The organism is Brucella pseudogrignonensis (genome assembly GCF_002252525.1).
Lineage (GTDB): Bacteria > Pseudomonadota > Alphaproteobacteria > Rhizobiales > Rhizobiaceae > Brucella > Brucella pseudogrignonensis.
Map to the genome: position 1 here is coordinate 1 of NZ_NNRM01000001.1, position 57671 is coordinate 57671.

Sequence of the window (57671 nt, forward strand, 5' to 3'; positions counted from 1 at the left end):
CCCCTGGCCTTTCCGGCCAGAGAAACTTAACGTGACAACACCCACGGTAGATGGGCTGATAGTGGAAACGGCACGCATTTACCTTGAGCAGATTGAGACATTTTCGACGCGGATTCTATCTCTCGAAGCTGTCCTAAAGAAAGAAGCCGCACGGTCTGACGCTTCATCGCGTATGATGACCATGCCCGGTCTAGGGCCTATCACGGCTATGGCCATTGAAGCATTCGCCCCCACGCTGAGTGTCTTCAAGCGCAGTGGGGATTTTGCTGCATGGTTGGGTCTTGTGCCGCGCCAACATTCGAGTGGCGGAAAGCAGATTTTGGGACGTACATCGAAAATGGGGCAGCGCGATATTCGGCGTTTGCTCATAATCGGTGCCATGTCGATAATACGCTGGGCAAGTAAAAAGGCGCCAATACATGGAACGTGGCTTCATGCGATGCTTTTACGTAAACCTAGAATGGTCGTTGCCATAGCTTTGGCAAACAAGATGGCCCGCAGCCTTTGGGCAATGCAGACAAAGAGGGAAGATTATAGAGATCCGCTACTGACTGTCGCGTAAGTTAAATCGGCAAGTTAGAGCGGAACGACGGCGTGTGAGGAGGTCAACGGATAGTAAGGACAATGATCGGCAAACGGTTCTGGAAACGCATCCGGGTCAATGGGCTTAGAGCCCGTAGAAGTGATTTTGCACCAGAACCGCTAAGCTCCATACCGGCCAGCGGCTATGTGAATGCCGCAAAACAGGCCTGATACATGACCGCACCCGATCGCACGTCTAAATTATCCAAATTCCAACTTGCACAAATGGGGGTATCCATACATGACCCGGTGGGGGTGCGGACGAAAACTTGGACTATCAGGGAGGTAGTTCATGTATTCCTACGAAGACCGGATACGAGCAGTTGCGCTTTACATCGAGCTTGGCAAGCGCCCGAAAGCGACTATTCGCCAGTTGGGCTATCCAAGCAAGAACGCTTTGAAGGCCTGGTACCTGGAATATGAGCACCATCTCGATCTGCGTTTAGGATTTGCGCCCCGAGCGCCTAAGTTCACACAGGCGCAGAAGGAAGTGGCTGTTGAACACTACCGCACGCATGGTCGTTGTGTTTCTGCAACGATGCGCGCCTTGGGCTATCCCGGTCGTGCAACGTTGACAGCATGGGTTCGTGAGGTGTTTCCCGAAACTAGCAAAGCTGTCACTGGAAGAACTGGACGTCCACGATACCCTGATGCGCTGAAGAAGGCTGGCGTCGTCGGACTTTATAATCGGCAAGAAAGTGCACAGGCTTTGGCCGAAAAGCTCGGCGTATGCAGACCGACACTGTATAACTGGAAAAACCAGTTACTTGGTCCGGAGGCTCCCGCAATCATGAAACGCAAGAACAACTCACCGCCAGTGCCAGAGAGAGAAGAATTAGAGCGCCAGCTCGAAACACTGCAGCACAATATTCAGAAACTGCAGCTTGAGCACGACCTTTTGAAGAAAGCGACCGAACTCATAAAAAAAGACCTGGGCGTCGATCTGCAACTTCTGAGTAATCGGGAGAAAACGCTGTTGGTTGACGCCCTCAAATACCTTTATCAACTCCCTGATCTGCTTACTCAGTTGGGATTGGCGCGCAGCTCATATTTTTACCATCGAACTCGCATGAGGATTACCGACAAGTACCTCACTATTCGTCAAAACATCACCGAAATTTTCGAAGCCAACCGTCGATGCTATGGCTACCCCAGGCTACAGGCGTCATTAGCCAAACAATCCGTTACAATCTCAGAGAAGGTTGTGCAGCGCTTGATGAAACAGGAGAACCTGATCGTTGCCACGCCAAAGCGGCGGCGATATCGCTCTTATCTCGGAGAAATTAGTCCGGCGCCTGAGAACCTTATTAATCGCGACTTCCAGGCCGCAGGCCCAAACGAGAAATGGCTGACCGATATCACTGAATTCCATATCCCGGCTGGCAAGGTATATCTCTCGCCCATCATCGACTGTTTCGATGGGTTGGTTATAAGCTGGTCTATCGGAACGAGACCAGATGCGGAATTGGTCAACACGATGCTCGATACCGCAATAGAAACTCTCACAGGTACAGATGAGCGGCCAATAGTGCATTCTGATCGGGGTGCACACTATCGCTGGCCGGGTTGGCTATCGAGGATCAGTGATGCGAAGCTGGTGCGCTCAATGTCCCGCAAGGCGTGTTCTCCAGATAACGCTGCATGCGAAGGCTTCTTCGGAAGGCTAAAAACAGAGTTCTTTTATCCCAGCGATTGGAAGAACACCACACTCGAGCAGTTTATCAATGAAGTTGATGGCTACATTCGGTGGTACAACGAGAAGCGGATTAAGATATCACTTGGCGCACGCAGCCCAATCGAATATCGAAACTGTCTTGGCATTGTGACGTAAAACCAGTCCAAGTTTTTATCCGCACCCCCAAAGTTTGCCGCCGCCGTATCGTTGGACGGACTATAAAGCACAGACACCCCTTCATTGGGACATAGAGGCCACCCAGAGAGTGATTATCGTTTGCATACCACTAATTCTTATTCACACTTCAATCTCGCGCCAGCGGGCAAAATAGATGAAATCGATCAGAATGCAGATACGATCACGGCTCAAAGAAGAGGCTGTCGAAAATGAGCAGTTGATATCCTGAATACTTCGTTCGTTGCCTTATTGGATAACGTTTCTATTCTATTGAATACTGTAAACACAGGTTAATAATGAAACCGCAACTGCGCAATTTCCAAACTCTGAGAATTGCCCGTTCCACTGACACGATAAACCATGCGATCTTCCTGAGAGATGCGGCGCGACCACCAACCAGTCAAGTCGCCCTTTAATGGTTCAGGTTTACCAGTTCCCTGAAAAGGCGTTCTCTGACACTGTTTAATCAGTTCATTGATGCGGTCGCGCGTCTTATTATTGGTATTCACCCAATACAAATAATCTTCCCAAGCTTGTTCCGAAAAAACAAGCTTCACTTGATCAACTCACGTTCTTCGCCGTTGCCAGCTTCGAGCTGGGCGATTGAAGTACGCAAACGCGCAGCGTTGTGCGGCGTTGACAAGAGGTGAAGCGTTTCATTTACCGCGTTCCATGTTTCTAAGGAAACAACAACGACGGACTCACCATTTTTACGCGTCACGACGACTTCCTGTTTGTCGTTGATTGCGCGGTCCATCACATTTTTCAGTTGCGCGCGCGCGTCCGAGTAAGTCATTACATCCATGAGAGCAATCCTTTCGTATCGCACTATATATGTACAATATCTGGTACAATTAAGGCGAAACTTCAAGCGCGTCAAGAGTTGCCTGGTTCGTCAATGTCAGAAGAGGATTTTTGCTCTGTCCTCACACCTCTGAATGAACACCTGAATTTGGTAACAATTTTTTTGAAAGAACGGAGGGAATAATAGCAAGTTTCCAAGCGGCCAACGTAGACCTAACAGACTTTTTGGTGAGCTTTTGATTTGAACTTCGAGTTAAGAACAGCGCCTCCTTTTCTCATGAGAGGCAAGCGCCCGCTGTTTCAGAGCGCCAGTCAAGAATCCTGGCTCCAATTCAAAGCCGTCGGATCACGTTCCCATACGCGTTGAAAACAAATGAACTGCAAAGCGGTCACTCGGCATCAACACACCAAAGACTTGATGGACTTGGGATGGCTTTTCCACACTCACCTTTTGGTTTTCAGTAAGGGCAATGGGCCATTAGATTGTGCCCGTTTGTAAAATGAATGGGTTGCATCTAGCCTTGCAACTCCCCATTTTTTGGTCATGATAAAGAACACAACCTTTCGGCACCCTGTCATTATCTCTCCAGGCGATATTGATGATATGGGACACGTCAACAACGCGGTATATCTGCGCTGGGTACAAGAGGCTGTTATCAGCTATTGGCAGGCTAAATCCTCAATCGAAAACCAAGCTCAACTCCTTTGGGTGGCCCTAAAACACGAGATTAGCTATCATGCGCCGCTGTTTTTAAACGACAGTGTAGAAGCTCTGGTAACCGCCACAGGCATGAAGGGATCACGCGCCTTTTTCACGACCACTATTAAGCGCAGTGATGATGTGGCAACGGAAGTAAACAGCTCCTGGTGCTGCGTTGATGCAGAAACCCGTCGCCCGCGCCGGATAGACGAAAACATCGCCCGAATATTTCTACCGGGATAGACCGCGCAATTAGCTCGATAGGGTGTGATCTGTTGAATTCACGCTGAATTTGACCTAGTTTTGTTTTTGATGTTGATCAGATAAAGTGGCACTGTTACTTTAACGAGATTGCGGACGTGGCTCATTCTTTGTGGCATCTGTCATGCAGATTTCAGGCACGCTATTTCACGCCACATGTCAGTGGCGGCTTGTCGTAACTCACGATGATCAGCGGCATCGAATTGGTTGCAGGGGAAATAATATATGTTGTAAATCGGATCATGTATCGACGTGAAGTTTAGCACATGTCGCGCCGATTTAAAGCGCTTCATAACATGCTCCCGTCGTCGGATCGGCTGATGCGAATTCTCTGCCCGATTGTTCAAACCCTTATGCTGGCGATGATCGCAACCGCTAAGGCCTATAGCTCGTTTGGCAGCGCCATAAGATCGTAATTTATCGGTGACCATAACCCGCGGTGCACAGCCCTGAGCAGAGAGAAGCTTGCACATGAAACGCTTGGCAGCCGTGGTATTGCGGCGTTTCTGGACCAGAACATCTATCACGAAACCATCCTGATCAACCGCTCTCCAAAGAATGTGATGCTCACCTTTGATCGTAATGACAACCTCATCCAGATGCCATTTTTCACCAAGGCGTGGTGTGCGGCGACGGATATTACTGGCATAGGTCCGTCCGAAATTCTCAGCCCATTCGTACACAGTCTTATGTGTGACGAAGATCCCACGATAAGCCAGCATATCTTCGACCATACGAAAGCTCAGTGGAAAGCGGAAATACAACCAGACAGCTTCCGCGATAATCTCAGCTGGATAACGATGGCGACGATAAAGCGAGGCACGAGGTTCTGTCATACCCTATTATCGTTGCTGACGTTTACACTTTGATTAAGGTAACGGTGCCCTGCCGGGTGGTCAGCCGGAGTTCGGCCGCTGCCCGCGCGATGACAGTCTCTTTTGGGCCGCTGCTATCAAGAACCTTGTCCAGTTCGCGCGCAATGCGGCGTGCCGTCGACCATTGCTCGTTCGAGATATTGCGAGCTATCGGTAAAATTCGATCGTTCCAGGGCATGGCAAGGTGCCGAATTGAAATCGTTAGCGATAAGTCGCCCTACTTTTATCGCGTAAGTGCAAAGGATAAATGACGTTTCTACGTTTGAAATTGGGAAGTAAAAGCCACACCAGTGAAGCTTTAGCGCGGCTCGACGAGCGGCTTGCTCCTTCGCCGGTCGGCACGGGACTGATCGAACGGTTCCATTTTGCCGACGCCTGCGCCTCGCTGTGGCTTGATGACGAGCTGGTCGAAATGGAGGATCTGATCCTGCATGATGCGGCGCGCGATATCCGTTCTCCCCAGACATGCTCTGACCATTGCCCGCGACGTGTTGCAGATGCGAGGGCGCATCGCCACGCATGCGCCGGACGGGCGCTGAGCCCAAGCGGTTTGCGCAGTCTGCGGCAGGGGTGGCTGGTAGCAAAGCCTGGGTGTGACGGCATCGGCGCGGACAACGAAATTGCCGCCGTGCAAAAGGCGACAGTTGATTCCCAGGGGAGACACGACCGTTTGGATGAGGGGGTCGCGCTGCTCGGCATCGATCTCATTGCCATTGACGCGGTGCTGGCGCGGTCCGAAGACGTGCTGGCAAGGGTGAAACAGCCACAACGGCTGGCGAAGCCGGAGACAGACCCGCTGAGCCGCGATCCCGAGTGGGATGAGGAGCGCCCAAGCCATGGGTCAAATGGCTTTGTGGGCCTGTAAACATTAATTGTACCGCAATTTTCGGGAAAGGGCAGGCGCTGGGCGAAGCTTCGACCGTAGATCGCACCATTCAGAAAATACTGCACAGCAATGACATGTCCACCATAGACGTTGATCAGCGGGCAGGGCTTTTGGCATTTCAACAGACCGAGGGTTTGATGAATCTCATGTCGCAGATGATTTGGACCCTTGAAATCAGTGAGAACCAGCAGCTGGTCACAAAGACAACCCCGTCTTCTAAGTCAAGGGCGGCGGCCCACCAGACCTACCGGGGTACGGTTTTGGGTTGGGCAATCCGTATGCAGCTATTCCATTTCCCTTGAGCCTAGAGTTAATACTTCGAATCGACTGGCGTCGAGACGGATCGTGAAAGAAGTTCGGCCTAGAACGCAGACGCGCTAAACTAACAAACCAATACTAGGCAAAACACAAGGAACGGCTGCTGTCTTCTAAGCCAGGACGAAGGACTTTGCGTACTTGGGATGAAGTACAAAGCTCCGGTGAACCACATTAAATTACGCGTACCATCTCCGAATATAGATGTCGTGCACAAACTGTAGGCATCTAGGCCAGATCTGATGGCAGCTCTGATCAAAGTAGCTAGGGTAGTGGAGAGAGATGGGCCATGCGAATTGCCGTTCTTGGTTGGGGAGCGCTAATTTTGAACCCTCAAAAACTAGAGGTCAAAGGGGAGTTTAAGATTGGCGGACCGCCGCTCCCAATGGAATTCACTAGAGAGGCCGCTAGGGAGCGGGTCTCGCGGGCATCAGGGCCAGCGGCCATATTGTGTCGCATAAACAGGCGCGAGACATGACAGCACCCAGCTCGCAAGACTGTAACATCACCAAAATCAAAGTGCCAAACGGGCGTCATCTAGACATGACAACACCATCCTTTGGCCTTGGTAAGGCAAACACAACCACCGATTGACATGAGAAAATTTGCATGATAGCGATTTTAGAAAATGAATTGCACTAAACTTAACTACAGAGGCATCAATAAATTATCGCAAGTTAAATGGTGAATTCCGGGGGGATTTTTTGCGAACGAATGAGTCTTTATACAGGAGCTGGAAAGGGTTTTCTCTTTCTCTCCATGATCTTCCACTGTTTCTCATTTAGAGGGGATTGTTGGATGGATCCTCTCGACATAGCCGATTCAGCGTGGGTATCGACAATAATTGATGCGATTCGAGAGGGCCGCATTTTTCTTGCGGTTCAAGGAGTACACTCGGTAACAGATGTTGACCGGTTGCTATACGGCGAGTGCCTTGCACGACTTCTGAATCGCGATGGTACAGTCACAAGCGCTCGCGAATTCATTCCCATCCTCGATATATGGGGTAAAACCCCGCTTCTCGATCAACACATGATCAAGCTCGTACTTGACGAATTGGACGCTGATCCACGTGCCGTTTTGGGCTGCAACATCTCTACAGACGGCCTCACTGACGCCGAATGGTCATTGATTTATCGTCAGTTGGTCGAACGTGCTCATTTGGCTCACCGTCTGGTCCTTGAAATCACCGAAACGCGACCGCTCGGCGACATTGTGACCACCAACAGATGTCTGGCGGCTGCGCGTAAGCTCGGTTGTCTCGTTGCTGTCGACGACTTCGGAAGCGGTCAAGTCACACCCTGGCAGCTGCTACGGCTGGAGGTCGATATCGTCAAGATCGACGCCGCATTCGTGCGAGACATCAAGGAATCCCATCCTCGGGGCAACAGCCTTCAATTCATGATCGGACTGGCAAAATGCGCAGCTCCGACCGTCATCGTTGAGGGCGTCGAAACCAATACTCACTTGATCGATGCAGTGATGGCCGGGGCTACCCATGCCCAAGGATACCATCTGTCTCGACCAGTATTTCTGCATTCAAACGAGCCTGTGTTCCAGGCTAATTCTGAGGGTAAGACATGTCATTAATTTCCAGAGATCTGGCGCGTGTACTGGGGTCAACCGCCATTGCACTGGTTCTAACAGGCGCAGTTGCGAAAGCTGAGCCCGCAGTTACAACGGATGGAGCCGCATATCGGTATTCTGCGGGCGGCACGGATACGACGAGTGGTAACACTTTTGAAGCTGCCACGAGCGGGCCGACAAAGCGGGCATGGGGCATGCTCGTATACAATGGCTCGATTGCGAATGTCTCCGATACAGCTGTCATCACGTCTGGAGCCAAGGCTCACGGAATTCAGGTCGGTGCCAAAGGTGGCAACGCAGACGGTGCAGATCATTCAGCAATCAATCTCGGCAACGGCGTGAATGTTACGACGAGCGGAAATGATTCTTATGGTCTTCATGCTATTGATGGCGGCACAATCTCTGGCACAGCGACTGTCGGTACAACGGGTGCCAGAGCTTACGGCGCGTTTGCAGAATCTTTCTCGACAATCGATCTGACTGGCGGCTCTATCACCACGAGTGGCAGCCTTGCATATGGCCTGCTCGCGAACAACGATATGAATACTGTCGGCGGTAAAATCATCGCGACGGATGTTGATATAGATACCGCTTCCAGCTGGACATTCGGTGCTTATGCCAAGAACGGCGGCGAAGTTACGTTAAACGGTGGCTCGATCACGACAACAGGTGAACGCGCTTATGGCATTCTCGCCAGCAACGGAGGCATCGTCAATTCAAGCGCCGACGTCACAACCTCATTCGATAAGACCCATGGCGTTCAGGCTGGCGAAGACGCCAATAATCCGGGTGGTAAGGTCAATCTTTCAGGGGGGAGCGTCACCACTGGAGGAATCTTCTCTGTAGGTCTGCATGCCGTTCAAGGTGGAACGATCCAGGGCAACACATCAGTTACGACAACCGGTGTGAACGGACACGGCGCATTTGCCGAGAGCGATTCCGTTATTTCCCTCAACAACTCTACAATTATAACCAACGCAGATGCAGCCTACGGTTTGCTCGCCAACAACGATAAAAACACCGTTGGCGGCACGATCACGGTCGTAGACACCGTCATCACGACGAATGGTGTTCATTCTTATGGTGCGATTGCTGATAACGGTGGCCAAATAAGCCTGACAGGCGGTTCAATCACTACTGCGAATGACAAAGGCAAAGGAACGCAAGATGGCGATGGGTCGCGCGGCTACGCTCTCTTCTCGCAAGGCGACGGTTCTTTTGTCAGTGCAGACGGTACGACAATCCACACAGTTGGCCAACGTGCCTACGGCGCATATGCGTACAATGGCGGCGATGTTGACCTGAAAAACTTGTCGATCACGACCGAAGGTTTCATGGCCTACGGTGTGTATGCATCTGGTACAGGATCTGTGCTCAATGCCGAGAACGTCAACATCACCACTTCTGGCGACGTTGGCGACGCTGCATGGGCCTATGCGGGTGGCGTTCTTAATCTGAACGGCGGTACGTATAACATTCTCGGCGAGCAGAATTCCAATTCCCCACATGAAAATGCCAACGGTCTTATTGCTGTTGGTGGTACGGCAACAACTGATGGCGGCGTGATTAACGCTGAGAACCTTGTGATTAATACCACGGGCGCTGACAGCTATGGTTTCCGTGCTGGCGCAGTAGTTGGCAACGAGCAAACGTTCGGTACGATAGATCTGAAAAACACCACTATTACTGCATCTGGTGAGAACGCCTATATCGGCCAGGTTCAGTATGGCAGCACACTCACGGTCTCGAATTCCACACTGAATTCCGAACGTGGGATCGGCATTGGACTGACTGACAGCGCCAATGTGACGCTCAACAATACCTCGATTATCTCCGGTAAGGAAACGTTCGAGTCCACATTCACGAAATCTGGTCAGACCCAGAACCTGAGCTTGGGCGACGGCACGACCGCAACGCAGAATAACGGAACCCTGCTCAAGGTAAATCGTGAAGCAGCTGGCGGCGACGGTATCGTCAATCTGAACCTGCAAGCTGGATCTTCATCGAGCGGCGATATCGTTGATACTGACGCTACGAAGACGACCGGTCTCACCAATGTCAAGGTTGAGCAAGGTGCGACCTATAATGGCAAGATCGAAGGCATCACTGATCTGGACGCCGAATCCGGCACAGAACTGACTTTCGAAGCTGGTACCGAGATCGCGGGCAACCTGACTGGTACGAACAGCACCTTCAATTTCGATCCTTCAGGTGCGAATATCGGCGGCGATGTCGAGTTGAATAACGCTTCCTCCACCCACGGCGGAAGCATCGGCACCCCAATTACCGTTGGCGGCAGTGTCCTCGTTGATCCGACCTCCATTATGGGCGGCAATTGGGATATTGCTGGTGATCTTTCCGCGAATGGAACGATCACACCCGGCAACTCGATTGGCGTGATAACGGTTGGGGGCGACGCCACATTCGGTGCAAACTCTGTTTATGCGGTCGAAATCGCAGGCGACGGAACGAGCGACCGTATCGATGTGACCGGAAAGGCAACTCTGCAAGGTGGTACTGTCGAGGTTACTGCACTTGACGATAAGGTGAGCTACCAAGACGGTCAGACCTATACGATCTTGACTGCAGGCGGCGGCGTTGACGGCCAGTTCTCTGAAGCCGTATCGAAGTCGATTTTCCTGACAGCTGAATTGCAGCATCTGGCAAACGCGGTCGATCTGACCGTGGGCCTAGTTTCTGATCCTATCGATCCAGAGAACCCGCCAGTCGTATTCGAAAAGGTGGCACAGACGAACAATCAGTTAGCTACCGCTCGTGCGCTGGATAGCCTGGAACAAAGTGGTTCGTCGCTTGAACTATACAACTCGGTTCTGTTCCTGACGAGCGAAGACGAAGCCCGTGATGCCTTCAATCAGCTGTCGGGCGATACGCATGCTTCGGTTAAGACGGGTCTGATCGACACCGCAAACTTGACTGCTGATGCAATCAATAATCGCCTTCGTTCAGCTTTCGCAGGTGTGGCTGCCAAGGACGCACCTGTCTTGTCGTTCGCTCAGTCGCCGAAAGGCAGTGCACCGCAGCCGTTCGAAGCCGTTGCGCCTGCTTCATATGATTACGGCGTATGGGCTTCGGGTTTCGGTTCGTGGGTTGATCACGACGGAAACTCAAATGCAGGCGGCCTGAAAACTACAACGGGCGGTTTCTTGTCCGGCGTAGATGTAGGATTTGCTTCAGGATGGCGTCTCGGCGTTGTCGGTGGTTACAGCCAGACCGATCTCGATGCCAAGGGACGTTATGCTTCGGCGACGAGCGACAATTGGCACCTGGGTATCTATGGTGGCAACCAGTGGGGTCCGATTGGCTTGCGTGCTGGTCTCGTGCAAACTTGGCACAGCATCGACTCTTCACGCTCGGTTTCCTATACTGGTTTCAGCGACAGCCTCGATGCTGATTATGATGCCCGTACGTTCCAGGCATTCGGTGAACTTGGTTATCGCATCGATACGGCAGCGGCATCCTTTGAACCGTTTGCCAACCTGTCGCATGTTCGTTTGCATACCGATGGTTTTACTGAAAAGGGCGGTGCGGCAGCTTTGTCAGTTAACAGCGAAACGACCAACACCACCTTCACAACCCTTGGTCTGAGGGCATCGGCTCTAGTCCAGCTTGGTGCCACCACCGCCAATCTGAAGGGAACTCTCGGTTGGCGTCACGCTTATGGTGACATCACGCCGGAATCCACACAGTACTTCGCAGGAAGCAATGCCTTTACCGTCGAAGGTGTCGCAATTGCCAAGGACGCGGCGCTGGTCGAAGCAGGCTTTGATGTCGCGATCACAGAAGCATCGACACTAGGTCTGAGCTATGTCGGCCAGTTTGGTAACGACACCACCCAGAATGGCTTCAACGCCGCTTTGAATGTGAAGTTCTAAAACAAGTTTGGAAATCGCGACGCCCCCTCAAACAGAACAAGCATAGCGATTTCCATAGATAGGACTTTGGGTTGACCCTGGGTTCTTAACTTGCCGCCCAGCCAATATGGTTGGGCGGCTTTTTGTGTAAGCTTCGCAAGTATAGTCAGGTAAAGTCTATCCCAATTTATGGGGATTTTTGCTCACAATCCGCTGGTTTTTCGTAGATTTCTTCTTAAAAATACTTCATAAATTTGAGAATATAAAAATGGGCAATATCTTCGCATCGTCCATTCGAATGCGAAGATCAAACTTGGGGCACACAGACGCTGCGGTCGTAAAGCGTCTTGGGGTAGGAAACATGTCAGTATCGCGAAATACTTCGCGCCGCGTTATCGCGGCGTCCATACTCGTGTTGTCTTCGACAACACTCATTTCATCAGCGCTAGCTCAGAGTGTATTTTCAGGCGGTACGCTCATTATCTCCGGTGAACAAACCGTCGCGGATGACTTTGATTTGTTAACATCGGGGACGGTTCAAATAACCAGCGGCGGCAATGCAACACTAACTGGGAATATCGTCACAAATAGTAATATGTTGACGTTCTCTACGTTAGGCACGGGGCTGGTTACCGGAAATATTGATGGCGGATCCAGCCTCATCGATAAAACTGGCACTGGAACACTTGTAATTGACGGTCAGATCAGCGGCGGTGGCACGGGTATCTCAGTACGAGGGACGCTCGTCCTTAACAATGCTAACACATTTGGCGGCGGCTCAGGGTCCATCCTTCTTAGCAACGGCACTATCATAGCGGGCGATAATAATGCCCTTTCAACAGCGCGAATTACGACAACTTTTGCTACAGGCACTCTCTCTGCCAACAAAGACGTAACATTAGCCAACAATTTCAGTCTGAACACCGATACCGATCTCGCGGTAGACACGGCCGGACATCAGATATCTTTGACGGGCAGAATTCAGGCGAATTCAGGCGGTGGTTCGGCGGCGCGGCTTATTAAGAACGGTGTGGGTACGCTTACGCTTTCAGGAAACAACACTTATGCAGGCGGCACGGTTCTCAACCAGGGTACGCTTTCTGTTTCCTCTGATAGCAATCTCGGTGACGTCAATGGAGGACTAACCTTCGATGGCGGCGAACTCAAATTTGGCTCGGCCTTTGATTTGTCGACGTCGCGCACAATCAATCTGTCGGCAGGTGGTGGTACCATCGACATGGCAGGGATCGAGAGCACGATCAGAAGGGCAATATCAGGAAGCGGTGGCCTGACAGTCAAGGATAGTAGCAATTCCGCAAATGGTACGCTGACCTTGGAAGGCATGAATGATTATACTGGAGCAACCACGATTGCCGACGGCGCGACATTAGCTTTATCTGGTCAAGGGCGCGTGAACCAATCAAGCGGCGTTCATGTTGATGGAACGTTCGACGTTTCCAATGCCAGTTCCGCACAGATTAACAACCTTTCAGGCCATGGAAATGTCGCGCTTGGCAGCAATTACCTGCAAATCAATAACGCCGCTGGAACGTTTAGCGGTGTGATCTCCGGCGTTGGCGGCGTAAATATCGGTAGTGGACAACAAGTTTTCACTGGTACCAATAGCTATACAGGCGGGACAGGCATCATGGCTGGTGCTGTCCTGGAGTTAGGAAATGGCGGTACTGAAGGATCAGTCGCTGGCAGCATAACCAATTATGGCGCGGTTGTTTTCAATCGCTCAGATGACGTCCTCTACAACGGAGAAATTACTGGCAATGGTCTTTTCGCCCACGTCGGCAGCGGAAAGCTCACTCTTACCACCACCAGTAGTTCAAGAGGCGACGTCCTTATTGGGCCTGACAGCACACTTCAGCTGGGCAACGGTGGCACGACAGGGCACATAGGCGGCACCAACTTCACTGGCACAATTACCAACCTTGGCACCTTAATCTATGATCGCTCGAATGCAGTTTCCTGGAAAGGCGTTTATGCTGGTGACGGCGAAATCATCAAGAAAGGAGCCAATACGCTCACTCTGACTGGAGACAGTTCCGGGTATGCAGGTTCTACCACGGTCAAAAGCGGTAAACTGATTGTTGGAGACGCACTCGGAAACGGTAAACTCGGCGGCAACGTGACGGTGTTCGACGGCGCAAGTCTCGGCGGTTATGGCACGCTCGGTTCTGGCGCAGGTTCTCTCGTAAGCATCCAATCCGGTGGCATTCTCTCACCTGGCAACTCGATTGGAACGTTGACGATCAATGGTGACCTGACACTTCAGCCTGGCTCCTTTCTTATGACTGAGCTGTCAGGTAACGGCACTGCCGATCTCGTCAATGTCACAGGTCGTGCAAACATTGGCGGTTCGCATCTCGTCATAACGGCACTCGATCCAGAGATCAGCTACAAGGCAGGCCAGAATTACGACATTCTGACAGCAGGCAATTTAGTCAGTGGTCAATTTGCTGATGTGACTTCGAACTCAGCGTTTCTGACCTTCACACTCGATCCAGAACAGAGTTCGAACGCCTTTAACGTTGAGCTGAAGCCTATTGCAACCGAACCGGAACCGAGCAATCCAAATCCTGGTGGCAATCCGGGAGAAGGCGAAAACCCGAAGCCAACCCCTCTGTTTACAACAGTGGCAAACACGCAAAACGAGTTTACAACCGCTCAGGCACTGGATTCCCTCGCCCAGACCGGAAGTTCTCTGGCCCTTTACAACAAGCTCTTGATGCTCTCCGCTCACGAAGCCCGAGCTGCTTATGACAATCTGTCTGGTGAGGCATATGCGTCTGCAAAAGGTGCGCTTGTCAATCAGTCGCATTTCATCAACAGCGCAATTACCAGTCGTCTTCAACAGGCTAGCGGCATGACGCCGACGGCACCTGTGGCAACCATGAACTATGTGTCAGCACCCAAGGAGCCTGAAGCCTTCGAGGAAATGACACCCGAGCTGGACTCTAAAAATCTCTATACGGGATGGGGATACGTTTACGGCGCTTGGAGTGAACAGGATTCGACCAGCAACACTAGCCGCATGAAATCGTCAGTTGGCGGCTTTGTAACAGGTATCGACAGGCTTGTTTATGAAAACTGGCGTCTGGGACTCCTGGCTGGCTATAGTCATACCTCCTTCGATGTCGATAGCAGAGCATCAGCCGGCAGCAGCGATAACTACACCATTGGTGCTTACACGGGCACCGAATGGCAGATGTCTGACGGCAACGCATTGGCTTTCAGCTCCGGCCTTGCTTACACTTGGCATCAGTTGGATATGAACCGATCTGTCGCTTTCCGCGCTTTCAATGATAGCTTGAGCGCTGAATACGATGCGGGAACCTTCCAGATATTCGGTGAGCTCGGATACAAAATCCGACTCCCGAAGGCTGTGCTCGAACCGTACGCCAATTTGTCCTATGTGCGATTGAAAACTGATGCTTTCAACGAGGACGGCCAGACGGCAGCAGCGCTATCCATGGAATCCGACACGACGGACACCACGTTCAGCACCCTCGGATTCCGAGCTTCGACTACGTTTGATCTGGGATCGATCCCCACTACCGCACGCGCTGATCTTGGCTGGAGACACGCCGCAGCAGGAGACGTGAACCCTGTTTCGACCGCGAGCTTCTTGGGCTCGAACACTTTCACCGTGACTGGTGCGCCGATAGCCAAGGACACCGCCATTATCGAAGCCGGGTTGGATTTTGTGCTGTCGAAGGACGCCACACTTGGTCTGTCCTATAGCGGTCAGTTCGGCTCTGGAGCACAACGAAATGGCGTCAACGCGTCATTGAAGGTTAGCTTCTGATCTTTTCTACCGACACTGACCGAAAGAGGGCTACGGCCCTCTTTTTGCGTTCGTAGCAAAAAGGAAATGCCTGAAGCTATGAATTACTGGTGGTAAGCATACGTCGTCGGAGTCGAAGTTTATGCTTACACAGATAATGTCCAACGAGGGCTTGGAGCTGGAATCATGAAATTTGTTACCGCAATCGGAATTGCGTTACTCGCAACTACTGCGACATCTGCGAACGCGCAATCTTTACCGCGTTATGACCCGGCAACTTATTGCAAAGGGGTCTCGGACTTCAGTGGAGGCTCGTCAGTTGTTTACAAAGGATGCATTGAGATGGAGCAGAGCTCTTACAATGAGCTGAAGTCCAATTGGTCTGGGCTTACTTCGTCTATACGCAATCATTGTGATGAGGTTGCTAGATTTAGTGATGGCTCATACGTCATCTTGAAAGGCTGTGTTGACATAGAAGCCGATGCGGCAGCGTCGACACCAGATTTAAAGTTTTAAGAGATCAGCGATATGAAAACACTTAACCTTGTGATCGCGCTGGCGGCTGCCACCTTCATTTCCTTTACAGCGGGAGCAGCAGACCAGCTTTGGGTCAAGATCGGCGCCATCGAACGCAAGACGTGCCCAAGCGACAAGTGTGGAACAGTTGGAAAGCTTTTCTTCCGTGAGTCTGCGAGAATTCTGGAGACGCAGAACGGCTGGGGCCGTGTAACGCGGGTTTATGATGCCTCGTGTTCAGGAGGCAAATCCCAATATGTGGATTCAGGGAGAGCAGTCTGTGACAAAGCGAATGGTATCGTTGATGGCAAATTCGCCGAATGGATTAAACTCGATGGTCTGTCTAAGGAAAGGCCTGCGCCTGCTAAAGCAGGAAATTCCGCAATCGAGCAGGCTTTAAAAGATTCCGACCGATACGAGGACCATAAAGATCGCTTCATTGCCGCCGCCGATGCGCTAATGACCTCAGGTCAATGCACGCTGCAAGATTTTATTGATGAGGGGGGCTGGATGCGCTCGACACAAAAAAGCAGAGGTGTCGGCATCTACTTCACCTATTGTGACGGAGGTTCGAAGCGCGTTTATCTCGACGTGAACACGGGCAAGGTTTCCACAAATTAGAAGATAAAGGTCTGTTTGTTTCTCTGATGTAAACAACGTTAAACGCTACTGGGTGTCTGCAAAGGCTCGATATACTGAACAACAAACTTACCGAGTTCCGAAGGGACATATTCAGCTATCTTCCCCGTTGGCCTCTGTTTCTCACGGTAATTCTCAACATAAATTTCCTGCTCAGGTACGGCAGTGAGGAGGCCCATTGCGGCAAGATCTGCATATGCTAAACGGAAGTTCAGGACACTCTGTTTTTCAACATACCGTACAGTTCCCTCATAATTAAACACCTCAGACGGGTACTTTAGAGCGGATGGATCAGAGAATGTAGGCTGACCAAAATGCAGACCTTCAAAGTTGCCAGCCTTGACCTCTCCGTAGGTGTAAGATCTGCGTGGCTTCACTTCCCATTGTAGCCGAATGATATGATACTCTGTTAGCCGATCTATTATACCCAAAGCAACATATGCAGGAGCTCGTTCTTCCTCATCGCTGGCTATCGTACCTCGAGCCGCGACTTCTTTGAGCGCTTCTAGCTTTTCAGCGCCGCGCGAGCGAATAGCAATCTGTACGGAGTGACGCAGGAATGCACTAATATCATCGTTCTGTATCAACGATGCAGGGTCAAACACTGCATTTTCGGCAAGTTCTTCTAGCCTATTGGCAAGATCCATCATGAAGCGGTCTCGCCTTTTGACGGCGGGATCCGATACCAAAAGGTCGAACAACTCTGAGGCTGTCCCTGACGCTCCTGGCGGCAGAAACTGGATAATGGACTTAGTTAAAAACTTCAATACCTTGTAGGTGTGTTCGCCGTTTGTTGGTTGTGTTAGATCTTCCATGTCAACCACCAATGTCTAAATGAATACAAGTCTCACCAAATACTGGTCAAATCACCTTTTCGATGAACTATTGAATGCGATTTGCAGCCTTTGCGATTGAAAAAGACCGCTCTATCGTCTTTTCCCGAGTAAACAATGACGTGATCCGCCTTTAAGACGGCGTCAGTGTCCGCTTTGCAAGACTTGCCGCCGCACCACATCCGCGAGTACGCTTGAACGAAGTCTAGAACATCGCGATTGTTATCGCCCTCCCATTCTTCCGTGTATCCCAATTGCATCATGTTGTCCGAAACTTGGCTCATAGTTCTACAAGCCGCATTCGCATAGCTTGAGAAGGCCGTCATTGTAATGGCCATCGATATCAATAGTTTCTTCATGTTGCCCCCTTGTTAGTTCATTTCCACTTGCTAGACCAGGTGCGCAAACAGCTTTAGCGGCGCTGTACTGAATGGAAAAGCTGGGGAACAGCGTTATCCGGGTAGTTTTAAGCAATGAATGGTTACGGCACGCCTAGGCACTCGAAATGCCCCAACCCGATGTAACCAGCGGAAGGCGGTGGCCGACAGTTTTCCATTACCTGAGACTACGGTTAATGGCCCTTTTGCGACGTAGAATTGTACAGCCGATGAACCTCTGACCAAAGTTGGCGCAGTGTAAATCGACCGCACATGTCGTACGCCCTCTATATTAAACCGTTTCACTCGAACTATTAACTATTGCGCGAACGGCACGGGCTGAAATCTTATATTTCTTAGCAATTTCTGATATGGAAGTCTTTCTCATAAACACGCTTTTTATTTCCTTTCGCTCGTTGCTTTTCACTTTTCGCGGCCGTCCTAAATGCTTTCCTTTCAATCGTGCTGCTTCCATCCCAGCCCTGGTTCGTTCGCTAATAAGAGAACGTTCAAATTCAGCTAACGCGGCCATAATATGAAATATTAGCCGTCCACCAGAAGATGTCGTATCGATACTCTCCGTCAACGACTGAAATTCGACACCTTGCATTCCAAGATTATTCACAAGTTCAACGAGATTAACGAGAGACCTACCGAGTCGGTCAAGTCGCCAAACCACCAACGTATCTCCATCGGAAAGGTGATCCAGTGCTCCCTGAAGCCCCGGTCGATTAGATACTTTCCCGGAAACGCCTTGATCTGTGTATATTTTGCTACATCCTGCTAAACGAAGGGCATTTAGCTGCAAATCAAGGTTTTGATCGTCTGTAGAAACCCTCGCATAACCAATCCGAGCTGCTTCTTTTTTTGCTTTTACTAGATCTACGTTCTTCTTTTCTGTCCGTGGGCGCATAGTAAATATTCTGAGCTTCGCCATTTATCTTAACGCCATTCTTGTTCTCGCGAACCCCCCTTGGCGTTGACATAAAGGGAACCCTTTTGGCATGACGTTAACAGTGAGGAGGGGTCATGATTCAGGTAATTTTCTATTTGTTGCTTCTGCCAATATTGTGCATGTCTGGAGGGAGCCAATCTATTGCGGCTGAAATTACCGTTGATGAGTGCGTGGGTGATTGCCCTGTCTATTCCGGGTTCGTAGTGATAAAGGGTGATATTGTTCAAGGAGATCTTGCCCTCATCAAGGCATTATACGCGACAAAGCCGAAATCAATTCGCGGAAGATATGCGACTTTGCTGGATTCCAGCGGCGGCAACCTGTATGAATCCATCAAGATTGCAAAATGGGCACGCCAGCACGCTCCGTATGTGGCGGTTGGGAAAGAGCAAGTTTGCATGAGTTCATGCGTCCTGATTTTGGCTGCGGGTCGATACAAATATCCTGACGGTAAGATTGGAATTCATCGTCCTTACCTCACCGAGCAAACTACGCTTCCGCTCCAGCAGATCATGGATACCGTATTGAATGCGACCCGGGAATTTCTCGCTTCGACTAACATCCCGCAGGCCTTGGCAGATGATATGTTCACTATACCTCCTGAGGATATACAAATCCTCAGCAAAGCCGATCTGAGCAAGTATCGTCTCGACCAGACAGATATGGTCGCCAACGAAGAGGATAGTTTGAGGGACGCTGAGAGACTGGGGATATCTCGCTCCGAGTATATCAGGCGTACAAACAAGCTTAAGAAATCGGGAGCTATTCAAGCCTGTCAGGGCATCAAGGATCACTTGGAGCAACATGACTGCTCACTTCGCGCGCTTTTTGATTTCGGCCTTCTCATTTCGTTCGACAAACCATCCGTTCCAAAATCTCAAGACTTTTCTAATAGTCAATATGAGGATCACTGCACCGGGAAGCTATATGGAATTGATCAAGACCCACCTCCGTGCTCGAAGGAAGATATATGGGCGATGACTGTGAACGACTTCTTCGCGGATCACCCGGAAATCGAGCGATCAAGCGAATTCTTCAATAGTTTGAATGCAGAGATAAAAAGACTGCAATCGTTAGAAGAAGACAACACTAATCCTCGAATTCTTTATATGGCTTATCAGAATGTGACCCGAAAGCATTGAGCTGGGTACGGTTTGAACATTGGGGGGAGAAAGAAGCAATAATATTGCTAGTGTGACGATTATCGTGAGGGCCATGGCCAGCTTCGGTTCGGGCATGGTCTGCAAAAACGCGCGACGGGAATATTATGTCCTCTACTAACAGGGAGGTAAGGCAGTTGCCATCAACCCAGATCGCGATAGTAGCAAGTGGAAGGTGCTCTCAAAGTTTTTGATCACAACCAGCTTATTATCGTTGTTTATGTCGGCCAACCTAGGATGGCGGGAGCCGTTCACCTCCGCCCGTATCGAAAAGTCGAAACCTTTAGCAACTGAGAGCCGATACAAACGGATAGTTGCCAATCCTGAACCGCGAAGAAACGCGTGCTAGATCATTCAAGCCCAGCTCTTTTCAGCCAACGTCCGTGCCCATTTCAAGCCAGCAATTGGAACGAAATTTTACTCACAATCCAACATTAGTCTTTTTCCTGGGTTGAAGTCTGGACTGTATGGAGGAAGGTAAAGCAACCGGCATCCGGCGTCTTCGATTGCGTGACGCACTCCTTCCGCTTTGTGTGCAGGCAGATTATCCATGATGACGATGTCGCCCGGCACCAAGGTTGGAATGAGAACCTGCTGGACATAGGCCTAGAATGCTACCCCGTTCATCGCGCCGTCCAAAACCATGGGTGCGGTCATTCCAGATAGCCTGAGGGCTCCGGTAAACGTCGTCGTCTTCCAATGGCCGTGCGGGACCGGTGAGCGGCATCTATCTCCGCAAGGGGCCCGTCCACGAAGCCGAGACATCTTCGTGTTCAGGCCGGTTTCATCGATGAAGACGAGCCGCGCCGGATCGAGATCGAGTTGGTCGTCGAACCAATCCTGACGACGTTTCAGCAGGTCAGGACGCTCCTGCTCCAGTGCATGCGCGGTCTTTTTTTGAAAGTCCAGCCGCGCTTTCGCAGCCAGACGTCAAGCGCGCTGCGGCCGATCGATACGGCTCTGTCCTCGCGCAATCGCAGAACCATCTCGTTGAGCGTTATATCCTTTTTCTCTTCGATTATGCGGATGATGAAGTCCTCGTGAGCGTCGAGGCGTGAACCACCGCGTCGGCCCTGCTTGGCAGGCGTCAACTGGCCGGCCCGTGCGCTGGCAATCCAGGCGATGGCCGTTGAAATGCCAATTCCAAATCTGGCTGCCGCCGATCTCGCCGACATGCCATCGCGTGACGCAGCCAGAACGCGGCTACGCAAATCATCACTGAAAGCTCGGGTCATATTGCCTCCGACCAAATCACCAGTCGAAGCGATAGAATCAGAATTCGGCAGCCAGGGGAATCCTCAAACGCGATTCCGCGTTCAATGGACGTGCTCTAGATACGTCGTTCACAGAATAACCATTGTGAATGCTTCGACGGGAATTCGATCCCGCCGAGAATTTCATTATTTTGACAATGGATTAGGTATAAAATCGCACCATCGACTCCCGTGGCAGCACCTTGATTTTCGACCCATTTCCTGCGGCTCCAAATCGTTCGAACCGCTCCACGCAGACAGCTTCCATACGGCTGATACCGGGCTTGAACATACTGCGAATATCAAAAGAGCTCGGATTGGTCTTCAAATATTCTCGAGCCGATCCCGTCAGAGCCATTCGCAGATCGGTATCAATATTGATCTTGCGAACCCCCATTCGAATGGCACTCTCGACTTCCTCGAGCGGCACTCCAAAAGTTTTCGGCATGTGCCCGCCGCTACCGTTAATAAGATCCTGTAGATCTTCGGGTACAGTTGAGGCGCCATGCATTACGAGGTGAGTATAAGGGAGGAGCTGGTAGATAGCAGAGATGACATTCATAGCGAGAATATCACCCGTCGGTTTGCGGGAAAACTTGTAGGCTCCGTGTGACGTGCCGATTGCCACCGCTAGTGCATCAACACCGGTTGCTGCAACAAAATCCGCGGCCTGTTGTGGATTGGTGAGTAATGCCTCGCGGTTGAGAGTCCCGACGAGGCCGTGACCGTCTTCTTGCTCGCCGCCGCCGGTTTCGAGTGAGCCGAGAACTCCAATTTCGCCCTCGACGGACACACCGCGGGCGTGCGCGTATGCTACCGTCCTGGCGGTGACGTCGACGTTGTAGCTGTAGCTTGCCGGTGTCTTGCCATCGCCCTCCAACGATCCATCCATCATCACGCTGGTAAAACCTAGCGCGATAGCGCTTTCGCAGACTTCCGGTGTTGAGCCGTGATCCTGATGAAAGCAGACCGGTATGTTGGGAAAGCGTTGCGCCGCAGCTTTGACAAGGCCGCTCAACAGGATGTCATCAGCATATTTCCGCGCGCTCTGGCTCGCTTGGACGATGACCGGGCTGTCCGTGCGTTCCGCAGCATTGAGCACCGCAAGAAGCGTTTCCAGATTGGTAATATTGAAGGCGGGTACGCCATAGCCGCGTTCGGCAGCGTGGTCAAGAATTTGACGCATGGTTGCGAGTGTCATGAATATCCTCCCATAATAGTAATAATAAGACCGTAGACCCAAATGCGACCCTGTTCTTGGGCAACTTCAGTTGGGAAAGGACCTGTTGATCTCGGCAATTTCCTCGGCGCGCAGCGGCGAGGTCTTTCTGTCTCCAAGGATGAAGAAGAGCTTTGCGGTCTCCTCAAGTTCCTCGTAGGCGTAAACTGCTTCTTCCAGACTTGACCCGGAGACGATCGGCCCGTGATTGGCAAGCAGCATCGACCGGTGATCTCGCGATACTTTCTTCACTTCGTTTGCCAAGGCTCGGTCGCCCGGCCGGAAATAGCGTACAAGTGGCAGACGTCCGACGCGCATCACATGATAAGCGGTGAGTGGCGGCAAGACATTGTCCGTCTGTTCATGGCAAAGGCAGGAAACAGCAACAGAATAGGTCGAATGCAGATGTACTACTGCCCGCGCAGCTAGCCGTTCTTCATAGACGGCCAGGTGGAAGAAATATTCCTTCGACGGTTGGTCGCCGCTGATCAGTTTTCCGTCGGGCGTGAGTTTGGAGATGCGATCCTCTTCCAGGAAGCCGAGACTTGAATTTGTTGGCGTGACGAGGACGCAGCCATCGTCGAGTTTGACCGAAAGATTTCCCGCGCTGCCGTGGGCAAGTTGGCGTGTATAGAGAAGCCCGCCCATGCGAACGAGCTTTCTGCGCAGTTCCGATTCGTCGCTCATGGCCGAGCCCCCCCGGAAAGAGCTGAGAGTGCTTCCTCGAAGAAGTTCGGCCCGCCAAAATTGCCAGATTTTAGTGCCAACGCCAGATTCTTGCGGCGGCTGACAAGCACCGGGACACCGGGGCTGACCTCCGGCCCGATCGCCAGATCGCCGAGATCAAGGGCCTGTGCGACTGCGCCGGAGGTCTCCCCACCGGCTACGATAAGGCGAGTGACGCCGCTTTCCACCAACTGACGCGCGACGGACGCGAAGAGACCTTCGAGCTGTTCGGAGACTTGATCCCGGCCATAACGAGCCTGCGCGGCGGCTACATCCTCGGGTCGGCTCGACGAATAAACCAGTGGCGCCTTGCCATGATTGGCTTGGATAAAGTCGACGAGGTCGCACGGCTTCGTCCGCCCTTTCATTACGTCGTCGACCGAGACGGTCATGGCTGGATGATTACGGGTGTGAACGGCGACCTGGCCGCGGGTGGCCCCTGAGCAGCTCCCTGCAAGGATTGCCTCTGGACCGCTGACCCCTTTAAAGTTGCCGCGTCTGCCGACTGCGTGGCCCGTTGCGATAAAATTTGCGGCGAGCCCGAGCGCGATCCCTGAGCCGCCCGTCAGAAGAGGGGCGTCCGCACAGGCGCGGCCAATGATCACCAGATCCTCATCGTCGACGGCATCCACAATCACGAGCTTTTCACCGCCATCGGCGGCCGTCCGAAGAGCGTAGCATACAGCCTCGGCGCCCTGACGAAGAATAGCGGTCGGGACAAGTCCCACCTCGGACCGCGTCTGCTGCCGCAGCCATCGGCGGATATTCGCATCCGTCATGGGCGTCAGCGGATGGTTCTGCATCCCAGATTCGCTCAGGAGCTTGTTATTAACAAAAAGATGCCCCTGATAAACTGTGCGGCCCATGGCTGGAAACGCAGGGCAGGCGACGACACCTTTCACACCAAGTGCGTCGGCAAGTGCTTCGGCAACGGGGCCGATATTGCCTTCCGGAGTGGAGTCGAAGGTCGAACAATACTTGAAGACGAACTGGCGGCAGCCCTGTGCCTTGAGCCAGTGAAACGCTTCAAGAGACCGTTCGACAGCTTCCGTAACGAGAACTGAGCGCGTCTTCAGCGAAACCACGCCGGCCTCGATATCCGGCGACGCATCGCTGGCCGGCACCTCCATGAACTGTGACGTAGCAAGACCACCCTGTCCGGGAAGGCCCTTGGCGAGCGTGTTAGCAATGTCGCTCGCTCCGGTGAAATCGTCTGCAATAACGCCGAGCAGCATCGTTTACTCCGTGACTAGTGTTTTCATGCGCATGACCGCAGCGTCGGGTGCGGTAAGGATGGGCTTGTTCACCTTACGTCGCACCTCTTCTGCCGCCCGAGAGGTAGAGAAATGAGCCAGCATGATCGCGTCCCGATCGGCAAAGCGCGGTGCCATGTCCGCGACGAGGCGATTGTGCGCTGTCGCATCGCCGCGTCGCAGAAGATCGATTGCATCAGGAACGACAATGGTGTCCAGAGCGCTCGCCGCGCCAGTCTCTGCAACAAATTGCTTAAACTCTTCTTCCATGCTCGACACAGCCGGCGCGAAGGTTGCCAGCATGCCGATGCGGCTGCCGGATGCGATAGCCTCACGGAACATGGCCTCGTTGGGCCGTAGGATTGGTAGGGGTAGTTCCTCGACCATGCGGTCGATCGCGGGCCCGAAAGCGGAGCATGTGATCAGAATGCCATTGGCCCCGATCCTTTGCGCGTAGCGGCCAAAGTCAACAAAGCGGTCGATCAGCTCTTCAGAGATCTCCGCTCCTTCTTTTGCGCGATCGGTCGTCAAGCCGTCGTCAAGTAAGTTGACGGCCTCTGCTTCCGGCCAATGCCTTGCCATGGCAGTTGCAATCGGCTCCATAGCGACCGGTGTTGCATGGAAAAGAACGATGCGTGGTGGAACTCTCGTCATGTTACACTCCAATCCTACGCCGCTACCTGATGCCGCGGCAGAAGGCCCGTCCGGGAGTAGATCGCGGCGGCCTTGCCATTGCTCAGATGATCCAAGAAGTCTTCAGCCGCTTCGGGACTGCAGGCTTCAGCGAAGATTGCGGCCGAGAAATCGGTATGCTTCTGATAGGGGTCTGGAAACGGCCCAACCACGTCAATACCGTCTATCGACATCAACTCACTGATCTGCTGCACGGCCAGGTCCGCCTCGCCAGCAATAACCTGGTCGGCGGTGAAGCCGGCATGGATGATGGTGGCTTTCGCATTGACGGCTTCCGCAATACCGAGACGTTCCAGGACGTGTCTGAAATGGATGCCGCTGGCGCCCGTTTGCGAGTATGCAATGGATCGTGCTGATAGCAGCGCCTGTTTGAATCGCTCTGGTGTCGATATGTCGGGCATGGCCATACCACTCCGGGTACCGAGACCAAAACTTGCCCGAGCAATCGGCCGAACTGATCCGGCACGCAATATGCCGGCCTCGACGAGGTTCTCGATCGGTTCATCGATCGCGATCAGGACATCTCCTCGTTCTCCGTTGCGGACCCGATCGATCAGCACGCCAGTTGGATTCCAGTCAACCGCAACTTGTCTACTTTCGGTTTGCCATGCGGGCAGGAGCACTGTTTTCAGCGCCAACTCGACGGCGAGCGTACTCATGACCTTCAACTGATCCCTCATGTACTAACTCCTCCTGCTCGGAAGGCCGGGTGGTAGTTCTCTTCCCGGCATCATCCAGATCATTCCTTCTTCCTGAATTACAGATGTTGGCCATGACTGGGTCAATTCTGAAAAATCTGATTTCATCAGGTGAAAATGCGGTAGGATAAGTTGTTCAGTTTTCTCATCGATCAGGCGAAGAAGCGGGGCGTCTGGCTCCCGTATGCGAGAGTGCGCTCGAATTTGACATTATGAAATTAGCCTCTCCGCCATGTTGACGCTGGGCCACGAAACTACATACTCTCTGGCATGGAACTTATGCTGGAGGAGCATAATGGGAGCCGTTAGTCACAAGGCATGGCGAGAGGCGCAGACTCGTCAGGGTCAATATCAGATAGCGACAGCAGATTCAGGCAAGAGCGACGCAAAAAGCATACAATCGGTTGATCGAGCCCTTTCCATTCTCGAAGCATTGTCGTTGCGTGACGCCCCGTTAATGCTCAACGAGATTGCCAAGGTTGCGGAAATAAACCTTTCGACATGCCATCATCTGGTGAAAACGTTGGTCAAGCGGGGATATGTCGTCTATGGCGGAAGGAGTGGCGGATATTCCCTGAGTTCGCGGCTAGAGACGATCTCACGGCAATCGTCGCGGGACTACAATCTGGCCGAATTTGTACGGGCTAACCTTCAGGAACTGAACCTCAATCTTCGCGAGGCCGTCCAGATGGCGGTGCTACGGGGGGCCGCGCTTGTCACGCACATACAGCTGCCTTCGCATATCCCGCCTCAGCTGGATCTAAGGGAGTACACCAAACTTCATACGGTCCACGCGTCGGCTCCCGGAAAGGCTATCCTCGCCTGGCTCCCTGAGGCGGAACTCGCTCGAGTTGTCGCTGACAATGGATTGACGGCGTTTACCGACAAGACGATCACGTCATTGGGAAACCTGATAGAAGAGCTGCGACTTGTTCGCCGGTCCGGTTTCGCAATGGACGACGGCGAGTTTCGCACAGATCTTGTCGGCTATGGGGCCGTCGTTCGCGACAAGTCCGGCGCAGTTGTATGTTCGATTGGTGCTACAATACCGCGAAAACGTGCGAGCGACGAATATCGAAAGCATATCGCTCGCACGGTCGTCGAATGTGCTCGAGACTTGTCGGGGCGGATGCCGGCTGGCTGTTTCGTGTAGGGTCGCCAAGACGTTTCTAATGTGCCTGGGCGGCGCAAACCGGCGTGCGCGCGGCTATGATTTCAACATTTCAACTTAGCTCAGGCGGACGAGGTCACAGTCGATCCGCACTTGAAAGGGTATCGCCATGAAATCCAAACTTGATCAGCTCCGCGACATCACCACGGTGGTTGCCGACACCGGCGATATCGAAGCGGTTGCACGGCTGAAGCCGGTCGATTGCACCACGAACCCGAGCATTGTCCTGAAGGCTCTCGGCACGCCGATGTTTGCAGAGGCCGTCAAGGAAGGCGTTGCCTGGGGAAGGAAACAAGGCGGCAGCCCCGAAGCCGTTTCGGCTGCCGTTGCCGACCGTCTGGCCATTTCTGTCGGCGCTGCGCTCGTGGAGCTCGTGCCAGGCCGAGTGTCGACGGAAGTCGACGCCGACCTGTCCTTCGATACCGAAGCATCGCTTGCCAAGGCACGGTTGATCATCGCCGCATACAAGGAGCGCGGTATCGACAAGGATCGGATCCTTATCAAGCTTGCCTCGACGTGGGAGGGCATACGCGCCGCCGAAGTGCTGCAAAAGGAAGGCATTGACTGCAACCTGACCCTTCTCTTCTCGAAGGTTCAGGCCGTTGCTTGTGCCGATGCAAAGGTCTTTCTGATTTCGCCTTTCGTGGGCCGCATTCTCGACTGGTACAAGAAATCGACCGGCAAGGAATACACTCCTAATGAGGATCCAGGTGTGCAGTCCGTCCGCGACATCTACACCTACTACAAAGCCAACGATATCAAGACGATCGTCATGGGGGCCTCCTTCCGCAGCGCCGGCGAAATCGAGGCGCTGGCCGGTTGCGATCGCCTGACGATCGCTCCTAACCTGCTCGACGAACTGTCAAACGATCAGGGCAAGCTGGAGCGCAAGCTCTTGCCGGAGACAGTCGAGCCGGCGGTGAGGATCTCTGTCGACGAGAAGACATTCCGCTGGATGATGAACGAAGATGCGATGGCGACGGAAAAGCTCGCCGAAGGCATCCGTGCTTTCGCCAAGGATCTTGGCACGTTGCGCCACATGATCCAGAAGGAGCTGCAGCTCGCAGCTGCATGACCTTGGTTAGTAGTGACTGATTTGCGGTCGATCCACCCTGGTCGAGGTTGGCCTCTAGTGGATGGGGGTGGATTGAGAATGTTCAACCGTCCCCCTGAGTATATTAATGTAAAAATAACAAAAAATGGCGTATCGATCAGTTTATTAATATATCAATTTTCACAATGTTAAATAAAAAAACAAGAAAGAGACGTGAAAAAACTTCCAATGTATTGATGGTGGAACGCAATCTATCAATAAAGAGGAAGTTATGACAAAAAAAATAGCAGACTTGGGTGTTATTGGTCTCGGAACGATGGGTGCCATGCTCGCGCTCAATTTTGCCGAAAAAGGTTCTGAGGTAGCGCTCTTCAATCGAACAGCTAGTAAGGCTGAAAAACTGCGCGCGGATAATCCGAAGTTTGCCGATCGCCTCTATCCTCAAAGCTCTCTGGAAGCCTTCGTTGCCTCTCTGCGTTCTCCGCGCGTGATCGTGCTGATGGTCAACGCAGGCGTTGCAGTGGATGATCAAATTGAGATGCTTGCGCCGTTGCTGGATGAAGGTGACATAGTCATCGACGCTGGCAATACCGACTTCAATGATACCGTCTCCCGCAATCGCAAATGGGATGATCGTGGTTTCCATTTTGTGGGGATGGGTGTGTCCGGCGGCGAGCTTGGTGCCCGCCATGGCCCGTCGATCATGGTTGGTGGTGATCAGCGTGTCTGGGCCAGACTTAAACCTCTGCTGGAGCCGATTTCTGCGAAGTATGATGGCAGCCCCTGCGTTGCCTGGCTGGGTCCCGATGGCGCCGGACATTTCGTCAAGACGATCCATAACGGCATCGAATATGCCGACATGCAGATGATTGCCGAGATCTACAGTATCATGCGTGATGGCATGAACCTTTCCGCCTCGCAAATGTCGACCGTCTTTCGAGATTGGAACAAACGGGGTTTGTCGTCCTACCTGATCGAGATCAGCGCAACGGTTCTCGCTGAGCCGGATACTCAGACCGGCAAGCCGTTGGTCGATGTCATAGTTGATGAAGCAGGCCAGAAGGGAACCGGCCGTTGGTCGGTTATCGAGGCGCAGAAACTGGGCATTGGCGCTACGACGCTTGAAGCCGCGGTTTCGGCACGAAGCCTGTCATCCCTGCGCTCGGAGAGGCTCGCGACCAGCAGATTCTATTCGAACATGGCCCTTGCTACTGATGCCTTCGTTGTTGATGAAACGAGCCTTGATGAGCTTGAGGCGGCACTGGAAACGGCAAAGATCATCGCCTACGCTCAGGGTTATGCGATCATGTCGGCCGCATCGCGTGAGTATTCATGGAATCTGCCGCTGGGCGAGATCGCCCGGATCTGGCGCGCTGGCTGCATCATTCGGTCGGTCTTCCTCAAGGATATCACCGAGGCCTATGAGACGAGCAATGAAGTCGTCAACCTCCTCCAGCAGCCGTCCTTTATTAAGCGTGTGAGCGAAGGCCAGCAAGCACTTCGTAGTGTAGTTGCAAAGGCCGTGAAGGCGGGCATCCCTGTCCCGGCGCTTTCGGCATCGCTCGCCTATTTCGATGATTATCGTCGGGCACGGGGATCGGCAAATCTCATCCAGGGGCAACGTGATCTTTTCGGCGCCCATACGTTCCGACGCCTCGATGCCGAAGGTGTTTTCCATCATCAATGGCCGGCAGTCTGAGAGAGCGGAAGAATGAGCAGTCTCAACACTACAGTCGACCTTTTCGACTATGTCATATTCGGAGGGGGCGGAGATCTTGCCGAACGCAAGCTTCTGCCGGCACTTTTTCATCGTGATCGCGACAACAACCTGCCAGACGGCGCGCGAATCGTCGGTGTCTCCCGTACTGCGCGCACGGATGATGACTACCGCGAATTCGCGCGCAAAGCCTTGCAGGCGCATGTGGCGCCCGCAGACCTCAGCGGCAATGTGCTCGAACGCTTTCTTTCACGACTGTCCTACATCAGCGTCGATGCGACCGGCGCGAATGGCTGGAAGGAACTGAAAGCATTTCTCGAGAAAGGGGGCTCTGATCGGATCCGCGCCTTCTATCTCGCGGTCGCTCCGTCTATTTTCGGGGCCATTGCCGCCAAGCTCAAGTCTTTAGGCCTCATCAACACCAGAACACGGTTGGTGATCGAGAAGCCGATAGGTCGCGACCTCACATCGGCGCGGGACCTGAATGCGGAGATCGCACGCCACTTCAACGAAGATCAGGTTTTCCGGATCGATCACTATCTCGGTAAGGAAACAGTGCAAAATCTGATGGCGCTACGCTTTGCCAACACGCTTTACGATCCGGTATGGAACTCGTCCTTTATTGACCATGTCCAGATCACTGTTGCTGAAAGCGTCGGTCTCGGCAGTCGGGCCGGATACTATGACACGGCGGGCGCACTGCGCGACATGGTACAGAACCATCTCCTGCAGCTTCTTGCGCTCGTGGCGCTCGAACCGCCGTCGACATTCAAGGCTGACGCCATCCGTGACGAGAAGCTGAAGGTGCTGCGAGCGCTTAAGCCTATAACTGCTGTGAATGTCGGACACATGACGGTTCGCGGTCAGTACCGGGCAGGTGCAGGCGACGGTGGCGCGGTTCAAGCTTATCTCGATGACCTCGGCGGGCCTGGGAGCGATACGGAAACCTTCGTCGCGCTGAAGGCCGAGGTTAACAACTGGCGATGGGCGGGCGTGCCCTTCTATCTTCGCACCGGAAAGCGCATGCCGACCCGCGCTTCCGAAATAGTCGTCACCTTCAAACCCATTCCGCTATCGATTTTCGATGCGTCGAGTGGCCATATCTCGCAAAACCGTCTGGTCTTGCGCCTGCAACCCGGCGAGGGCGTCAAGCAATGGCTTATGATCAAGGACCCGGGTCCGGGCGGCATGAGGCTAAGGCAAGTGTCGCTCGACATGAGCTTCGCCGAACAGTTCAACGTCCGACACCCGGACGCTTACGAACGCCTGTTGATGGACGTGATCCGTCGCGACCAGTCCCTATTCATGCGTCGCGATGAAGTGGAAGCAGCCTGGGAATGGATCGATCCGATCCTCGCCGCCTGGCAGGAAACCGAACAGAAGGTCCAGGGCTATACTTCCGGCACCTGGGGGCCGTCCAGCGCCATTGCGCTGATCGAGCGTGATGGTCGCACCTGGCACGAGCCTGAGTGAGCCCTCTTCGTAACTTCAACGCAAGGGATTTTCGTATGACCTATTCTCTCGCAGACTACCTCGACAAGTGCGCTTCTTCGGCACTACTACGTGAAGTCGGGCAAACCGTGCTGCGCCTATCGACTGCTGCAGTGGCGGTCCATCGAGCAATCGCTACATGCCGGGTTCCGGAATTGCGCCCTGTAAATGATCAAGCATCCAATCCTAGCGGCGAGGTGCAAAAGCCTCTTGATGTCTTCGCCGACGACGCGTTCCGCGCTGCGGCAATTCAATCGCCAGTGCGGGTCTACGGAACCGAAGAGCGGGCGGAGCCAATCGACCTTGGTGGTCTTGGAAAGCTGGCACTGGCTATTGATCCGCTGGATGGCTCATCCAACATCGAAACGAACATCTCCGTCGGCACAATCTTCTCGTTACTGCCTTTGAAAGCAGGCGACAGTACAGACCCCTGCTCGGCATTCGAGCAGCCGGGCGTTAATCAACTCGCCGCGGGTTTCTTCATCTATGGTGCGCAATTGCTTCTCGTGCTCACCATCGGGTTCGGTACCCAAACCTTTATCCACCAAGGGGAAGAAAGGGGGTTTTCCTTGATGGGGGATAGACATCAGATTCCGGTGGAGACATCGGAGTACTCAATCAACGCGTCGAATCGTCGTCATTGGGCTGAGGGAATCCGGCATTACATCGAGGACACTGAGGCCGGTATGGATGGGCCACGCGGAAGGGATTTCGGCATGCGTTATGCAGGATCGCTCGTTGCCGATACCTACCGGATCCTACGGCGCGGTGGAGTGTTTCTCTATCCCGGTGATAGGCGCGAAGGCTACAGGGGTGGCCGTCTTCGACAGGTTTATGAGACGAATCCGATTGCGTTCTGCATCGAACAGGCAGGTGGGGCGGCTACCGATGGCCGTCGGCGAATGCTCGAAATCGATCCTCCGAGCCTACATGTGCGGGCCCCCTTTGTTTTTGGTTCCCGCGATGAGGTGGACGCTGTCTTGGCTTATGCTAGCGCTGGACAAGCCGACGTTTCCGCGGCGTGATTTTCACATAGGGAAAGAGTGGTCTGTTTGATTGACGATTACAGGCCGTAGGAGGATTGTTCTAGATACAAACCGGGTGCTTAAGAAAACAACGTCTCCGATATAGAGCATACAGCGGTTTTCCGAAGGTACATCGAAGTTTATTCGTCTGGATGCCCAGTATCATATTGGTCAACTCAGCAATATTTCCCAAAGGAGGAGAAGTATGTCGCAAGCAGAAAACGTCAAAACGCACCCCGACTTTCCGGTTCCCGAAAAGATGAATGCATGGGTGCTGGGCGATCCCGGCCAGTTGACTCTCGTCGAAAAGACGGTTCCCACGCCGAAGAAGGCCGAGGTCCTGGTGCGGATTGACGCGGTTGCCATCTGCGCGACCGATCTTGAAATCATCGCTCACGGCCCGCCGGCTCAGATCCAGGGCGGGCTACCGTTCAACAAGAACTTCACACCGGGCCACGAATACATGGGAACGGTCGTGGCGCTTGGGCCCGGTGTCGACGAATTTCGCATCGGCGACCGTGTCACGGTGGAGATTCATGCCGGCTGCGGACAGTGCAAGCGTTGCCGTCAGGGTATGTACACCTCGTGCCACAACTACGGCAAGAACTATGGCGACGTGGACAAGGGCCACCGTGCCAACGGCTTCACCACGGACGGCGGGTTTTGCGAATACCAGGTCAACAGCGTCAACACGCTGATTCACGTCGATGATTCCATGAGCGATGAGGAAGCGACGTTGGTCGTCACCGCTGGCACCTCGATGTATGGCCTGACCGAACTTGGCGGCCTCGTTGCAGGTGAATCAGTTGTCGTCAGTGGCCCGGGCCCGATCGGACTTCTCGGCGCGGCGGTGGCCAAGGCGCTCGGTGCGCAGCCGGTGATCCTGACCGGTACCCGCGACAACCGGCTAGAGATCGGCAAGCAGCTCGGAGCAGATCACGTCATCAACGTTCGCAAGGAAGATGCCGTCGAAGCGGTTCGCCGTCTTACCGACGGTAAGGGCGTCGATTATGTTGTCGAATGTTCCGGGGCGCCGAACGCCGTTAATGAGGCAGCACGCATGCTGAACCGCGGCGGCAAGATCTGCCTTGCCGCCTTCCCCAGCGAAGAGGTCCCGATCGACGTCGCTTACCTGGTTCGCAACAACATTTACCTCTACGGCATTCGTGGAGAAGGCAAGTCAGCGACCCACCGAGCCGAGGCTTTCATGCGGCAGAAGCGTTTCGATGCACGGATCATCCACACGCACACCTTCGACATGGAGAATCTTCCCGAGGCGCTTCGCTACGCCAAGGATCGTGTCGAGGACGCGATCAAGGTGGTGGTGAAAAACAAGCGATCGGAGGCCGTCGCACAGGCCGCCGAATAATCGGACCAGAAGGAAAGTACGGGGCCGGTTGGGATGGAGAATGCCGGCCCCGTGCGCTTCGAATAGAGGCTATCGATTCCTGGGAGGAGAACATGGCACGTGAACTGCATTCAACAAACTCAGATGGTGAAGCGCGGAAGAGTATTGTCCTGCACTGGCTGAGCAAACTTTATGTCCAGGTCATTATAGGCGTTTTGATTGGCACGACGATCGGTTACTTCGAGCCGCAGATTGCGGTGGCGATGAAACCGCTCGGCGACGTGTTCATCCGCGCGATTAAAGCAATCGTGACGCCGATCATTTTCCTGACGATCGTCGTCGGCATCGCCACGATCGGAGACATGCGCAAAGTCGCCAGCATCGGCGTCAAGGCGATTATCTATTTCGAGGTGGCCTCCACGATTGCGCTTTTGATCGGATTAGCGATCGGCAACATCTGGCCTGTCGGCCGCGGCATCAACGCCAATCCCGCAACGCTCGACGCGGGCGCCGTTTCGACCTTCGTCCAAAAGTCCCATGATGTTACGCTCGTTGATTTCTTCATCAACATCATACCGCAGACATTTCTGTCGCCATTCGTAAGCGGAGAGATCCTGCCGGTCCTGTTTGTCGCTGTGCTCTTCGGGCTTGCACTTTGCAAGATTGGTGACAAGGCAAAGCCGCTCATCGGTCTGCTTGAGACCGCATCCTATGCGCTCTTTGGTATGGTCAACATCATCATGCGCTTCGCGCCGCTCGGTGCGGCAGGTGCAATGGCCTTCACCATTGGCAAATACGGCATCGGCTCGCTGCTCGAATTAGGACAACTCGTGCTTGCGGTATATATTGTCAGCATCCTGTTTGTCGTTATCGTGCTCGGGGCATTCTTGCGCATTGCCGGGTTCAGTCTGTGGAAGGTCCTGTCCTACTTCAAGGACGAAATCCTGATCGTGTTCGCCGCGACATCAGCAGAGACGATGATTCCGCGCTCGATGGCGAAGCTTGAGCATCTCGGTGTGCGCAAGGAAGTAATCGGCCTGGTGATGCCGACCGGCTTTTCATTCAATATGGATGGCACTGCCATCTATATGACAATGGCCACCCTGTTCATCGCGCATGCGACCAACACCGAGCTTACTTTGTGGCACCAGCTGACCATCCTTCTGATTATGCTGTTTACCTCGAAGGGTGCGGCAGGCGTGACCGGTGGTGGATTCATCGCCTTGGCTGCAACTATGCCGGCGATTGGCGTGCTCCCGGTGGCAGGCCTTGCCCTTCTGGTTGGCGTTGACCGTTTCATGGCGGAGATCCGCGCGGCGACCAACCTGACCAGCAACATTATTGCCACGCTGGTCGTCGGTCGCTGGGTCGGTGCTGTCGACAATGAAAGGGCACAAGCGATCCTTGATAGTGGCGAAAAACCAGAGGATGTGAAGCCAGCGGAAAGCGCTCCGCAGCTCGGTCAACCCGCCGCCACATTCTAACGCCAACAGCCACCCAGAAGCCATAATCGCACTTTCCACGTCCGGGCGAGTTGCACGGAAGTGGGCTACTCAAAAAGCTATCGAATTGAAAGGATCACGCCATGAGCTTCGCCTATTCGGAAGGAAATCCGGTCGAAGATACCTCGAAACTGGGCAAGCCGCCCTTCGATACCGATCGTCTGGATCGGCTTATGGAGGAGGCAAAGCTCGACGCCCTTGTCGTCAACACAAAGCACAGCATCCAGTACCTGCTTGGCGGCTATCGCTTCTTCTTCTATGATTATATGGATGCCCATGGCCTCAGCCGCTATCTGCCGTTCTTCGTATATGTGAAGGGAAGGCCGCTGGATTCGGGTTATGTCGGCGCGCCAATGGAGCGCTATGAAAAACAGCTTGGCAGTTTCTGGGTCCATAATCTCAACCTCAAAAACCAGGTCAGCACCGGTTATGCCAAGGCCGCAGCTGATCTGCTGAAACAAGTCAAGGGCGCCAAGGGCCGGGTCGGCATCGAAGTAGGTTTTCTGCCGATCGACGCATTCCGGGTTTTGGAAGAAGAGCTTCCCGAGGTAGAGTTGGTAGATGCGACTTACACGCTAGAGTATCTGCGTGCACTAAAATCGTCTGCCGAGCTTAGGATTCTTAAAGAAGCGTCCGAAAAGGTTGTCGACTCTATGCTCGCCGTGATCTCGAAACACGGACCAGGCACCAGCAAGATCACTCTCTTCGAGGCACTGCGCCAGGAAGAAACGGCCCGCGGCCTGAAATTCGAATATGCGCTAACCAACGTCGGTACAGCCTTCAACCGTGCTCCTTATGACAAAATCTGGGAAGACGGTGAAACACTGGCTCTAGACTCCGGCGGCAACTACAAAGGCTATATCGGTGACGTATGCCGTATGGCCTACACGAAAGAACCAGACTCGGAACTCGTCGATTTGCTTGGTCAGGTCGAACTTGTCCAGCAGACGGCGCGCAAAAACCTCAAGGCCGGCACGATCGGAGCGGAGATCTTCGAGAATGCCAACGCGGCCCTGGCGCAATGCTCGGCCAGCAACAAGATGTTCTTCTCAGCACATGGCATGGGCATCGTCAGTCATGAGGCTCCGTGGCTCATGAGCACTGCCTTCCCGCAATACACCGCTCATAATCGCGAAAAGCCTCTCGAGGCCGGAATGGTCATCTCCATCGAGACAGAGCTCCATCATACCGAGCGCGGCTTTATCAAGCTTGAGGACACTGTCGCCATCACGGCTAATGGCTGCGAAGGTTTCGGTGATCATGGCCGCGGATGGAACGTGGCCGGCAGATGACTTGAACAGGCAAAGGCCGGGCGTCGCCCACATCACCGATGTCTGGCCAAGACTGCTTTTGCCGCTGGATCGATCAGGAAGAAGTGCAGAAAACGATGTCGACATTTCCCTATAGCGCCCATATCGGTTATCTCTTTACCGAATTGCCGCTCTCCGAGCGTGCTGCGGCGGCCGCGCATGCTGGTTTTGATGCCGTGGAGTACCCAGCGCCATATGCCGTTCCGGCGGAAGAGATGGCAAAATGGCTGAAATCAGCAGGGCTACTCTATACACAGTTCGGTCTGTATTCCGGCGATGCGAACAAAGGCGAAAAGGGTATTGGCATCTTTCCGGCCCGGCGTGATGAGTTCCGCCGCAATGTAGCAGACGCGCTCGACTATGCAGAGGTCATCAATGTTTCGATGGTCCATGCCATGGCCGGTGTGCTGCCTCCGGATAGACGCAGCCATATCTACTGGGACTGCTATGTCGAGAATCTTGCCTATGCGGCTCAGGAGGCAAAGAAGCGGGGCGTTCGCGTTATCGTCGAGCCGATGAGTGCAGGCGCTGTCCCGGACTATTTTATCTCGACACCGGACCAGGCCGCCCATGCGATTGCTGAAGCGGGCGGAGATAATCTCGGCCTTCTCCTCGACGTGTTTCACACCGTCAGTGCCGGACTTGATGTCCATCACCAGATCGCGAAGCACGCAGAACTCATTGCCCACGTTCATATTGCCGATTTCCCAGGTCGCCATGAGCCGGGCTCAGCGACACTCGACTTCGCTGCAATTGGCCGCTCGCTGATAAATGCAGGCTACCACGGGAGGCTGGGGTGCGAATACATCCCTGCTGCCTCGACCGAAGCGGGACTGAGCTGGCTTTGTGCCACTCGGCTCTCCGACCAGCAGGCGAGATGATCCGCATGCTGGTGACTCTTGGCATCACCCGCAGCAGGTCATCGGTCCATTCATTGATCGCTTGAGAGCGGTGCGATGGCGGGCGTGCGACTGCGTTCGCAGACTCGACGATACCGGCATGCCCGTCGCGACAACCGCTTCGCCAACGAACAGGATCCACGGAATGAAAAATCTCTCTTCGCTCAACGTGCGCTCGACAACCACGCGTGACGATCGCGGCACGGACATGGCGAATGCTCTGCGCTTTCTCGCCATTGACGCAGTCCAGAAAGCGAACTCCGGTCATCCGGGGATGCCGATGGGAATGGCGGATGTTGCCGCCGTGCTGTTTTCACAGTTCATCAACATTGACCCTGCAGCCCCGGATTGGCCGGATCGCGACAGGTTCGTTCTTTCGAACGGGCATGGATCGATGCTGCTATACGCCCTGCATCACCTGCTAGGCTACGAAGATATGACTATGGAGCAGGTACAGTCATTCCGGCGCCTCGGATCCAAGACGGCAGGTCACCCTGAATATGGCCATGCGCTCGGAATCGAGACGACGACGGGACCGCTTGGACAGGGTCTGACCACAGCCATTGGCATGGCGCTTGCGGAGCGCATGCAAAATGCACGCTTTGGCGACGAGCTCGTTGACCACTACACCTATGTTTTCTGTGGCGACGGTTGCCTCATGGAGGGTATCAGCCAGGAAGCCATTGATCTCGCCGGTCATCTCAAGCTCGGCAAACTGATCGTCCTGTTCGATGACAACGGTATATCGATCGACGGCCGGACCGCACTGGCGACGTCTACCGATCAGGTCAAGCGTGTACAGGCCTCCGGCTGGAATGCGACGCGTGTCGATGGCCACGATCAGGTGGCGATCCGTCAGGCGATCGAGGCAGCGCGGTCGTCCGATAGGCCTACATTGATCGCGTGCAAGACGGTGATCGGTTACGGTTCACCAAAACTTGCCGGTTCTGAGAAGTCGCACGGCGCGCCTCTTGGCGAACAGGAAATCGCTGCGACCCGTGAGAACCTCGGCTGGAGTTCTGAGCCATTCTTAGTTCCTGATAGCGTGCGCAGTTACTGGCTCACTGTTGCAGAACGCGGCAGGACAACGCGTAGAGAATGGGCGTTGCGCCTTGAGGGGTCGACGAAGCGAGCCGCATTCGACGCATCGATCCGCGGTGATCTGCCGGGCGATTTTGCCGGTTCGATGGAGCGATATCGTCAAAAGCTACTTAGCAATGCACCGAAGATTGCCACCCGCAAGGCTTCGGAAGATGTGCTTGGATTGATCAACGAGGCGACGGAGCTCACCGTCGGCGGTTCGGCCGATCTGACGCACTCCGTCTTCACCCTGACCAAGGATATGAGCGACGTGCAGGCGGACAGCTACGCGGGCCGGTACATCCGCTATGGAATTCGCGAACACGGCATGGCTGCGGTGATGAACGGATTGGCGCTTCATGGCGGCTTCATTCCTTACGGCGGTACGTTCCTCGTCTTCTCTGACTATATGCGCGGCGCTATGCGGCTTTCGGCGTTGATGGGATTGCGCGTGATCTATGTGCTTACACACGATTCGATCGGCCTTGGAGAGGACGGACCGACACATCAGCCGATAGAGCATTTGACCATGCTGCGCGCGACGCCGGGATTGCTGGTATTTCGTCCAGCCGATGCGATCGAGACGGCCGAAGTCTGGGAGATCGCTATCAATCAGTTCCGTCCATCCGTTCTTTCGCTCTCGCGCCAGAATTTGCCCCTTTTGCGAACCGGCTCCGTCGAAAAAAACCTCTCGTGCAAAGGAGGCTATATCTTGAAGGACGTGGCAGGTGACCGGGATGTCACTTTACTCGCGAGCGGTTCCGAGCTTGAAATCGCAGTAAAGGCTGCAGAAACCTTGCATACGAGGGGTGTCGCAGCGGCGGTTGTCTCCATGCCGAGCCACGAACTTTTCCTGGAGCAGGACGAAGCTTACCGCAACGAAGTTCTTGGAACCACACCGCGTGTGGCGATCGAGGCGGCTGTGGGAATGTCCTGGGACCGCTTCCTCACTCCGACAGATATCTTCATCGGAATGGAAACGTTTGGCGCATCTGGCCCGGCATCGGAGCTTTATTCCCATTTTGGTATCACAGCCGGTCGTGTCGTCGCCGAGGCATCGAAACTCGTCGGTAGATCCTAATCCAGTTACGATGTGCTGAGGTTTGACGAAGGCGCGCGGACTCCCATTGTTGATGGCGTTGGCCGTGCGGTATGCGGTACGCCAATTAATCGTTCATGAGGAGAGAGGTGATGTCAGAAGTTTCGCTTCGTTCTGAAATCGATTGAAGACGAATTGTATGATCGAGGTACAGCTGCAGTCGCGGTTGGAATACGCACGCTTTTCGATGGCGATAGCGCGCGCTCTGATGATTTTTCGCTAAATCATGAAGATCTTGTCTTTGCTTATTCGAAGCTTTGTCGCGGGATGATCTGAGGTATTTGATGCCCTTCGCCAACGCCAAACGGATCGAGGATCGCCGTGATCGCATGTTCGCGGGAGAACGCATAAACATAACAAAGGATAGGCAGGCGCTGCTTGTCGCTGTGCGGAAGCATTGCCGACGATTATAAAGCCGATGGGGTTCTAGTCGCCCATTAGGTCGAGAGTGTGCTTATCCGCACGCCGATCTCGGCCCGGCAATGACAACACTGGGGCTCGCACCCTACTACGACGGACCGCGCCTTCATTTCGTTTAGAATGTCGACAGCGCCGATATCACCGGCGCTCTCTCAAAGGTCAATCCTGCAACAACGCTGTTCATCGTCGCATCAAAAACCTTCACCACAATCGAAACGATGACCAACGCCGAGACTGCCCGCAGATTTGTTGTCGCCGACCTAGGCGAGGAGGGCGTTGCGCTCCACTTCTGCGCTGTCTCCACCGCCTTGGGCAGGATCGATCGGTTCAGTCTAAACATCTAATTTATAAAAGATATACTAATCTTTGATGCAAGATGCAGCTACAGTCATAATTCAACTGAGAGGTGGCGATCCTGTAAAACTCACAATGATTGCTAACTTCGATCTCGCGCATCTACAAAGGGGACTGGCTGGTATTCTCATTTTGGTGTTTTCTGATCTAGAAAATTCGTATTACCGAGGGGACCTTTTCAAACACCCTCCAGGCAGCGGCACTCTCGCGAAGCGCGCAAAAAGCCATTTCGAAAGTGCCGCTCGAAATTGATGGCAGGAATGGTCCAAACTAGAGCCGATTCTCCTTATGTTGAACTCCCGCTTTCGCCGTATGGCGTTCAACATCGGTCAGTCCGCGCCCGTTCCCATTTTCTGCACCTCAAATACCTGTCTCACAATCAAACTAGGAACTTCGTCAAAAGATCCACTTTCACTTCCAGGAAAAGCAAACAGAAAATCGGGCCCCTTTGCCCATGTTGAAGTTACCAACTTCTTCTGCCAAATAGCCGTTCAATGCCTGATATTAGATGCTGTCGCATGCTTGAATTTGCTTGCGTCGTTTCGCCAAGGCGGATTGCTTCGAAAATCAGAAGATGTTCTTCTTTCACGCGCTTTGAGGTAACGTTTGTAGGGACTGAGCGCAACTGTCGTCCGAGTTCAAGCCCAAAAAGGATGTCAGGTCGAAGAAACTGCAGCGTCATTGCATAATATGGGTTCTTCGTCGCGCGGGCGATTGCCAGATGAAAGTCGAGATCGTTCTCGGCAACGGTTTGCGCTGATTGCCCGCCGTTTTGCATCGCGTCTATCGTAGCGGCAATTAGGGCAATATCCTTGTCGTTCCGTCTTTTGGCTGCTTCCTCGGCGGCTGAGCATTCAATAACGACTCGAAATCGCAGACAACTTTCCAGATCATTCATATTTCTTGGACGCGAGAAGTCCGACTGTGCAGAAGGCTCTGGTTTGGCAAAATTACCCGAGCCCCGGCGCGCCTCAATTATGCCCTCGCTTTTAAGAATGGAAAGCGCGTCGCGCAAAACCGGCCGTGACACTCCCAGTTCATTGGCTAAGACGGTTTCTGCGGGCAGTCGATAATCGCTTGTGAGCTTTGCAATGTTCACGTATTCGCGAAGCTTCTGGACTGTAAGTTCTACAAGTGGCGTACTCATTTCTCCTCCAATTTGTAAATAGTAGTAAATATTAAGGGCGTTGTCAAAAAAAATAAATACAATAAAAACAGGATATTGAGGGACATTGCCTTTGGTTGATTATATTCTATATTGACAACTTAATTGCGAATGCGCTGTTCTCTGCCAATCAGGTGGAGGACCCTATGAAAATTATTGGCGTTGAAACGCTTCAGATGCAGGAAGCTAGTAATCTCGTGTGGGTGAGATTGCATACAGATGAAGGTCTGGTTGGACTGGGTGAAACCTTCCGTAACCCTGATGCTGTGATCGCATACATTCATTCGACGGCAGCGCCAGCTTTGATAGGCAAGGATCCGACGCGTCGCGCTGCTCTGATGCATGAGATATCTCGCAGAATCGGAAATCATTTTAATGGCTTTCCTTCCCGAAGCGTCGAGGTTTCGGGCAATTCAGCTGTAGATCTCGCGCTCTGGGATCTGTTTGGTAAAATACAAAATCAGCCTGTTTATCAGCTGATCGGCGGAATGGTGCAGGACAAGATCAAGGTTTATAATACCTGCGCGGGAGCCCGCTATAACAACCGGGTACGGGCGGGATACAATACTGAGCTGATCAGCCGCGATGATCCGACACCTCAGAAAATAGAACGGCACGACGATCTGCTTTTGCAGGTCTTTGAACCCGCGCGTCTTGCAGAGGAATTGCTTGCCGAAGGCATCACGGCAATGAAAATCTGGCCGTTCGATCCATTCGCTCTGCGCAATCGCGGTAATGAAATCTCAGCGTCTGAAATGCGTAAAGCGCTCTGGCCAATCGAACAGATCAGAAATTCGGTCGGTGATAAAATGGATATCATGATCGAGTACCACGGCCTGTGGAAGCTGCCTGTTGCCCTCGAGATTGCTGATGCCCTGAAGGACTACAATATTTACTGGCACGAAGAACCGATCTGGATGCAGAATTTCGATGATCTCGCGATCTATCGTTCAAAGGTCGGTGGACGCGTGGCCGGAAGTGAGAATTTCGGTACGTCAGTCTGGTATCGTGAGGTCTTTTCCCGCAGGGCAGTCGACGTGGCCAATTTCGATGTGGCATGGATCGGGGGCCTGAGTGAAGCGCTTAAGGTTATGCATCTTGCAGATGCTTTTGACCGGGTTATTGCGCCGCATGATTGTACCGGGCCGGTGACACTGGGTGCCAATGTTCACTTGCTTGCGGCGAGTACAAACGGTCTGATTTGTGAAACTGTTCGCGCCCACACTCAGGGCTTTTATGCGGAAATCGTTGATAGTGTCCCGGTTGTCGAGAACGGCTTCATCAGCCCGTCCTCAAATCCGGGACTGGGCATGGGGCTCTCGGAAGATTTCTTGAAGCGAAGCGATCTCAATCGTCGCATATCCGGGACGGCTGCCGAATGATTTCTGAAGCTTCCTTGCTGCCTGCCGAGGCTGTTGACGCGCACATGCATATCTATGCTGAAGGTGTTCATAAAGGTGATGCTCCTTTTACGGTACCGCGGGCAACTGTCGACGACTACCAACATGTCATGCGTAAACTCGGTATCGAGAGCGTCGTGCTCGTTCAGTCTATGCTGTATGGGACTGATAATTCAGTCATGCTATCTGGGTTACGTACACTTGGAAATAGCGCACGCGGTATAGCTGTCGTCAATGTGAAGGCCAGCGAAGCACTGCTGGATGACCTGGGATCTCAAGGGATTGTCGGCTTGCGTGCCTTCATGCTTCACGGTGGCATTTACGAGTGGAGTGACCTCCCTGATCTTGGGGAAAGGCTCGCAGCGCGCGGCTGGCAAATGCATTTACAACTCGATGGTCGAGAACTGCCACAGCGTATGGATGTGATTTCGCGCATACCCTGCAAAATCGTCATTGATCATGTCGGCAAATTTCTCAAACCTGTTGGCCCCGACCATACGGCCTTCAAATCGCTGATGTCGCTGCTTGCAACAGGAAATGTCTGGATCAAGCTTTCAGGCATTTATGAAACCTCTATAACCGGGGCACCGGATTATGAGGACGTCGCTGTTCTGGCGCGCACGGTTGCTGATGCATTCCCCCACCGCGTTATTTGGGCTTCGAACTGGCCGCATCCCAACCTTCAGCCGGCACCTGATGATGGCCTGCTGATCGAACTTTCGCGCTCTATCGTCCCGGATCCATATCGTCAGAAATTGCTGTTTTCGGCAAATGCACAGGCACTTTTCGGCTTTGGTGCGGAGGGCAACCCATGAAGTTTGACAAAAAACTCTATTTGGTCACAGGCGGAGCAAGCGGAATTGGTCTTGCAACCGCGGTCTTCCTCGCTGAGAGCGGGGCTCGAGTTGTGGTATCTGATCGGAACATTCCCTCATCTACCCTGCCTCGTGGGATCAGCTTTTTGCGTTGTGACGTAAAAGAGCCGAATGATGTCGACCAGATGATCAGTCAGCTTATAGAGGAGCACGGTGTCCCGGACGGTGTTGTGACCAGTGCGGGTGTTGACCGGCATCATAATTTTCTGGAACTTGAAGACACAGAGTTCGCCGAAATTCTCCAGATCAATGTATTGGGAAGTTTTCGCATCGTTCAACGACTTGCTCGTATCTGGGCAAAGGCACCGCGATCTCACGCAGACGCTTATTCGGTTGTATTGTTGTCATCCGTCAATTCTGTCATCGCAACGCCCTCGCACACTGCCTATGCCACTTCGAAAGGAGCGGTGGCACAGATGGTGCGCGTTATGGCAGTCGAACTCGCGCCTTTTGGCATCCGGGTGAATGCTATGGCGCCGGGAACGGTTCGAACACCGTTGCTTGATGCTCTTGAGAAAGAAAAGCCAAAAGCATTGGAGGCCGTACTTCGACGCACACCCATGAAGCGTGTGGGTGAGCCAGAGGAAATTGCTGCTGGAATTGCTTTTCTATTGAGCAACCTTGCTAGTTACATCACGGGTCAGAGCCTGTTCGCTGATGGTGGGCGAACTGTCCAGAATCTGACGCTCGACTAACCACCGGTTGTCTGAGCGAAAACACTGGTACAGAGGAGACAACCATGAAAACCAATACCTTTAAGGCAAGGTTGAAAGACAGACAGCAGATCGGTTTGTGGGTCAGTCTTGGCAATGCTGCCTCGGCGGAAATTCTTGCGCGCTCTGGGGCCGACTGGCTACTGATTGATATGGAACATTCTCCGAACGAAGTTTCGACAGTTCTCGAACAGCTACGTGCCGTCGCAGAAGACTGCGAAGTGATTGTTCGTCCTCCGGAGGCCAGTCAGACCGTTACAAAGCGCCTTCTCGATATAGGCACCAAATCGATCATGTTTCCGATGATTGATACAGCAGAACAGGCAAGACAGGCCGTATCATGGACACGATATCCCCCGAAGGGAGTGCGTGGCATTTCCGGGGTTGTACGCGCGACAGGATATGGTCGTGACGCAGCTTCTTATCTAGCTTCAGAGGAAGAACATATCTGTGTGATTGTCCAGGCCGAGACCCCGACAGCTCTCGCAAATCTTGAAGAAATCGCTGAAGTTGAAGGTGTCGATGCGATTTTCATAGGTCCCGGCGATCTTGCTGCCTCAATGGGTTTTACCGGCCAAGGTGCGAGCGTGCCTGAAGTTGCTGAAGCTATTCGTGACGCATTAAATCGTATCAGCGCAAAGTCCTGCGGCGCGGGGGTACTGGGCTATGGTGCGACAGCTGCTACGAAATTCTTCGATCAGGGAGCTGATTTTGTAGCGGCAGGTGCTGATACCTGGCTGCTCGCACAACAAAGCTCGTCCCTTATCGAGCAGCTGCAAGCCGCACTCGAACGTCAGAAAACCAGCTGAAAGCGGACCGCTGCAGACTTTCAACGCATTAAAGACGAGTGAAGACTATGGAAAACCTGCTTATAAAGCCAAATAACAACACCAATATCCCGATCGACGTTACACCGGAAACTGCCGGATGGAAGTATATTGGCTTTCGCATTGAGCGTTTAAAGGGCGGCGGAGCGGCACAAGGCCGCGACGACACAAACGAACTGTGTCTGGTTGTTGTCCAGGGACAGGGCGAACTTTTCATCAATGAAGTTTCGAGAGGGAACTTCGGTGATCGCATGTCGCCTTTCGATGGATTGCCGCACGCAATCTATCTTCCGAAGGGCACGAAGTGGCGTGTTGAAGCAACGACAGAGCTGGAACTTGCCATATGCTCTGCCCCTTCAATCGCCGGGAATAAAGCTCTTCGTCAGTTTCGACCTGAAGATCTCATCACAGAAACTCGCGGTTGTGGTGCAAATACGCGGTATGTCACCAATATTCTGGCCGAAGGGGACGATGCCGCAGACACGCTCTTTGTCATTGAGCTGATTACGCCGGGTGGACACACGTCGAGCTATCCGCCGCATAAGCACGACATCGATGATTTCCCGACAGAAACACAATTGGAGGAAACTTACTACAGCCGCTTCAATCCGCCCCAAGGCTTTGCATTCCAGCGCGTATACACCGATGACAGAAGCCTGGATCAGGCACTGGTGCTGGAAGAAGGGACACTGACGCTTGTCCCTCGCGGTTATCATCCGGTCGCTGTCTGTCACGGTTATGATCTTTATCAGTTGTGCGTAATGGCTGGTCCGAAGAGAAACTGGCGTTTTCACAATGAAGCCGCACATCAATGGTTGTTGGCAAAATGAGCGCGTCAACTATTTCAGTTTTGTTGGAGCGTCCCGGCGTTATTGCGCTGCGCGAAAATCCTTTGACTGAACTTCAACCAGACGAAGTGCGGATCAGGACGGGTTTCGGCGGTATTTGTGGATCAGATCTCCATTACTACAGTCATGGAGGGTTCGGATCTGTGAAAATGACAGGACCGATGACCTTAGGGCATGAAGTCGTCGGGACGATCGATCGGGTGGGGCAAGGCGTATCGGGTCTGGCGATAGGAGATGCGGTTTGTATCAATCCATCTCAACCATGCGGTGAATGCAGATATTGTCGGGAGAAAAAGACGAGATTTTGTGAGAACATGCGCTTTATGGGAAGTGCCATGCGAAATCCGCCTGAACCGGGTGCTTTCTCACAATACATCCATTGTCGCGCTGAAAGAGCCTTTAAGCTGGGCAATAAAGTACCGATACACCTCGGTGCCTTGGCCGAGCCGCTAGCGGTAGCGTTACACGCTGTAAAGCAAATCCCGGACATCGCTGGGAAACGGGTTCTTATTGTCGGGTTTGGGCCTGTTGGAGCGCTATGTCTGCTGGCTGCGCGACACGCCGGAGCAGGCACCATTGACGTCGCAGATGTTGCAAGCCTTGCTTTGGCGATGGGGGAACGTCTGAAAGCGGATGTTGTTTTCGACCTGCGTGGAAATGCAGTGATCGCTGGCGACTATGATGCTGTGATTGAGTGCTCCGGTAATGAAGGCGGCTTGAACCTGGCGCTTGAAAAGGCTGCCCGCAACGCGACGATTGTGCAGGTGGGTCTGTTTCCGGCCAATCCGTCCAGTGCTTGCAATCTGCTGACCGTTAAAGAGCTCCGGCTGGTTGGGGCGTTCCGCTTTGATGATGAGTTCGAAAACGCTGTCGAATTGATTGGAAGCCGTGCGGTCGATGTTGATCCGCTCGTCACGTCTAAATTTGGCTTAAAAAATGCGGGGCAGGCCTTCGAAGCTGCCTCGGATAAGAACACCTCATACAAAGTACTGATCGATTTCTCCGGTTAAGCCTGAGGCTGGCTGGATTATCTAAAAAACCTGATTTTGGGAGGAACGGGCATGGTGAGTGTTACGAATGAAAGCCGTGATGCCGCAGATCGGCAAGAACGGAGTGCTGTCTACGGAAAAGGAACAGCTTCAAGTGTCATCGGAACTGCGCTTGAATATTATGACTTCGCAATATACGGGCTCGCTGCAGCGACCGTATTCAATCAGTTGTTCTTCCCGGGATCCGACCCTGCGGTGGGACTCATTGCAAGCCTCGCCACCTATGCCGTTGGCTTTGCCGCACGTCCCATCGGAGGCCTGATCCTCGGAGGCCTGGGCGATAAAATCGGACGCAAATATATACTCTACATCACAATTCTGCTGATGGGCATTTCTACATTCTGTATCGGTCTGCTACCAACCTATGCCCATATTGGAATCTGGGCTCCGTTGCTGCTCGTTCTGCTTCGCGTCCTTCAGGGTTTCGGGGCGGGCGCTGAGCTTGCAAGCGCATCAACCCTTCTGGTCGAAAGCGCGCCACGAAATCAACGAGGTTTTGTTGGGTCGTTTTTGAGTATAGGCTCGAACACCGGCACCCTGATTGCTTCGACCGTCTGGCTCGCGGTGAGCATGCTACCGTCAGAACAGCTTCTAACATGGGGATGGCGGCTACCATTCTTAGCATCTCTGTTTGTTGCAATGTGGGGGCTTTACATTCGTCGAGGCGTCAAAGAAAGCCCAGCCTTCTCTACGGTTGCGGAACGGCAGTCGAAAGCGACACTTAAAGAAATATACCGCGGCGTATTCGGCCCCGGGCGAGGTGCCTTCGTGAGATGCCTGGGTCTACGCATCGGTGAAGTTGGTCCTTCGATGATCTTTCAGGTCTTTCTGATCGGTTACATCGCAAATCTTCCAAACGCGTCTAAAACGACAGGAACGCTCGGACTCGTTCTCGCCTCTGTCTTTTGTTACTTCACCATTCCGGTTGTTGGCAAACTCTGTGACCGGTTCGGGCGGCGCCTTGTGCATATGAGTCTGACAGGCCTTCTTATTCTGTTTGCCGTTCCTGCATTTGCAATGGTCTCAACCGGTAATCCGATCCTGATAACCCTTTCCTTTATGCTCGGGTTCGGCGTTTCGATCATGGGCATGTATGTCATCGAGTCACCATGGATGGCTGAGATGTTTGGTTCTCGTTATCGTCTTGCAGGTGTTACGGCGTCTAAAGAAATTGGAAGCCTGATAGGTGGAGCCTTTGCGCCGTTTATCTGCGCAGCTCTGGTTGCGAGATACGGCAGTTGGTGGCCGGTCGCGATTTACGTCATTTTGCTGGCAGCAATCTCCCTTATCAGTGCGTTTCTTTCCCCTGAAACCAAGGAACGCGACCTGATCCTGGACCATGATGCTGTCTGATCAAAGTTAATGAGGTGACGTACCCGGATGGACATAATGTCCATCCGGTAACCAACGGAGACTGCCATGAGAACAGTTATTGTCACAGGAGGAGGCACCGGAATTGGGCTGGCAACCTCAACAATTCTTCTGAAAGACGGATATAAAGTAATTGCGGCCGGCCTTGATCGGGAGTCTGAGCTGCCTCCTGGGCTAGATTTCGTGGAATTGGATGTTTCATGTTCCAGCGCCGTCAATGATCTCGTCGAGAGCACTTCCTCGCTTCACGGGATTGTGACCTGTGCTGGTATTCAGCGTCATGATCGGGAGTGGACAGCAGAAGATTTTGCAGCCGTTATTGATGTAAATCTTCTATCCGTCTTCAATATTTGCACAATGGCGTTGCCAAAACTTGAACAGACGGGCGGATCAATTGTCAATATTGCTTCCATGTGGAGCATTTTTGGAACGCCCGGTTCACCCGCATATGGCGCGAGCAAGGGAGGTATTGTCTCTTTAACGCGTTCTCTCGCAGTCGCGGGCGGGAAAAGAGGGGGTGCGTGCGAATGCCGTGGCTCCTGGTTGGATCGATACGCGCATGGCATCGCGTGCCAAAAATGATCCGGCACGCGCGCCGAAAATAATTGATCGGATTCCGCTCAACCGCTGGGCAGCACCGGAAGAGGTCGGGAAAGTTATAGCATTTCTGATTTCGAATTCAGCTTCCTATGTGAACGGGACCGTCATTCCAGTCGATGGAGGCTATTCTATTGCGTAGCCCGGCTACGATCGGGTTCTTTAGGCATATGAGTATTCCCAGATTATCGGCAGATAACGCCGTCCTCAAGTATTTCATTGGACCAACGGCAACTTTTTTGGAGAAGTTTCCTTAAGTCCATTAAGTAATCAGCGCTGTTGTGTCAGAGCTCAATTTCTGCAGTTCATTTTCACGGCATTTTGAGACGTGGCGCAGCACCTTTTGATTGCAACTGTTATTCTTGACTTTGAATCTATGATGAGGAACTCGCTTAGTAGTTTAGCGAGGCCGTAGGAAAGGTGCCTCACTTTGCGACTGAAGCTGTAATCTCAATCTCGACTTTTGCGCCACTTGCAGGAATTTGGCAAATGAGAAATGTACTGGTTGGCCGAATGTCTTTGAACACCTCTCCAAGCACGGGCGTCACAGCATCGGCGGCTTCGAGATCGGTGACGTAAACTCGGCTAGCAACGGCATGAGCGAGGCTCGCACCAGCTTTCTTGAGAACATCGTTAATATCGGCGAGAGCATTGCGTGCCTGTTGCGCTGCATCGGAAGGAAACATGCCCGTTGATTTATCGCGGCCAGTGGTGCCGGAAACATAGATCGTGCTTCCATCGATAACCGCTTTGGCGTATCCGGCGATTGCTTCCGAAGGGGCACCGGAAAAAATTCTCTGAGCCATTTTAGCGTCTCCTTGTCGTTGATAATTCATTGTGTTGTGTGGGTTTTGCACTGTTTAGGACCCAGCGATTATTGTTAGAACCGGCCTGGCGATAGGCCTGATATATCCACTGAAGACGAGTACCCTCCCGCGAGCTCTGCCATGACTTTTCCAGCCATTGGCCCTAGCCCGAAGCCGTGTCCACTAAAGCCCGTCGCCACGAGAAGTCCATCGACGCCATTCACATGGCCCATAACAGGGATTACATCAGGAAGTGTGTCGATGATGCCGGCCCAGACCGCTTCAATTTCGAGATCAGCGATCACCGGTAGGAAGCGCCGTATCTCATCTTGAGCTTGCCGGACGCGATAAAATGCGGGTTCAATCGCCTCGCTCGTCGGTGCAATGTCAGCAATCGGTGCAATTCGTCGCGAGGGCGCAAACTTTTGCAGGGGACCTAGATAATTGATGCGGGCCGCGCCAGGATTGCTTTTACGTGTTTCTTTGTATTGACGCATGGTGCGCCAGGAATCGAGACGTACGTCATATTCGCCGCCCGCCACTGAAAATACGAACGCTCCACGTGCATCCTGACGAATGCCGGTTAGTGGCAGAGAAATGCATGGATTGACGGTGAGATTTGCGGCCGGGATCGTTCGTGCCACGGTTGCGCGTATTCTTTCTTGCGGGAGATTGTACCCAACCGCGCGCAACAGCTTTGAGCTTTCGGTGCCCGCAGCGCACAGCACCTGATCTGAGCGATAGAGCTTGCGGCCAATCCAGACCCCGTGAACATGACCAGCCTGAATATCCACTCGTGTCACACGCTCGCCAAGGATCACGGAAACACCGGCTTCAATCGCCGCTTCAAACATGGCCCGCGTTGTTCGGCTCGGTTCGGCACGCCCGTCTGATGCGGTAAACATGGCCCCGTGCACTTTAGCATTGTCTGCGATAAGCGGAAGCTTTTCGCGAATTTCAGAAGCAGTCAACAGAACAGTGTCCATCCCGAACTGCCTGGCTTTGAATTGCCATTCCGCCTGGTATGCAACATCGCTGTCGTTGGTGGCAAGGACTACGTTGCCGCCACGTAGCCATCCGATTTTACGGCCCAGATCCTGTTCCAGCCCGTCCCATAGGTTGAGTGAAGCTATGGCCAGTGGTAGTTCGCGAAAATCGCGGCCTTGCTGACGCACAAAGCCGAGATTTCGACCCGACTGTCTTGATCCTGGTGTATCACGCTCGACGATCAGCACACGCAATCCTGATCGCGCGGCATAGAGAGCTGTTGAACATCCGACTATACCGCCACCAATGATGATGAGATCCCATTTGCCCGAAGAATGAGCCTTGTGCGAAACGATCATCTAGTGAACCTTGGACAGGAAGGAGCGCGTTCGCTCAAATGCTGGATTATCCAGTATTTCCGATGGAGCGCCACATTCGACAATTTGGCCCGCCTGCATGAATGCAATTCGGTTGCAAACATCTCGCGCAAACGACATTTCGTGCGTCACCACCATCATTGTCAGACCATCAGCTGCCAGCGAACGCATCACGTCCAGCACTTCGCCCACCAGTTCTGGATCAAGCGCACTGGTTGGCTCATCAAAAAGCAGAACCTTGGGTTTCATCGCTAAGGCGCGTGCAATGGCAACGCGCTGCTGCTGACCGCCAGATAACATGCGGGGATAATGGTTTAATTTATCGGCCAATCCGACGCGCGCCAACAGTTCGCAGGCCTTTTTCTCGGCCTCGTGTTTTGGGATTCCCAGCACGTGGACGGGCGCTTCGATAACGTTTTCGAGTGCTGTTTTGTGGCCAAAGAGGTTGAAGTTCTGAAATACCATGCCGATCCGGGCACGTTGGCGTGCAATCAGCTTTTCTGGTAGTTCGTGCGCAAAATTGCCTTCGCGGCGGTAGCCGATTAACTCGCCGTCCACCGTGATACTGCCTTGCTCAATTCGCTCCAGATGATTCACGCAACGCAGCAGCGTTGACTTTCCTGATCCCGATGGGCCGATCAGACTGATCACCTCACCAGCGGCCACTTCAAGGTTGATGTTACTAAGCACAGTCATGCTGCCGTAATTTTTCGATACCCGGTCAAATACAATCATCGGATCAGACATATTATCGCGCTTTCTGACGAAACAGACGACGGGTTGGGCGGGGTGGGGAGTTATGGGTCTGCTGATTGGAGCGACCAAAATGCCGCTCAATGCGAACCTGCGCAGCACTGAGGATTGTCGTTGCCGCCAGATACCAAATACACGCCACGATCAACAAAGGAATGGTCTGAAAATTTCGTGAATAGATGGTTTGTGCTGAATAGAGCAGGTCAGCCAACGATATCACACTCACCAGAGAGGATGTTTTCAACATTCCAATCGTTTGATTGCCGGTCGGCGGGATGATGACCGGCATCGCCTGCGGCAGTATAATGCGCCACAAAGCCTTGCCGTTGGTCATGCCAAGTGATTTTGCCGCCTGTTTTTGACCGGGCTCCACCGACATCAGGCCGCTCCGAATGATTTCGGACATGTATGCACCTTCGTTCAGGCCCAGACCAAGGACGGCGGCCGTGATCGGTGATATCAACGAATTGGTGGGAACAGAAATCCACCAGGATGTGAAAGGCACTCCGATCGACATTTCGGGAAAGAGCGCGCCGAGGTTGTACCAGAATATTAATTGAACCAGGACGGGGGTCCCACGAAAAAACCAGATATAGGCATTGGCTACGTTCGAAATAACGATATTGTTGGACATTGCCATAATGGCCATAATCGTTCCCAGCACAACTCCAATGGCCATGGTGACTACTGTCAACCATAAAGTGAGATACAACCCCCACAGGATGCGGCTGTCGAAAAGATATTCTCCAACTACATTCCATCCGAAATTAGGATTAGCCGCAATCATCTGGACGCAATAAAGTATGAGGATGACAAGCAGCGTTGCAGCAATCCGCGTCTTCCAGGCGCTGGCCGGGACATAGGTCAACATGGGCTGGTCAGGTGAAGGCGAGGGGGCGAAAGTTGAATCATCCGACATAGTGGCTGTCTCTCAATCGTATTCGCATTGATACGGCCGATGAACCTCATCGTGAGTTATATCACCGGCCGAGATTGCTATTTTGAAGTTGGGATCGTTGCCAGATTTATACCCGGCTCGTGTTCCATCGCCATCGGCGAGACAGTCCAATTCGCATAAATTTTGTCGTAGTCACCGCTGGCCTTGACTTCCTTGAGAGCTGCAAGCAGTGCTTCGCCGAGATCTGCTTCATTCTTACGAAATGCAATGCCACTTGGCATTCTTGGCAAAATGCCCATGGGAACGACTTTGACCGGATGCGGTGCGGACTTCTGAATTTCTCCAGCAAGTGCCGCAGATGTCAAAACGAAATCACTGCGTCCTGAATAAACGGACAGCAATGTCGCTTCGGATGTGCCGAATTCTGAAACGGTAGGCTTTTCCTTGCCTGCAGCAACGCACGCTTCGCCGATTTCATGTGTGATCATGTCGACCCATTCAGTGCCGCTTTGTGCGGAACCTTTAAGCCCGCAAAGGCCGAGATGGTCGTTGATGTCAGCGCCTTTTTGCTCAAGGACGTAAGCTGATGATGTCGTGTAGCCGTAGTCAACGAAACTCACGACTTTCTGGCGTTCAGCGTTGTCGGTGATGCCTTCCATCGCAATATCCCAACGTCCCGACTGAACGCCGGGGATCAGGGAATCGAACGAAACCGATGTAACATCGACTTTAACGTTGAGACGAGCCGCGATGGCGTTCCAAAGATCAACCTCAAAACCGACCATTTCTCCAGCGTCATTGAGAGACTGAAAGGGCGGATATTTCGCATCGGTAACCAGTTTGATGACACCGGCATCGCGATATTTCTGTGGCAGGGTGTCAGCTGCGGTTTGCGCACTGACACCGCCTGTGATCATGAGAAGGCCGACTGCGGCCCCGATGGTAAGCGCCATTGCATTTTTGGAGCGCTTTGATTTTACAACACTCATTTTTATTTCCCCTGTGGCCGAGATTGTTTGCGAGCCACCCGGCCTCAAATGGCTCGCTTTTTTAGGCTTGGTTCTGCGTTCCTTCTCAACCGATCACGAACGGATTTGCTATCTCCTCTGCGGTAGACAACCACACGGCTTTGGTCTGCAGGAATTCTTTAATTCCTTCTATTCCGTTTTCCCGGCCTATTCCGCTCTTTTTATATCCGCCAAATGGGGTGGTGTAGGACACATCGCGATATGTGTTTACCCAGACACTGCCTGCTTCCAAGCTTTCCGACATGAGGATGGCGCGACGCATATCCGAGGTCCAGACACCTGCGGCTAACCCGAATTCGCTGTCATTGGCGATGGCTACAGCTTCTTCCGGCTCATCGAATGGGATGGCCGACAGAACGGGCCCAAACACCTCTTCACGGGCAATGCGCATATCATTGTTGACGCCAGCAAAAATTGTTGGCTCAATGAAATAGCCTGCCGCACATTCATCCAGATCAGGTCTTTTGCCGCCAAGGATGAGTTCTGCACCTTCCTGCCGGGCGATATCAATGTAACTTAGCACTTTCTCATATTGCATGGCGTTTGCGATGGGGCCGATGCGGGTATCGAGGTGTCTGGGATCGCCAATGCGCGCGGTCTTGGTGAAGGCCGTGAGTTTTTCCAGAAATTCATCGTGGATTTTGCGCTGCAATAACAAGCGTGAACCGGCGATACAGGTCTGGCCGACGGCACCGAAAATACCGCCGACAACGCCGCGTACGGCATTATCAAGATTGGCGTCTTCGAAAATAATATTGGGCGATTTGCCGCCCAACTCAAGACTGACCCGCTTGATGTCTTTGGCGGCCAGCGCATAGAGGTGGGCGCCGGTACGTGTTGATCCTGTAAAGCCAACGTGGCGAGTGAGCGGGTGTGTCACCAACGGCTCGCCAACTTCGGGTCCGTAACCCGTCACGACATTGATCACACCTGCGGGGAAACCAGCTTTCTCGACCAGCTCCATCAATTTTATGGCAGTCGCCGACGTGTATTCAGCCGGTTTCATCACCAAAGTGCAGCCTGCGGCCAAAGCGGGGGCAGCTTTGAGCGAGAACAAAAACAGTGGCGCATTCCACGGAACGATGCCGACGCAGACGCCGAGTGGTTCGTGCCGCGAGAAGCTCAGGGCTTTTTTATCACAGGGATGTACAGCACCTTCGATCTTGTCTGCAAGCCCGGCATAATAGTGATACCAGCGCGGAATATATCGAATTTGATGGCGCATTTCGGCGAGAAGGCGACCATTATCGCACACTTCGATCTCAGCCAGCTCATCTGCATTCTGTTCGATGAGATCGGCGAAGCGCTGTATAATGCGGCCACGCTCGCTGGGATGCAACTTTCTCCACGGGCCTTTGGTAAAGGCATTATGCGCTGCTTGAATGGCTCTGTCAGCGTCTTCGGCATTGCCGCGAGGCACCAAGGCCCAAGGCTTCGCCGTAAATGGATCGATGGTCTCGATATATTGGCCCGATGACGGCTCTACCCATTCACCGTTGATATACATAGCAAGTTTTTGCAGGTCGTGGGTCGACATTGCCCCTCCTCTTGGCGAGCCCTTGTGCTGAAAGCATAGCTTCCTTTTCCGCCGCGTGGCCCGGAATTATTCATTTCGATGCACTAAAGATATTCTTATCTATGCAAAGTGATATCACTTTAAAAGTCAACAGAAAAAATACAAGACGTCGAAATTGGGTCAAAACAGCGATAAAACCGCAGAATAGCGGTCCTTATGCTGATGAGGGTGATCTTTTGTCCGACACATTTCTAGCATTTCTAAATTTACGCACTTGATTATGATATCATAATGGTTGAAGTTTACTATCACATTGGCCAATTTTATGAGCGCGCATCGTGAACACTGACCAGCATCTCTATAAAAAAATCAAAAGCGAAATTGATCGCCGCGTTGAAACGGAAGAATGGCCGGCAAATTTCCAGATCCCTTCGGAAGGTGATCTGGCCGCAGAGTTTGACGTTTCACAATTGACTGTGCGCCGTGCGTTGCGCGAGCTGCAAACAGCGGGCGTGTTAATCCGCGTGCAGGGACGGGGCACATTTGTGCTGGGGCCGCGCATTCAGTGCGCCGTGTTCGACCTTCCCAATATCAGCGATGAAATCGCCAACTCTGGCGGCGCGCACACCTGTCAGGTTCTGGTTCACACAACTCTTGCGCAGGACAATCCTGCGCGCAACATTCTGCAATTGTCCGCAGATGCCGTGGTTTATTACAGCCGGTTTCTTCATCTGGAAGATGGCACGCCCATTCAGCTTGAAGAGCGCTATGTCAACGCCGCAGAAGCTCCGGGATATCTGGATCAGACGTTTTCAACGCAAGGCCCCGAAGCATGGTTTCGGCGCGAAACGGTGGTCACAACAGTTGATAATGCCATTCGTGCCATTCGCGCTGAAGACGACATACGCCAGCTTTTGCAGATCGATGCCAACCAGCCTTGCCTGCTTCTGGACCGTTCGACATGGCGCGACGGGATTCCGGTCACGCGTAGCCGTTTTATCTATCCCGGAGACCGTTATCGGCTGCGTTCCGCGCACGACGCGCGTACCACCCGTATCGCATTAACACCCAATTTGGGCACTGTCCGCTGAATCCTAGAATGGAGTTTGAGATGAGAGATTTTATCAATAAGCTTGAAGAGCGCGGCGATCTGCTGGTGGTTGATCGAGAGATTGACCCTGCGCATGAACTTGCAGCCGTCACACAGCTTGCGCAGAAAAAATGGGCGAAGCCGGTGATGTTTACCAACGTAAAAGGCACACGGTTTCCCGTTGTCAGCAATGTTTACAGCACGCGCGACAGAATTGCCGAAGTGATCGGCATTGACGCAAAGGATTTTTGCACCCAGTGGAGCCGTCTCGCATCTCTTGGCACGTCAGAGATGAAAGAGCCGCTGAAACTTGCCGATGACAGCGAACTTCCCGAATATGAAGAAGTGAAGCTGTCCGATCTGCCGCTGATTACCTATTCTGACCGGGACGGCGCGCCCTATTTCACCTCCGCCATGTTTATCGCCAAAGATCCGGAAACCGGCGTTGGTAATTTGTCCTATCATCGCTCGATGTTTATCAGCGATAACGAGCTGCGCTGTCGCTTGGCACCTCGCCATCATCTGACGATCTATCATGAGAAGGCGGAAAAACTGGGCAAACCGCTCGAAGCGGCCATGTTGATTGGTACACCTTCGCATGCATTTCTAACCGCAGCAGCGCCACTGCCGTATGATGTCGACGAATTGGAAGTGGCGGCACGCCTGCGTGGACGACCGATTGCCATGCGCAAATGCAACCATATCGATCTTGAAGTTCCTGCAGAAACCGAAGTGGTTATCGAAGGACGCTTTCTTCCCAATGAACGACGCGCCGAAGGGCCTTTTGGCGAGTTTATGGGGTATTACGTTCCTGTCGGACCTAATGCGGTTTTCGAAGTACTGGGCGTCACCGTGCGCAAAGACGCACTGTTCCATTCGATATTATGTGGTTCACCTGAAGAAGTGCTCACACTCGAACTATCGGTTTCCGCGAATATTTATCAGCGCTTGAGTGCTGCGCTTCCCGGTATCATCAATGTCACCTGCCAGCCATTCGTCAATCACGCCATCATCCAGATCGAGCCGCAGTTCGAGGGACATGCGCGTCA

General features: G+C 53.1%; 51 protein-coding genes and 2 pseudogenes (1 of these 53 running past the window's edge). 33 read left to right on the top strand and 20 right to left on the bottom strand.

Annotated features, from left to right (window positions below; translation table 11 throughout):
• Both CEV34_RS00005 and CEV34_RS00010 read left to right on the top strand, forming a co-directional pair.
• Nucleotides 1–562 (top strand): transposase (locus CEV34_RS00005; RefSeq protein ID WP_143853285.1); only part of this gene is annotated, 562 nt, incomplete at its 5' end.
• 312 nt (nt 563–874) lie between these two features.
• A complete protein-coding gene (locus CEV34_RS00010) occupies nt 875–2413 on the top strand; it encodes an IS3 family transposase (protein ID WP_094542961.1) in 1539 nt (512 codons plus the stop codon).
• Between the two features lie 311 nt (nt 2414–2724).
• Here CEV34_RS00010 and CEV34_RS00015 read toward each other — a convergent pair whose 3' ends face one another.
• Both CEV34_RS00015 and CEV34_RS00020 read right to left on the bottom strand, forming a co-directional pair.
• Nucleotides 2725–2991 carry a Txe/YoeB family addiction module toxin gene (locus CEV34_RS00015; RefSeq protein WP_094542963.1) on the bottom strand — a complete coding sequence of 89 codons (267 nt, stop codon included), beginning with the start codon at nt 2989–2991 and terminating at the stop codon, nt 2725–2727.
• On the bottom strand, nt 2988–3239 hold the full coding sequence (locus tag CEV34_RS00020) for a type II toxin-antitoxin system Phd/YefM family antitoxin (protein WP_094542965.1): 252 nt from the start codon (nt 3237–3239) through the stop codon (nt 2988–2990). The genes CEV34_RS00015 and CEV34_RS00020 overlap by 4 nt, the downstream gene beginning before the upstream one ends.
• A 543-nt stretch (nt 3240–3782) precedes the next feature.
• Between CEV34_RS00020 and CEV34_RS00025 the strand changes: the two genes are divergently transcribed.
• Complete coding sequence (locus CEV34_RS00025; RefSeq protein ID WP_094542967.1) at nt 3783–4181, top strand: acyl-CoA thioesterase; 399 nt, start codon at nt 3783–3785, stop codon at nt 4179–4181.
• 140 nt (nt 4182–4321) lie between these two features.
• Here CEV34_RS00025 and CEV34_RS00030 read toward each other — a convergent pair whose 3' ends face one another.
• Both CEV34_RS00030 and CEV34_RS00035 read right to left on the bottom strand, forming a co-directional pair.
• Complete coding sequence (locus CEV34_RS00030; protein WP_094542969.1) at nt 4322–5035, bottom strand: IS6 family transposase; 714 nt, start codon at nt 5033–5035, stop codon at nt 4322–4324.
• A 22-nt stretch (nt 5036–5057) separates the two neighbouring features.
• The gene (locus tag CEV34_RS00035; protein WP_094542971.1) at nt 5058–5252 is read right to left on the bottom strand and encodes a hypothetical protein; all 195 of its coding nucleotides are present in this window, start codon (nt 5250–5252) and stop codon (nt 5058–5060) included.
• Nucleotides 5253–5321: 69 nt separating this feature from the next.
• On the opposite strand from CEV34_RS00035, the gene CEV34_RS00040 reads away from it, so the two are divergent.
• From CEV34_RS00040 to CEV34_RS00080, 6 genes are all read left to right on the top strand, one after another.
• Nucleotides 5322–5939 (top strand): hypothetical protein, encoded by a 618-nt coding sequence (locus CEV34_RS00040; RefSeq protein ID WP_235818995.1) that lies wholly within the window; start codon nt 5322–5324, stop codon nt 5937–5939.
• Nucleotides 5940–7073: 1134 nt separating this feature from the next.
• Nucleotides 7074–7865: an EAL domain-containing protein gene (locus tag CEV34_RS00055; RefSeq protein ID WP_179253445.1), complete on the top strand. Its 792-nt coding sequence runs from the start codon at nt 7074–7076 to the stop codon at nt 7863–7865.
• Nucleotides 7856–11755, top strand: coding sequence for an autotransporter domain-containing protein (locus CEV34_RS00060; protein WP_094542980.1), 3900 nt, complete (start codon nt 7856–7858; stop codon nt 11753–11755). The genes CEV34_RS00055 and CEV34_RS00060 overlap by 10 nt, the downstream gene beginning before the upstream one ends.
• 574 nt (nt 11756–12329) lie before the next feature.
• The gene (locus CEV34_RS00070; protein ID WP_094542985.1) at nt 12330–15551 is read left to right on the top strand and encodes an autotransporter domain-containing protein; all 3222 of its coding nucleotides are present in this window, start codon (nt 12330–12332) and stop codon (nt 15549–15551) included.
• A gap of 165 nt (nt 15552–15716) precedes the next feature.
• The gene (locus CEV34_RS00075) at nt 15717–16046 is read left to right on the top strand and encodes a hypothetical protein (protein WP_094542988.1); all 330 of its coding nucleotides are present in this window, start codon (nt 15717–15719) and stop codon (nt 16044–16046) included.
• A 12-nt stretch (nt 16047–16058) separates the two neighbouring features.
• Nucleotides 16059–16667: a hypothetical protein gene (locus tag CEV34_RS00080; RefSeq protein ID WP_094542991.1), complete on the top strand. Its 609-nt coding sequence runs from the start codon at nt 16059–16061 to the stop codon at nt 16665–16667.
• A 38-nt stretch (nt 16668–16705) separates the two neighbouring features.
• On the opposite strand, the gene CEV34_RS00085 is transcribed toward CEV34_RS00080, so the two are convergent.
• The 3 genes from CEV34_RS00085 to CEV34_RS00095 all read right to left on the bottom strand — a co-directional run bounded on the left by CEV34_RS00085 (nt 16706) and on the right by CEV34_RS00095 (nt 18832).
• On the bottom strand, nt 16706–17500 hold the full coding sequence (locus CEV34_RS00085) for a hypothetical protein (RefSeq protein ID WP_094542993.1): 795 nt from the start codon (nt 17498–17500) through the stop codon (nt 16706–16708).
• Between the two features lie 32 nt (nt 17501–17532).
• A complete protein-coding gene (locus CEV34_RS00090) occupies nt 17533–17877 on the bottom strand; it encodes a hypothetical protein (RefSeq protein WP_094542996.1) in 345 nt (114 codons plus the stop codon).
• 310 nt (nt 17878–18187) lie between these two features.
• Complete coding sequence (locus CEV34_RS00095; protein WP_328589882.1) at nt 18188–18832, bottom strand: recombinase family protein; 645 nt, start codon at nt 18830–18832, stop codon at nt 18188–18190.
• A gap of 92 nt (nt 18833–18924) precedes the next feature.
• On the opposite strand from CEV34_RS00095, the gene CEV34_RS00100 reads away from it, so the two are divergent.
• The gene (locus tag CEV34_RS00100; RefSeq protein ID WP_094542997.1) at nt 18925–19992 is read left to right on the top strand and encodes a COG3904 family protein; all 1068 of its coding nucleotides are present in this window, start codon (nt 18925–18927) and stop codon (nt 19990–19992) included.
• 465 nt (nt 19993–20457) lie between these two features.
• On the opposite strand, the pseudogene CEV34_RS00105 reads toward CEV34_RS00100, so the two are convergent.
• From CEV34_RS00105 to CEV34_RS00130, 6 genes and pseudogenes are all read right to left on the bottom strand, one after another.
• Nucleotides 20458–21245 (bottom strand): annotated as a pseudogene (locus CEV34_RS00105) (IS630 family transposase); the annotation flags it as partial.
• A 181-nt stretch (nt 21246–21426) separates the two neighbouring features.
• Nucleotides 21427–22464 (bottom strand): class II fructose-bisphosphate aldolase, encoded by a 1038-nt coding sequence (gene fba / locus CEV34_RS00110; RefSeq protein ID WP_094543000.1) that lies wholly within the window; start codon nt 22462–22464, stop codon nt 21427–21429.
• A 66-nt stretch (nt 22465–22530) separates the two neighbouring features.
• Nucleotides 22531–23169 carry a 3-oxo-tetronate 4-phosphate decarboxylase gene (otnC, locus tag CEV34_RS00115; RefSeq protein ID WP_094543002.1) on the bottom strand — a complete coding sequence of 213 codons (639 nt, stop codon included), beginning with the start codon at nt 23167–23169 and terminating at the stop codon, nt 22531–22533.
• On the bottom strand, nt 23166–24443 hold the full coding sequence (otnK, locus tag CEV34_RS00120; RefSeq protein ID WP_094543005.1) for a 3-oxo-tetronate kinase: 1278 nt from the start codon (nt 24441–24443) through the stop codon (nt 23166–23168). Before otnK ends, otnC begins: the two co-directional genes overlap by 4 nt.
• Before the next feature lie 3 nt (nt 24444–24446).
• Nucleotides 24447–25115: an aspartate/glutamate racemase family protein gene (locus CEV34_RS00125; protein ID WP_094543006.1), complete on the bottom strand. Its 669-nt coding sequence runs from the start codon at nt 25113–25115 to the stop codon at nt 24447–24449.
• 14 nt (nt 25116–25129) lie between these two features.
• Complete coding sequence (locus tag CEV34_RS00130; RefSeq protein WP_094543009.1) at nt 25130–25834, bottom strand: molybdate ABC transporter substrate-binding protein; 705 nt, start codon at nt 25832–25834, stop codon at nt 25130–25132.
• 313 nt (nt 25835–26147) lie between these two features.
• On the opposite strand from CEV34_RS00130, the gene CEV34_RS00135 reads away from it, so the two are divergent.
• From CEV34_RS00135 to CEV34_RS27260, 12 genes and pseudogenes are all read left to right on the top strand, one after another.
• The gene (locus CEV34_RS00135; protein WP_179253447.1) at nt 26148–27005 is read left to right on the top strand and encodes an IclR family transcriptional regulator; all 858 of its coding nucleotides are present in this window, start codon (nt 26148–26150) and stop codon (nt 27003–27005) included.
• A gap of 127 nt (nt 27006–27132) precedes the next feature.
• A complete protein-coding gene (tal, locus tag CEV34_RS00140; RefSeq protein WP_094543013.1) occupies nt 27133–28098 on the top strand; it encodes a transaldolase in 966 nt (321 codons plus the stop codon).
• 250 nt (nt 28099–28348) lie between these two features.
• Nucleotides 28349–29776: an NADP-dependent phosphogluconate dehydrogenase gene (gndA, locus tag CEV34_RS00145; RefSeq protein ID WP_094543015.1), complete on the top strand. Its 1428-nt coding sequence runs from the start codon at nt 28349–28351 to the stop codon at nt 29774–29776.
• 12 nt (nt 29777–29788) lie between these two features.
• Nucleotides 29789–31267, top strand: coding sequence for a glucose-6-phosphate dehydrogenase (gene zwf / locus CEV34_RS00150; RefSeq protein WP_094543018.1), 1479 nt, complete (start codon nt 29789–29791; stop codon nt 31265–31267).
• 35 nt (nt 31268–31302) lie between these two features.
• Nucleotides 31303–32310, top strand: a complete 1008-nt coding sequence (locus CEV34_RS00155; protein ID WP_094543020.1) for a class 1 fructose-bisphosphatase — start codon at nt 31303–31305, stop codon at nt 32308–32310.
• A gap of 205 nt (nt 32311–32515) precedes the next feature.
• A complete protein-coding gene (locus CEV34_RS00160) occupies nt 32516–33679 on the top strand; it encodes a zinc-dependent alcohol dehydrogenase (protein ID WP_094543022.1) in 1164 nt (387 codons plus the stop codon).
• A gap of 92 nt (nt 33680–33771) precedes the next feature.
• Complete coding sequence (gene dctA / locus CEV34_RS00165) at nt 33772–35142, top strand: C4-dicarboxylate transporter DctA (RefSeq protein WP_094543024.1); 1371 nt, start codon at nt 33772–33774, stop codon at nt 35140–35142.
• A gap of 101 nt (nt 35143–35243) precedes the next feature.
• Complete coding sequence (locus tag CEV34_RS00170; protein WP_094543025.1) at nt 35244–36452, top strand: M24 family metallopeptidase; 1209 nt, start codon at nt 35244–35246, stop codon at nt 36450–36452.
• 95 nt (nt 36453–36547) lie between these two features.
• Nucleotides 36548–37351: a hydroxypyruvate isomerase family protein gene (locus CEV34_RS00175; RefSeq protein WP_094543083.1), complete on the top strand. Its 804-nt coding sequence runs from the start codon at nt 36548–36550 to the stop codon at nt 37349–37351.
• A 163-nt stretch (nt 37352–37514) separates the two neighbouring features.
• Nucleotides 37515–39530 carry a transketolase gene (tkt, locus tag CEV34_RS00180; RefSeq protein WP_094543028.1) on the top strand — a complete coding sequence of 672 codons (2016 nt, stop codon included), beginning with the start codon at nt 37515–37517 and terminating at the stop codon, nt 39528–39530.
• A 275-nt stretch (nt 39531–39805) separates the two neighbouring features.
• Nucleotides 39806–39961 (top strand): hypothetical protein, encoded by a 156-nt coding sequence (locus CEV34_RS27690; protein WP_374891796.1) that lies wholly within the window; start codon nt 39806–39808, stop codon nt 39959–39961.
• Between the two features lie 138 nt (nt 39962–40099).
• Nucleotides 40100–40312: pseudogene (locus CEV34_RS27260) on the top strand (glucose-6-phosphate isomerase); the annotation flags it as partial.
• A 473-nt stretch (nt 40313–40785) separates the two neighbouring features.
• Here the strand turns inward: CEV34_RS27260 and CEV34_RS00190 are convergent.
• Complete coding sequence (locus CEV34_RS00190) at nt 40786–41469, bottom strand: FadR/GntR family transcriptional regulator (protein WP_094543030.1); 684 nt, start codon at nt 41467–41469, stop codon at nt 40786–40788.
• Between the two features lie 164 nt (nt 41470–41633).
• Here CEV34_RS00190 and CEV34_RS00195 point away from each other — a divergent pair, with 164 nt between their 5' ends.
• The 9 genes from CEV34_RS00195 (at nt 41634) to CEV34_RS27525 (ending at nt 49309) form a co-directional block, all read left to right on the top strand.
• A complete protein-coding gene (locus CEV34_RS00195; protein WP_094543031.1) occupies nt 41634–42869 on the top strand; it encodes a mandelate racemase/muconate lactonizing enzyme family protein in 1236 nt (411 codons plus the stop codon).
• A complete protein-coding gene (locus CEV34_RS00200; protein WP_094543034.1) occupies nt 42866–43702 on the top strand; it encodes an amidohydrolase family protein in 837 nt (278 codons plus the stop codon). The genes CEV34_RS00195 and CEV34_RS00200 overlap by 4 nt, the downstream gene beginning before the upstream one ends.
• The gene (locus tag CEV34_RS00205) at nt 43699–44457 is read left to right on the top strand and encodes an SDR family NAD(P)-dependent oxidoreductase (protein ID WP_094543037.1); all 759 of its coding nucleotides are present in this window, start codon (nt 43699–43701) and stop codon (nt 44455–44457) included. The genes CEV34_RS00200 and CEV34_RS00205 overlap by 4 nt, the downstream gene beginning before the upstream one ends.
• A gap of 44 nt (nt 44458–44501) precedes the next feature.
• Nucleotides 44502–45284, top strand: a complete 783-nt coding sequence (locus CEV34_RS00210; protein WP_094543040.1) for an HpcH/HpaI aldolase family protein — start codon at nt 44502–44504, stop codon at nt 45282–45284.
• Between the two features lie 47 nt (nt 45285–45331).
• Nucleotides 45332–46132: a 5-deoxy-glucuronate isomerase gene (iolB, locus tag CEV34_RS00215; RefSeq protein WP_094543043.1), complete on the top strand. Its 801-nt coding sequence runs from the start codon at nt 45332–45334 to the stop codon at nt 46130–46132.
• Nucleotides 46114–47160, top strand: a complete 1047-nt coding sequence (locus CEV34_RS00220; protein ID WP_094543046.1) for an L-idonate 5-dehydrogenase — start codon at nt 46114–46116, stop codon at nt 47158–47160. The genes iolB and CEV34_RS00220 overlap by 19 nt, the downstream gene beginning before the upstream one ends.
• Before the next feature lie 51 nt (nt 47161–47211).
• Entirely contained in the window at nt 47212–48552 is a 1341-nt protein-coding gene (locus tag CEV34_RS00225; RefSeq protein WP_094543049.1) for an MFS transporter, read from the top strand.
• A 66-nt stretch (nt 48553–48618) separates the two neighbouring features.
• The gene (locus tag CEV34_RS00230) at nt 48619–49152 is read left to right on the top strand and encodes an SDR family NAD(P)-dependent oxidoreductase (protein WP_268877837.1); all 534 of its coding nucleotides are present in this window, start codon (nt 48619–48621) and stop codon (nt 49150–49152) included.
• Complete coding sequence (locus tag CEV34_RS27525; RefSeq protein ID WP_268877838.1) at nt 49130–49309, top strand: SDR family oxidoreductase; 180 nt, start codon at nt 49130–49132, stop codon at nt 49307–49309. The genes CEV34_RS00230 and CEV34_RS27525 overlap by 23 nt, the downstream gene beginning before the upstream one ends.
• A 283-nt stretch (nt 49310–49592) precedes the next feature.
• Here the strand turns inward: CEV34_RS27525 and CEV34_RS00235 are convergent, their stop codons facing one another.
• From CEV34_RS00235 to CEV34_RS00260, 6 genes are all read right to left on the bottom strand, one after another.
• On the bottom strand, nt 49593–49973 hold the full coding sequence (locus CEV34_RS00235) for a RidA family protein (RefSeq protein ID WP_094543052.1): 381 nt from the start codon (nt 49971–49973) through the stop codon (nt 49593–49595).
• Nucleotides 49974–50047: 74 nt separating this feature from the next.
• A complete protein-coding gene (locus tag CEV34_RS00240; protein WP_094543055.1) occupies nt 50048–51319 on the bottom strand; it encodes an NAD(P)/FAD-dependent oxidoreductase in 1272 nt (423 codons plus the stop codon).
• Nucleotides 51320–52084: an amino acid ABC transporter ATP-binding protein gene (locus tag CEV34_RS00245; protein ID WP_094543056.1), complete on the bottom strand. Its 765-nt coding sequence runs from the start codon at nt 52082–52084 to the stop codon at nt 51320–51322. It lies immediately after the preceding gene.
• 1 nt (nt 52085) lies between these two features.
• Entirely contained in the window at nt 52086–53009 is a 924-nt protein-coding gene (locus tag CEV34_RS00250) for an amino acid ABC transporter permease (protein WP_094543058.1), read from the bottom strand.
• A gap of 77 nt (nt 53010–53086) precedes the next feature.
• A complete protein-coding gene (locus CEV34_RS00255; protein WP_094543060.1) occupies nt 53087–53977 on the bottom strand; it encodes an ABC transporter substrate-binding protein in 891 nt (296 codons plus the stop codon).
• Nucleotides 53978–54062: 85 nt separating this feature from the next.
• Entirely contained in the window at nt 54063–55553 is a 1491-nt protein-coding gene (locus tag CEV34_RS00260) for an aldehyde dehydrogenase (protein WP_094543061.1), read from the bottom strand.
• A 317-nt stretch (nt 55554–55870) separates the two neighbouring features.
• Here CEV34_RS00260 and CEV34_RS00265 point away from each other — a divergent pair, with 317 nt between their 5' ends.
• Complete coding sequence (locus tag CEV34_RS00265; protein ID WP_179253449.1) at nt 55871–56623, top strand: UTRA domain-containing protein; 753 nt, start codon at nt 55871–55873, stop codon at nt 56621–56623.
• Between the two features lie 20 nt (nt 56624–56643).
• A protein-coding gene (locus CEV34_RS00270; protein ID WP_024899067.1) for a UbiD family decarboxylase crosses the window boundary here: on the top strand, nt 56644–57671 show its 5' portion. 304 nt of this gene lie beyond the right edge of the window; 1028 of the gene's 1332 nt are visible here — the first part of the coding sequence; the start codon lies at nt 56644–56646; the stop codon falls past the right edge of the window.

Coding starts and splice junctions, on each gene's coding strand:
- iolB (WP_094543043.1), top strand. CDS start 45,332: ATGGAAAACCTGCTTATAAAGCCAAATAACAACACCAATATCCCGATC.
- CEV34_RS00125 (WP_094543006.1), bottom strand. CDS start 25,115: ATGACGAGAGTTCCACCACGCATCGTTCTTTTCCATGCAACACCGGTC.
- CEV34_RS00080 (WP_094542991.1), top strand. CDS start 16,059: ATGAAAACACTTAACCTTGTGATCGCGCTGGCGGCTGCCACCTTCATT.
- CEV34_RS00235 (WP_094543052.1), bottom strand. CDS start 49,973: ATGGCTCAGAGAATTTTTTCCGGTGCCCCTTCGGAAGCAATCGCCGGA.
- CEV34_RS00040 (WP_235818995.1), top strand. CDS start 5,322: ATGACGTTTCTACGTTTGAAATTGGGAAGTAAAAGCCACACCAGTGAA.
- CEV34_RS00245 (WP_094543056.1), bottom strand. CDS start 52,084: ATGTCTGATCCGATGATTGTATTTGACCGGGTATCGAAAAATTACGGC.
- CEV34_RS00035 (WP_094542971.1), bottom strand. CDS start 5,252: ATGCCCTGGAACGATCGAATTTTACCGATAGCTCGCAATATCTCGAAC.
- CEV34_RS00100 (WP_094542997.1), top strand. CDS start 18,925: ATGATTCAGGTAATTTTCTATTTGTTGCTTCTGCCAATATTGTGCATG.
- CEV34_RS00025 (WP_094542967.1), top strand. CDS start 3,783: ATGATAAAGAACACAACCTTTCGGCACCCTGTCATTATCTCTCCAGGC.
- otnK (WP_094543005.1), bottom strand. CDS start 24,443: ATGCTGCTCGGCGTTATTGCAGACGATTTCACCGGAGCGAGCGACATT.
- CEV34_RS00175 (WP_094543083.1), top strand. CDS start 36,548: ATGTCGACATTTCCCTATAGCGCCCATATCGGTTATCTCTTTACCGAA.
- CEV34_RS00200 (WP_094543034.1), top strand. CDS start 42,866: ATGATTTCTGAAGCTTCCTTGCTGCCTGCCGAGGCTGTTGACGCGCAC.
- CEV34_RS00030 (WP_094542969.1), bottom strand. CDS start 5,035: ATGACAGAACCTCGTGCCTCGCTTTATCGTCGCCATCGTTATCCAGCT.
- CEV34_RS00155 (WP_094543020.1), top strand. CDS start 31,303: ATGACCTATTCTCTCGCAGACTACCTCGACAAGTGCGCTTCTTCGGCA.
- CEV34_RS00205 (WP_094543037.1), top strand. CDS start 43,699: ATGAAGTTTGACAAAAAACTCTATTTGGTCACAGGCGGAGCAAGCGGA.
- CEV34_RS00170 (WP_094543025.1), top strand. CDS start 35,244: ATGAGCTTCGCCTATTCGGAAGGAAATCCGGTCGAAGATACCTCGAAA.
- CEV34_RS00220 (WP_094543046.1), top strand. CDS start 46,114: ATGGTTGTTGGCAAAATGAGCGCGTCAACTATTTCAGTTTTGTTGGAG.
- tal (WP_094543013.1), top strand. CDS start 27,133: ATGAAATCCAAACTTGATCAGCTCCGCGACATCACCACGGTGGTTGCC.
- otnC (WP_094543002.1), bottom strand. CDS start 23,169: ATGAGCGACGAATCGGAACTGCGCAGAAAGCTCGTTCGCATGGGCGGG.
- CEV34_RS00020 (WP_094542965.1), bottom strand. CDS start 3,239: ATGGATGTAATGACTTACTCGGACGCGCGCGCGCAACTGAAAAATGTG.
- fba (WP_094543000.1), bottom strand. CDS start 22,464: ATGACACTCGCAACCATGCGTCAAATTCTTGACCACGCTGCCGAACGC.
- CEV34_RS00210 (WP_094543040.1), top strand. CDS start 44,502: ATGAAAACCAATACCTTTAAGGCAAGGTTGAAAGACAGACAGCAGATC.
- CEV34_RS00090 (WP_094542996.1), bottom strand. CDS start 17,877: ATGAAGAAACTATTGATATCGATGGCCATTACAATGACGGCCTTCTCA.
- CEV34_RS00230 (WP_268877837.1), top strand. CDS start 48,619: ATGAGAACAGTTATTGTCACAGGAGGAGGCACCGGAATTGGGCTGGCA.
- CEV34_RS00075 (WP_094542988.1), top strand. CDS start 15,717: ATGAAATTTGTTACCGCAATCGGAATTGCGTTACTCGCAACTACTGCG.
- gndA (WP_094543015.1), top strand. CDS start 28,349: ATGACAAAAAAAATAGCAGACTTGGGTGTTATTGGTCTCGGAACGATG.
- CEV34_RS00250 (WP_094543058.1), bottom strand. CDS start 53,009: ATGTCGGATGATTCAACTTTCGCCCCCTCGCCTTCACCTGACCAGCCC.
- CEV34_RS00225 (WP_094543049.1), top strand. CDS start 47,212: ATGGTGAGTGTTACGAATGAAAGCCGTGATGCCGCAGATCGGCAAGAA.
- zwf (WP_094543018.1), top strand. CDS start 29,789: ATGAGCAGTCTCAACACTACAGTCGACCTTTTCGACTATGTCATATTC.
- dctA (WP_094543024.1), top strand. CDS start 33,772: ATGGCACGTGAACTGCATTCAACAAACTCAGATGGTGAAGCGCGGAAG.
- CEV34_RS00085 (WP_094542993.1), bottom strand. CDS start 17,500: ATGGAAGATCTAACACAACCAACAAACGGCGAACACACCTACAAGGTA.
- CEV34_RS00060 (WP_094542980.1), top strand. CDS start 7,856: ATGTCATTAATTTCCAGAGATCTGGCGCGTGTACTGGGGTCAACCGCC.
- tkt (WP_094543028.1), top strand. CDS start 37,515: ATGAAAAATCTCTCTTCGCTCAACGTGCGCTCGACAACCACGCGTGAC.
- CEV34_RS00260 (WP_094543061.1), bottom strand. CDS start 55,553: ATGTCGACCCACGACCTGCAAAAACTTGCTATGTATATCAACGGTGAA.
- CEV34_RS00190 (WP_094543030.1), bottom strand. CDS start 41,469: ATGAGTACGCCACTTGTAGAACTTACAGTCCAGAAGCTTCGCGAATAC.
- CEV34_RS00160 (WP_094543022.1), top strand. CDS start 32,516: ATGTCGCAAGCAGAAAACGTCAAAACGCACCCCGACTTTCCGGTTCCC.
- CEV34_RS00130 (WP_094543009.1), bottom strand. CDS start 25,834: ATGAGGGATCAGTTGAAGGTCATGAGTACGCTCGCCGTCGAGTTGGCG.
- CEV34_RS00135 (WP_179253447.1), top strand. CDS start 26,148: ATGGGAGCCGTTAGTCACAAGGCATGGCGAGAGGCGCAGACTCGTCAG.
- CEV34_RS00055 (WP_179253445.1), top strand. CDS start 7,074: ATGGATCCTCTCGACATAGCCGATTCAGCGTGGGTATCGACAATAATT.
- CEV34_RS00010 (WP_094542961.1), top strand. CDS start 875: ATGTATTCCTACGAAGACCGGATACGAGCAGTTGCGCTTTACATCGAG.
- CEV34_RS00095 (WP_328589882.1), bottom strand. CDS start 18,832: ATGGCGAAGCTCAGAATATTTACTATGCGCCCACGGACAGAAAAGAAG.
- CEV34_RS00255 (WP_094543060.1), bottom strand. CDS start 53,977: ATGAGTGTTGTAAAATCAAAGCGCTCCAAAAATGCAATGGCGCTTACC.
- CEV34_RS00195 (WP_094543031.1), top strand. CDS start 41,634: ATGAAAATTATTGGCGTTGAAACGCTTCAGATGCAGGAAGCTAGTAAT.
- CEV34_RS00240 (WP_094543055.1), bottom strand. CDS start 51,319: ATGATCGTTTCGCACAAGGCTCATTCTTCGGGCAAATGGGATCTCATC.
- CEV34_RS00070 (WP_094542985.1), top strand. CDS start 12,330: ATGTTGACGTTCTCTACGTTAGGCACGGGGCTGGTTACCGGAAATATT.
- CEV34_RS27525 (WP_268877838.1), top strand. CDS start 49,130: ATGGCATCGCGTGCCAAAAATGATCCGGCACGCGCGCCGAAAATAATT.